The organism is Arthrobacter sp. B0316-1-20 (assembly GCF_059091865.1).
Genome location: NZ_JBNHHC010000003.1, coordinates 228,772 through 284,956 on the forward strand (window position 1 = coordinate 228,772; position 56,185 = coordinate 284,956).

At 68.8% G+C, this 56,185-nt stretch carries 55 protein-coding genes (2 of these 55 running past the window's edge); 32 read left to right on the plus strand and 23 right to left on the minus strand.

Features of this window, described 5'->3' with window-relative positions; translation table 11 throughout:
* Both AC5RW2_RS06275 and AC5RW2_RS06280 read left to right on the plus strand, forming a co-directional pair.
* Window positions 1-654 carry the 3' portion of an alpha/beta fold hydrolase gene (locus AC5RW2_RS06275; protein WP_494073790.1) on the plus strand. 123 nt of this gene lie to the left of the window's left edge, so the window shows 654 of its 777 coding nt (coding positions 124-777); the start codon falls outside the window, past its left edge; it ends in the stop codon at window positions 652-654.
* Window positions 651-1,352: an esterase/lipase family protein gene (locus AC5RW2_RS06280; RefSeq protein ID WP_494073791.1), complete on the plus strand. Its 702-nt coding sequence runs from the start codon at window positions 651-653 to the stop codon at window positions 1,350-1,352. Before AC5RW2_RS06275 ends, AC5RW2_RS06280 begins: the two co-directional genes overlap by 4 nt.
* A 24-nt stretch (window positions 1,353-1,376) precedes the next feature.
* Here the strand turns inward: AC5RW2_RS06280 and AC5RW2_RS06285 are convergent, their stop codons facing one another.
* A complete protein-coding gene (locus AC5RW2_RS06285) occupies window positions 1,377-1,826 on the minus strand; it encodes a hypothetical protein (protein ID WP_493999985.1) in 450 nt (149 codons plus the stop codon).
* 383 nt (window positions 1,827-2,209) lie between these two features.
* Here AC5RW2_RS06285 and AC5RW2_RS06290 point away from each other — a divergent pair, with 383 nt between their 5' ends.
* A complete protein-coding gene (locus tag AC5RW2_RS06290; RefSeq protein WP_493999984.1) occupies window positions 2,210-3,193 on the plus strand; it encodes a PfkB family carbohydrate kinase in 984 nt (327 codons plus the stop codon).
* Window positions 3,190-3,972, plus strand: coding sequence for a 5'/3'-nucleotidase SurE (surE, locus tag AC5RW2_RS06295; RefSeq protein ID WP_493999983.1), 783 nt, complete (start codon window positions 3,190-3,192; stop codon window positions 3,970-3,972). The genes AC5RW2_RS06290 and surE overlap by 4 nt, the downstream gene beginning before the upstream one ends.
* Window positions 3,973-4,062: 90 nt before the next feature.
* Here the strand turns inward: surE and AC5RW2_RS06300 are convergent, their stop codons facing one another.
* Both AC5RW2_RS06300 and AC5RW2_RS06305 read right to left on the minus strand, forming a co-directional pair.
* The gene (locus AC5RW2_RS06300; protein WP_494073792.1) at window positions 4,063-6,099 is read right to left on the minus strand and encodes a CocE/NonD family hydrolase; all 2,037 of its coding nucleotides are present in this window, start codon (window positions 6,097-6,099) and stop codon (window positions 4,063-4,065) included.
* Window positions 6,100-6,295: 196 nt separating this feature from the next.
* On the minus strand, window positions 6,296-7,591 hold the full coding sequence (locus AC5RW2_RS06305) for an ATP-grasp domain-containing protein (protein WP_494012319.1): 1,296 nt from the start codon (window positions 7,589-7,591) through the stop codon (window positions 6,296-6,298).
* A 193-nt stretch (window positions 7,592-7,784) separates the two neighbouring features.
* Between AC5RW2_RS06305 and AC5RW2_RS06310 the strand changes: the two genes are divergently transcribed.
* Entirely contained in the window at window positions 7,785-8,291 is a 507-nt protein-coding gene (locus tag AC5RW2_RS06310) for a flavin reductase family protein (protein ID WP_494073793.1), read from the plus strand.
* Window positions 8,292-8,356: 65 nt separating this feature from the next.
* Complete coding sequence (locus AC5RW2_RS06315) at window positions 8,357-8,857, plus strand: ASCH domain-containing protein (protein ID WP_494012317.1); 501 nt, start codon at window positions 8,357-8,359, stop codon at window positions 8,855-8,857.
* A gap of 16 nt (window positions 8,858-8,873) precedes the next feature.
* Here AC5RW2_RS06315 and AC5RW2_RS06320 read toward each other — a convergent pair whose 3' ends face one another.
* Both AC5RW2_RS06320 and AC5RW2_RS06325 read right to left on the minus strand, forming a co-directional pair.
* Window positions 8,874-9,341, minus strand: a complete 468-nt coding sequence (locus tag AC5RW2_RS06320) for a GatB/YqeY domain-containing protein (RefSeq protein ID WP_494073794.1) — start codon at window positions 9,339-9,341, stop codon at window positions 8,874-8,876.
* Complete coding sequence (locus AC5RW2_RS06325) at window positions 9,338-10,114, minus strand: glutamine amidotransferase (protein WP_494025716.1); 777 nt, start codon at window positions 10,112-10,114, stop codon at window positions 9,338-9,340. Before AC5RW2_RS06325 ends, AC5RW2_RS06320 begins: the two co-directional genes overlap by 4 nt.
* A 112-nt stretch (window positions 10,115-10,226) precedes the next feature.
* Between AC5RW2_RS06325 and ftsY the strand changes: the two genes are divergently transcribed.
* Window positions 10,227-11,435, plus strand: coding sequence for a signal recognition particle-docking protein FtsY (gene ftsY, locus AC5RW2_RS06330; RefSeq protein WP_494012982.1), 1,209 nt, complete (start codon window positions 10,227-10,229; stop codon window positions 11,433-11,435).
* Between the two features lie 82 nt (window positions 11,436-11,517).
* On the opposite strand, the gene AC5RW2_RS06335 is transcribed toward ftsY, so the two are convergent.
* Both AC5RW2_RS06335 and AC5RW2_RS06340 read right to left on the minus strand, forming a co-directional pair.
* A complete protein-coding gene (locus AC5RW2_RS06335; protein ID WP_494073795.1) occupies window positions 11,518-12,330 on the minus strand; it encodes a hypothetical protein in 813 nt (270 codons plus the stop codon).
* Window positions 12,331-12,421: 91 nt separating this feature from the next.
* Window positions 12,422-13,687: an MFS transporter gene (locus AC5RW2_RS06340; RefSeq protein ID WP_494073796.1), complete on the minus strand. Its 1,266-nt coding sequence runs from the start codon at window positions 13,685-13,687 to the stop codon at window positions 12,422-12,424.
* A gap of 270 nt (window positions 13,688-13,957) precedes the next feature.
* On the opposite strand from AC5RW2_RS06340, the gene AC5RW2_RS06345 reads away from it, so the two are divergent.
* From AC5RW2_RS06345 to AC5RW2_RS06355, 3 genes are all read left to right on the plus strand, one after another.
* Window positions 13,958-15,262 (plus strand): ammonium transporter, encoded by a 1,305-nt coding sequence (locus AC5RW2_RS06345; RefSeq protein ID WP_494073797.1) that lies wholly within the window; start codon window positions 13,958-13,960, stop codon window positions 15,260-15,262.
* Window positions 15,259-15,597, plus strand: coding sequence for a P-II family nitrogen regulator (locus AC5RW2_RS06350; protein WP_493999973.1), 339 nt, complete (start codon window positions 15,259-15,261; stop codon window positions 15,595-15,597). Before AC5RW2_RS06345 ends, AC5RW2_RS06350 begins: the two co-directional genes overlap by 4 nt.
* A 434-nt stretch (window positions 15,598-16,031) precedes the next feature.
* A complete protein-coding gene (locus AC5RW2_RS06355; RefSeq protein ID WP_494073798.1) occupies window positions 16,032-17,852 on the plus strand; it encodes an HNH endonuclease signature motif containing protein in 1,821 nt (606 codons plus the stop codon).
* Window positions 17,853-17,895: 43 nt separating this feature from the next.
* On the opposite strand, the gene AC5RW2_RS06360 is transcribed toward AC5RW2_RS06355, so the two are convergent.
* Entirely contained in the window at window positions 17,896-19,290 is a 1,395-nt protein-coding gene (locus AC5RW2_RS06360) for a glucose-6-phosphate dehydrogenase (protein ID WP_494073887.1), read from the minus strand.
* A 311-nt stretch (window positions 19,291-19,601) separates the two neighbouring features.
* Here AC5RW2_RS06360 and ffh point away from each other — a divergent pair, with 311 nt between their 5' ends.
* From ffh to AC5RW2_RS06435, 15 genes are all read left to right on the plus strand, one after another.
* Window positions 19,602-21,188 carry a signal recognition particle protein gene (ffh, locus tag AC5RW2_RS06365; protein ID WP_494012310.1) on the plus strand — a complete coding sequence of 529 codons (1,587 nt, stop codon included), beginning with the start codon at window positions 19,602-19,604 and terminating at the stop codon, window positions 21,186-21,188.
* A gap of 268 nt (window positions 21,189-21,456) precedes the next feature.
* On the plus strand, window positions 21,457-22,014 hold the full coding sequence (locus tag AC5RW2_RS06370) for an NUDIX hydrolase (RefSeq protein WP_494073799.1): 558 nt from the start codon (window positions 21,457-21,459) through the stop codon (window positions 22,012-22,014).
* 10 nt (window positions 22,015-22,024) lie between these two features.
* Entirely contained in the window at window positions 22,025-22,738 is a 714-nt protein-coding gene (locus tag AC5RW2_RS06375; RefSeq protein ID WP_494073800.1) for an alpha/beta hydrolase, read from the plus strand.
* A gap of 23 nt (window positions 22,739-22,761) precedes the next feature.
* Window positions 22,762-24,021: an eL24 family ribosomal protein gene (locus AC5RW2_RS06380; protein ID WP_494073801.1), complete on the plus strand. Its 1,260-nt coding sequence runs from the start codon at window positions 22,762-22,764 to the stop codon at window positions 24,019-24,021.
* A 64-nt stretch (window positions 24,022-24,085) separates the two neighbouring features.
* Complete coding sequence (locus AC5RW2_RS06385) at window positions 24,086-24,973, plus strand: VOC family protein (protein ID WP_493999967.1); 888 nt, start codon at window positions 24,086-24,088, stop codon at window positions 24,971-24,973.
* A gap of 69 nt (window positions 24,974-25,042) precedes the next feature.
* Window positions 25,043-25,528 (plus strand): hypothetical protein, encoded by a 486-nt coding sequence (locus tag AC5RW2_RS06390; protein WP_494073802.1) that lies wholly within the window; start codon window positions 25,043-25,045, stop codon window positions 25,526-25,528.
* 229 nt (window positions 25,529-25,757) lie between these two features.
* Complete coding sequence (rpsP, locus tag AC5RW2_RS06395) at window positions 25,758-26,186, plus strand: 30S ribosomal protein S16 (protein ID WP_494073803.1); 429 nt, start codon at window positions 25,758-25,760, stop codon at window positions 26,184-26,186.
* A complete protein-coding gene (locus AC5RW2_RS06400; RefSeq protein ID WP_493977361.1) occupies window positions 26,186-26,425 on the plus strand; it encodes an RNA-binding protein in 240 nt (79 codons plus the stop codon). The genes rpsP and AC5RW2_RS06400 overlap by 1 nt, the downstream gene beginning before the upstream one ends.
* Before the next feature lie 109 nt (window positions 26,426-26,534).
* Window positions 26,535-27,083 (plus strand): ribosome maturation factor RimM, encoded by a 549-nt coding sequence (rimM, locus tag AC5RW2_RS06405; RefSeq protein ID WP_494073804.1) that lies wholly within the window; start codon window positions 26,535-26,537, stop codon window positions 27,081-27,083.
* The gene (gene trmD / locus AC5RW2_RS06410) at window positions 27,084-27,953 is read left to right on the plus strand and encodes a tRNA (guanosine(37)-N1)-methyltransferase TrmD (RefSeq protein ID WP_494073805.1); all 870 of its coding nucleotides are present in this window, start codon (window positions 27,084-27,086) and stop codon (window positions 27,951-27,953) included.
* Window positions 27,954-28,201: 248 nt separating this feature from the next.
* The gene (gene rplS / locus AC5RW2_RS06415) at window positions 28,202-28,561 is read left to right on the plus strand and encodes a 50S ribosomal protein L19 (protein ID WP_493941266.1); all 360 of its coding nucleotides are present in this window, start codon (window positions 28,202-28,204) and stop codon (window positions 28,559-28,561) included.
* Window positions 28,562-28,593: 32 nt separating this feature from the next.
* Entirely contained in the window at window positions 28,594-29,304 is a 711-nt protein-coding gene (gene lepB, locus AC5RW2_RS06420; RefSeq protein WP_494073806.1) for a signal peptidase I, read from the plus strand.
* Between the two features lie 5 nt (window positions 29,305-29,309).
* Window positions 29,310-30,131 carry a signal peptidase I gene (gene lepB, locus AC5RW2_RS06425; protein ID WP_494012304.1) on the plus strand — a complete coding sequence of 274 codons (822 nt, stop codon included), beginning with the start codon at window positions 29,310-29,312 and terminating at the stop codon, window positions 30,129-30,131.
* Complete coding sequence (gene rnhB / locus AC5RW2_RS06430; RefSeq protein ID WP_494022923.1) at window positions 30,128-30,826, plus strand: ribonuclease HII; 699 nt, start codon at window positions 30,128-30,130, stop codon at window positions 30,824-30,826. Before lepB (AC5RW2_RS06425) ends, rnhB begins: the two co-directional genes overlap by 4 nt.
* 33 nt (window positions 30,827-30,859) lie before the next feature.
* Window positions 30,860-31,183, plus strand: a complete 324-nt coding sequence (locus tag AC5RW2_RS06435) for a DUF2469 domain-containing protein (RefSeq protein ID WP_493999960.1) — start codon at window positions 30,860-30,862, stop codon at window positions 31,181-31,183.
* Between the two features lie 4 nt (window positions 31,184-31,187).
* Here AC5RW2_RS06435 and AC5RW2_RS06440 read toward each other — a convergent pair whose 3' ends face one another.
* The 8 genes from AC5RW2_RS06440 to AC5RW2_RS06475 form a co-directional block, all read right to left on the minus strand.
* A complete protein-coding gene (locus tag AC5RW2_RS06440) occupies window positions 31,188-31,550 on the minus strand; it encodes a cupin domain-containing protein (protein WP_493999959.1) in 363 nt (120 codons plus the stop codon).
* A gap of 76 nt (window positions 31,551-31,626) precedes the next feature.
* Window positions 31,627-33,030, minus strand: coding sequence for an NAD(P)/FAD-dependent oxidoreductase (locus AC5RW2_RS06445; RefSeq protein WP_494073807.1), 1,404 nt, complete (start codon window positions 33,028-33,030; stop codon window positions 31,627-31,629).
* Between the two features lie 11 nt (window positions 33,031-33,041).
* The gene (locus AC5RW2_RS06450; protein ID WP_493999957.1) at window positions 33,042-34,154 is read right to left on the minus strand and encodes an ABC transporter ATP-binding protein; all 1,113 of its coding nucleotides are present in this window, start codon (window positions 34,152-34,154) and stop codon (window positions 33,042-33,044) included.
* Window positions 34,144-34,941 (minus strand): ABC transporter permease, encoded by a 798-nt coding sequence (locus AC5RW2_RS06455; RefSeq protein WP_494073808.1) that lies wholly within the window; start codon window positions 34,939-34,941, stop codon window positions 34,144-34,146. The genes AC5RW2_RS06450 and AC5RW2_RS06455 overlap by 11 nt, the downstream gene beginning before the upstream one ends.
* A complete protein-coding gene (locus AC5RW2_RS06460; protein WP_494025726.1) occupies window positions 34,938-35,867 on the minus strand; it encodes an ABC transporter permease in 930 nt (309 codons plus the stop codon). Before AC5RW2_RS06460 ends, AC5RW2_RS06455 begins: the two co-directional genes overlap by 4 nt.
* Window positions 35,867-36,988 (minus strand): ABC transporter substrate-binding protein, encoded by a 1,122-nt coding sequence (locus AC5RW2_RS06465; RefSeq protein WP_494073809.1) that lies wholly within the window; start codon window positions 36,986-36,988, stop codon window positions 35,867-35,869. Before AC5RW2_RS06465 ends, AC5RW2_RS06460 begins: the two co-directional genes overlap by 1 nt.
* A gap of 69 nt (window positions 36,989-37,057) precedes the next feature.
* Window positions 37,058-37,621 carry a helix-turn-helix domain-containing protein gene (locus tag AC5RW2_RS06470; RefSeq protein ID WP_493999953.1) on the minus strand — a complete coding sequence of 188 codons (564 nt, stop codon included), beginning with the start codon at window positions 37,619-37,621 and terminating at the stop codon, window positions 37,058-37,060.
* Window positions 37,622-37,785: 164 nt separating this feature from the next.
* Complete coding sequence (locus AC5RW2_RS06475) at window positions 37,786-38,406, minus strand: TetR/AcrR family transcriptional regulator (protein WP_494073810.1); 621 nt, start codon at window positions 38,404-38,406, stop codon at window positions 37,786-37,788.
* A 143-nt stretch (window positions 38,407-38,549) separates the two neighbouring features.
* On the opposite strand from AC5RW2_RS06475, the gene AC5RW2_RS06480 reads away from it, so the two are divergent.
* Entirely contained in the window at window positions 38,550-41,024 is a 2,475-nt protein-coding gene (locus AC5RW2_RS06480) for a GcvT family protein (protein ID WP_494073811.1), read from the plus strand.
* A 62-nt stretch (window positions 41,025-41,086) separates the two neighbouring features.
* Here AC5RW2_RS06480 and AC5RW2_RS06485 read toward each other — a convergent pair whose 3' ends face one another.
* Window positions 41,087-42,229 carry an FAD-dependent oxidoreductase gene (locus AC5RW2_RS06485; RefSeq protein WP_494073812.1) on the minus strand — a complete coding sequence of 381 codons (1,143 nt, stop codon included), beginning with the start codon at window positions 42,227-42,229 and terminating at the stop codon, window positions 41,087-41,089.
* 246 nt (window positions 42,230-42,475) lie between these two features.
* Between AC5RW2_RS06485 and AC5RW2_RS06490 the strand changes: the two genes are divergently transcribed.
* The 5 genes from AC5RW2_RS06490 (at window position 42,476) to AC5RW2_RS06510 (ending at window position 47,412) form a co-directional block, all read left to right on the plus strand.
* A complete protein-coding gene (locus AC5RW2_RS06490) occupies window positions 42,476-42,832 on the plus strand; it encodes a YraN family protein (protein ID WP_494025730.1) in 357 nt (118 codons plus the stop codon).
* Complete coding sequence (locus AC5RW2_RS06495; RefSeq protein WP_494073813.1) at window positions 42,832-44,370, plus strand: YifB family Mg chelatase-like AAA ATPase; 1,539 nt, start codon at window positions 42,832-42,834, stop codon at window positions 44,368-44,370. Before AC5RW2_RS06490 ends, AC5RW2_RS06495 begins: the two co-directional genes overlap by 1 nt.
* 38 nt (window positions 44,371-44,408) lie before the next feature.
* Window positions 44,409-45,614 carry a DNA-processing protein DprA gene (gene dprA, locus AC5RW2_RS06500; RefSeq protein ID WP_494073814.1) on the plus strand — a complete coding sequence of 402 codons (1,206 nt, stop codon included), beginning with the start codon at window positions 44,409-44,411 and terminating at the stop codon, window positions 45,612-45,614.
* 90 nt (window positions 45,615-45,704) lie between these two features.
* Window positions 45,705-46,658 (plus strand): tyrosine recombinase XerC, encoded by a 954-nt coding sequence (locus AC5RW2_RS06505; RefSeq protein WP_494073815.1) that lies wholly within the window; start codon window positions 45,705-45,707, stop codon window positions 46,656-46,658.
* A gap of 250 nt (window positions 46,659-46,908) precedes the next feature.
* Entirely contained in the window at window positions 46,909-47,412 is a 504-nt protein-coding gene (locus tag AC5RW2_RS06510; RefSeq protein WP_493977382.1) for a DUF3145 domain-containing protein, read from the plus strand.
* A 108-nt stretch (window positions 47,413-47,520) separates the two neighbouring features.
* On the opposite strand, the gene fabF is transcribed toward AC5RW2_RS06510, so the two are convergent.
* The 6 genes from fabF to aceE all read right to left on the minus strand — a co-directional run bounded on the left by fabF (window position 47,521) and on the right by aceE (window position 55,546).
* On the minus strand, window positions 47,521-48,756 hold the full coding sequence (gene fabF, locus AC5RW2_RS06515; RefSeq protein WP_494073816.1) for a beta-ketoacyl-ACP synthase II: 1,236 nt from the start codon (window positions 48,754-48,756) through the stop codon (window positions 47,521-47,523).
* Between the two features lie 106 nt (window positions 48,757-48,862).
* On the minus strand, window positions 48,863-49,108 hold the full coding sequence (locus AC5RW2_RS06520) for an acyl carrier protein (protein WP_136786952.1): 246 nt from the start codon (window positions 49,106-49,108) through the stop codon (window positions 48,863-48,865).
* A gap of 111 nt (window positions 49,109-49,219) precedes the next feature.
* Entirely contained in the window at window positions 49,220-50,287 is a 1,068-nt protein-coding gene (locus tag AC5RW2_RS06525) for a beta-ketoacyl-ACP synthase III (RefSeq protein WP_494012291.1), read from the minus strand.
* Window positions 50,284-51,249 (minus strand): ACP S-malonyltransferase, encoded by a 966-nt coding sequence (locus AC5RW2_RS06530; RefSeq protein WP_494073817.1) that lies wholly within the window; start codon window positions 51,247-51,249, stop codon window positions 50,284-50,286. Before AC5RW2_RS06530 ends, AC5RW2_RS06525 begins: the two co-directional genes overlap by 4 nt.
* Before the next feature lie 95 nt (window positions 51,250-51,344).
* A complete protein-coding gene (locus tag AC5RW2_RS06535; RefSeq protein ID WP_494012289.1) occupies window positions 51,345-52,676 on the minus strand; it encodes a PucR family transcriptional regulator in 1,332 nt (443 codons plus the stop codon).
* Window positions 52,677-52,804: 128 nt separating this feature from the next.
* Window positions 52,805-55,546 carry a pyruvate dehydrogenase (acetyl-transferring), homodimeric type gene (gene aceE / locus AC5RW2_RS06540; RefSeq protein ID WP_493999941.1) on the minus strand — a complete coding sequence of 914 codons (2,742 nt, stop codon included), beginning with the start codon at window positions 55,544-55,546 and terminating at the stop codon, window positions 52,805-52,807.
* A 384-nt stretch (window positions 55,547-55,930) separates the two neighbouring features.
* Between aceE and AC5RW2_RS06545 the strand changes: the two genes are divergently transcribed.
* Window positions 55,931-56,185, plus strand: partial view of a DUF3052 domain-containing protein gene (locus AC5RW2_RS06545; protein ID WP_493986977.1) — the 5' portion only. The gene runs 168 nt beyond the window's last position; only the first 255 of its 423 coding nucleotides appear in the window; the start codon lies at window positions 55,931-55,933; its stop codon lies beyond the right edge, outside the window.

Genomic DNA, 56,185 nt, shown 5'->3' on the forward strand with positions numbered 1-56,185 from the left:
CGTTACTTCGAACCCCTCGCGGCTGAACTGACCCGGCACGGAACGGTACATCTGGTCGATCTGCCCGGCCACGGCGGAACCGCCAAACCCGACCGGGCACTTTCGCTGGTGGACTTCGCCGGGCTGGTCGACGCGGCCATGGGCCGGCTGGACATCGGCCCCGCCGTGCTGGTGGGCCACTCGATGGGCTGCCAGATCGTCGTCGAGATGGCGCTGCACCACCCGCACACCGCCGCCGCGCTGGTGCTGCTGGCGCCGACGGCGAACCGCCGCGAGCGCACGGCCTGGCAGCACGGCCTCCGGCTGCTCCAGGACGGGTTCCGGGAACCGCTGACCGTGGACATGATCGAGGCCACCGACTACCTGCGCTGCGGGCCGCGCTGGTTCCTGAAGACACTGCCGGCCATGCTCGACCAAAAGCTGGAGCAGCGGATCGCCGGGGTGCAGGTGCCGGTGCGCATCGTCCGCGGCGACCGGGACCCGATCGTGCCGCTGGACTGGTGCCGCGAACTGGCCGCTGCCTGCCCGGGCACGATCGTGGACAGCATCCCGGGCGAGGCGCACGTCTTGATGTTCCGTTCACCCGGCCCGGTGGCCCGCCTGTGCCTGGCCACGGCCGGCTTCGACGATGCTGCCGTCATAGACCGGCAATGAACCGTCTGCTCCCGGCACTGCGGCTGGGCCGGGCCTGGCTGCTGGACTACGCCTACATCGGCCGCCGGCAGGTCCGCGGACTCTTCGACCGGACCGGCCCGGCGCGGTACCGGGAGGCCGGAACCCGCGCGGCGGACCCCGTCGTCGTACTTCCGGGCATCTACGAGTCCTGGAAGTTCATGCGCCCGCTGATCGAGCACGTCCACGGGCGCGGGCATCCGGTGCACGTGATCGAGCCGCTGGGCTTCAACGTGGGCAGCGTCGAACGGATGGCCGGGCTGGTCGCCGACTACCTGCGCGGGCAGGACCTGGACAACGTGACCATCATCGCGCACAGCAAGGGCGGACTGATCGGCAAATACGTGATGACGGGCGCGGAGTCCGGGGCGCGGGTGAAGCGCATGGTGGCGATCGGAACGCCGTTTTCCGGCTCCCGCTACGCGTCCTTCGCGGTGACGCCGATGGTCCGGGCGTTCGCGCCGAACAACCGCGTCCTGCGGCGGCTGCTGGCCAACCTGGCTGTCAACCACCGGATTGTGTCCGTCTACAGCGCCTTCGACCCGCACATTCCCGGCGGCTGCCGGATCGAGGGCGCAACCAACATCCGGCTCGAGACCAGCGGGCACTTCACGATCATTGCCGAGGACCGCGTCCGGGACATCATCGACCGGGTGTTGGACGGCGCGACGCCGGAATAACCGGCCCGATGCAAGCTGCGGCGCCTAGTCGCCAGCGGAGGGCGGAGCGGTGACGACGGAAGCCTTGATATACGGCTTCCGATCCCATGGGGCAAGAACCGCGTCGTCCGGGCCGGTGCCGGTTTCGTCGTCCAGATACGGAAGATTGAGGACCGTATGGAGGATCCCGGTGATTCGAATTGGCTCTCCCGGCGACAGGTCGTCGAGGTCGGTGTCGTAAATGATCAGCAGCGGTTCAACGGCGGGGTCCGCCGGGTCTGCGATGGTGAAGGCTTCGGGCGCGACCACTTCTTCCACCGCCCCGGTCACAGTGACCGACTTTCCCTCGAGCGAGTCCAGCGTGTTGACGAAGCCGCGGTCGTAAGGCCCCTCATAGTCCGGCGCGCTGCAGCCGGCCAGTCCCAGGCCCAGCAGTGTGAGCAACGCGACGGCGGCAACGCGGGCTTTGCATGCTGCGGGAGTGGAGGCAGGCACTTCTTCTCTTCCTTTCAGCCCGTCGGCTCCCCGGGCCATCTGTCCGTGCACACCGGTGCTCCGGTGTGCCGGGACTTATCCGGTGCCGGAAGATTGCCGCGGGGACCGGCTCCGAGCCACCCTAACGGGAACCACGGGCGGACCGCTACCGCCCGAGCGCCCATTGTCCGTGCCCCGGTTGGGCGTTAGTGTCGAAACCAGAATCGACCCCTCCCGGGCTGCAGGCAAACGGCCGGGCGAAGCGCAGGTGCGCACGCCCTGGGTCAGGAGGCTGGGAGTGTGGTCGGCTACCGATGCGAGCGGGCAGCCGCCCAGCCGTGACGGCTGCCCCGGGGCAACAAAAAAGGAGGCAACATGGCTGGATCGTTCGAGGGAGGCACGCGATGGGCTCCGTAGTTATTTTCGCTCCCTCGCCCGTGCTCACCGTGACGGTGGAGGACGTCGAGGGCACCGCCGATATCCACCTGCACGCCGGTGGCCAGGGCGTCTGGCAGGCGCGGATGCTGACCGCACTCGGCGCGTCCGTCACGATGTGCGCCGCGTTCTCGGGCGAAGCCGGCGGCGTGATCCGGCATCTGATCGCCGACGAGGGGGTCAAGGTCCTCCCGGTAAAGGGCGAGGGCAGCAGCGCGGCGTACGTCCATGACCGGCGCGGCGGCGACCGGGAGGTCATCGCCGAGAGCCCCGGGGAAAAACTGACGCGGCATGAGCTCGACGAACTTTACGGCCTGACCCTGCAGGCCGGGATCGAGGCGGGCACGGCGATCCTCAGCGGCGCGGTCCGCGAAGACGCCGTACCGCACGACGTCTACCGGAGGCTTGCCGCCGACCTGCGCACCGCCGGCTGCCGGGTGATCACCGACCTCACCGGCGACCGGCTCACCGCCGCGCTCGCCGGAGGCGTAAGCGTGGCCAAAATCGCCGACGACGAACTGACCGAGAGCGGTCGGGCCGCCTCGGACGAACCCGAGGCGATCATCGAGGCGATGCGCGGCATGCACGACGAGGGGGCCGGCACGGTGATTGTCACCCGCGCACACCTTCCATCCCTGATGCTGCACGACGGCGCCCTGAGCGAGATCCGGGTCCCCGAGATGCAGAGCGTGGACACCCACGGGGCGGGAGACTCGCTGACCGCCGGGGTCGCCGCGACCCTGGCCGACGGCGGCACCATCCACGAGGCGGTGGTGCTGGGCACGGCCGCCGGCGCGCTGAACGTGACCCGCCACGGCCTGGGCACCGGCGAAGAGGGCGCCATCCGGAACCTGACCAAGCTGGTGACGGTCTCGCCCTACGACGGCGGCGGGAAGGCAGCAGGACGGCAAATCAGCCCCGACGAGTTGGCGCGGAAGGTTCAAGAACAATGAGCAAGCCGAAGATGGTCCTGATCACCAACGACGACGGCATCGACTCCCCGGGCCTGCACGCCCTGGCGGCGGGAGTCCTGGAGGCCGGCCTGAACGTGACGATCGCGGCGCCGGTTGCGGAAGCCAGCGGCAGCAGCGCGTCCATTACGGCCCGGGAGGACGAGGGCCGCATCCGGATCGAGCGGCGCACATTGAAGGGCCTGGAGTCCGTGCCGGCGTTTGCCGTGCACGGCACGCCGGGCTTCATTGCCATGATCGCGCCGCACGGTGCCTTCGGGGACGGCCCGGACGTGGTGCTCTCCGGCGTGAACCGCGGCGCGAACGTGGGCCGGGTGATCCTGCACTCCGGCACGGTCGGCGCCGCGCTGACCGCGGGCGTGAACGGCGGCCGCGGGATGGCCGTGTCGCTGGACACCGGGCTGGAGCCGGAACAGCTGAACTGGGACACCGCGGCCCGGCTGGCGACCGGGCTGCTGCCGTACCTGATGGACCAGCAGACCGGAACCGTGCTGAACCTCAACGTGCCCAACGTGGACGGCACCCGGCTGCCCGAATACCGGTCCGCGACGCTGGCCGAATTCGGCATCGTGCAGACCACGCTTGCCGAACGCGGCGACGAGGACCTGCGCCTGGCCATCGCGGACAGCCAGGAGGAAGCCCCGCCGGAGAGCGACTTCGCGCTGCTGGCCGCCGGCTTCGCCACGGTCACCGGAATCCAGCCGGTCACCGAGAGCAAGATCCCGGAGCTGTCGGCCACCATGGCCAGGGTGCAATGGTAATAGGGAAAACCCCGTGAGGGAGGCCAGGGTCCTGACCGACCCTGGCCTCCCTTTCATTGGTGCGCCGCCGGCTGCATGTCCGGCCCCTGGTCAGACGAGCTGCCGGGGGATGCTGCGCTGCCAGTTCTGCGAGTAGACGCGGGGGTTGCCGCTTACCTCGTCCAGCTCGTACGCATCCAGCTGCGCGTTCACCACGAAGTCGGTCGGCGTCGACGTCAGCACCGTCCTGGTCTGCACCTCGACCCGCCAATCGCCGCGTTCGTAGCGGCGCACCGTCTGGGTTTCGCCGCGGACGGAGTTCACGTCGTTCCCGCGGGAGGTGTACCACTCATTGGTGACGCGCCGGATGTCGGTGCCCGTTTCGTCGATCCGGAACCGGCCCTGGTCGTTGATGATCTCCACCGTTGATGTGCCGGCCTCCAGGTCGCGGATCGTGCGCCAGTGGTGGTTGCCGGGGTTCAGCAGCGTGGTCTCCAGCTCCGGGGCGGTCTCCGGCTCCGCGAAGGGACGCAGTTCGCCGTCGTCCGCCCGCGGCTTGCGCACCGGAAGGTCGAGGGTGCCGCCGGCGAAGACGGTGACCGTCGCCGGTTCCGGCGACGGCCAGACCAGCGGCCAGTACGACGTCGACACCGAGAGCCGCAGACGGTGCCCGGCCGGGAACGACTGGGCCAGGCCGTTGAGCGGTATCTCGACCCGGTAGCGCTCGCCGGGTTCCAGCGGCTCCGGATGCTCGCTGCCGTCGCGGTGCGTCAGGTTGAGCAGGCCGTAGGTGACCCGCGTTGCCTCGCCGTTCGGTGCGACGTCGGAGAGCCGGACCACCAGCTGGGCGACCGGCTTGTCCGCGGCAACCTCGAAGGCGGCGACGGGGCGGCCGAAGACCTCCACGTCGCCCTCCAGCGGGTCGGTCTCGTAGACGAGCGCGCCGCCGTCCTCCTCGCGCTGGTCGGACGGCAGGTCCGGCAGCGCCGCGTAGGACGCCCACTTGCCGGCGAACATGCCGACGCTCAGCGGCGAAAGCAGGTCGACGCTGCCGCCGGGCTCCACCGGCGAGCCCTCCGGGAACAGCCCGTAGCGGCCCAGCTGCCACCGCTGGTTCTCGATGTTCGGCGACGGCCAGGACGGTTCGGCGACCCAGTGGCCGGGCCTGTCCTCATAGGACGGTTCGGGGGAGACCGCGTCCTGCATCCAGGCCCGGACCATCGGTTCCTCCAACAGGCCGGTGTCCTTGCCCTTCAGCCAGTGGTCCCACCAGCGCACCGTTTCCTGCAGGAACCCGATGGCCGGGCCGGGCACGCCCAGATGCGGGTACTTGTGCCCCCACGGTCCGATCAGTCCCTTGCGCGGTACCTCCAGGTTCTCCATCAGCCGGAAGATGGCGTTGGTGTAGCCGTCGGCCCAGCCGCCGACCGCCATGACCGGGATCTTGATCTGCGAATAGTCTTCGCAGACCGACGCCGGCTTCCAAAAGTCGCCGCGGGTCTGGTGCTCCAGCCAGGTCTCCAGCCAGAGTCCGCTGCCGGAGAGCCGCTCGTGCCACATCTCGCGCCACTTCCCGCCGACGATTTCCGGGTCCGGCGGCAGGCTGTTAAACGCGAACATGACGGTGGCCTCGGAGAGGTTGTCCGCCAGCAGGCAGCCGCCCATGTAGTGCATGTTGTCCACGTACAGGTCGTCGGTGGCCGAGGCGCTGATGATCGCCTTCAGCGCCGGCGGCTGCCGGGCGGCCATCTGCAGGCTGTTGAATCCGCCCCAGGAGATGCCCATCATGCCCACGTTGCCGTCGCACCAGGGCTGGTCCGCCAGCCAGGCGATGACGTCTTCGGCGTCTTCGTGTTCCTGCGGCCGGTATTCGTCCACCAGCACGCCGTCGGAGTCGCCGCTGCCCCGCATGTCCACCCGGACGCTGACGTAGCCGTGGCCGGCCATGTAGGGGTGGTTCAGCTGGTCGCGGCCGCGCGAGTTGTCCCGCTTGCGGTAGGGGATGTACTCGAGGATGGCCGGCACCGGCCGATCCTCGGCATCGGTCGGCATCCAGATCCGCGCGGCCAGCCGGGCGCCGTCGCGCATGGGAATGAAGACATTTTCGATCGAACGGACGTCGTGCGGAAAGCTTTCAACAATGTTCATGCAGTGCTCATTGCTCCTTTCTGCCGCCGCCGCGGCGGCGGTTGGTGATCGCCTGCAGGGCGGCCGCGGGGGCAAGCCGCACGGGCTCCCACGACCCGGGGACCCGGGGAGACTCGCAGACCGCGGCGGCTCCAGGCGGCGTGACGGCGGCCGGAGGCGGGCGGGATGACGGGAGTCTGCCCGGGTCGGCACAGGCTTATCGGGAGGCGGCGGCGACGGGTTCGAACTCGAAGGGCAGCGCTTCCAAGGCGGCGTCGTAGCGCTGCACCAGCTGCTCCCGGTCGTCGGCGCCGAGATACAGGATGCCGATGACGTAGCGGTAGCTGTCCTGGTTGGGCAGTTCGGAGAGCCGGTCGCCCACATTCACCTGCGGCGTGAAGTTGGCGTGCGGGATCTGCTTTGCCAGCCGCGCCGTGTCCTGCTCGTCCGGCACGCGTGTCACGATGGCGTCCTCGTCGTGGAAGACCATGCACTGGGAAGCGACGGCAAATTCGCCCTTGCGGTGCGGCATGGACGGCTCGACGCCCAACGCGATATCGATGGCGACCTCGTGGTTGGAGACGCCGTCCACCTTCGCAAACAAGTCGCTGTGGGACTGGGAGATGCGGGTGTTGACCTCGATCAGCCAGAGCTGGTCCTCCGCCTCGTCCCACATGAACTCGGCATTGAAGCAGCCATTGTCGAAGCCCACATGGCGCAGGTACCGCTCGGACAGGTCGATCATGCGCTGCTGGACGGACTCCGGGACGCTGTTGGCGGGGTAGTCCAGCCGCTCGAAGCTGGTGCCGGCGGCGTCCTTGTGCATGTCGAACACGCCGTGGGCGTTGTATTTTCCGCGGAACATGGTTCCCTCGGGGGCGGCCTGGGTGCCGGTGACGAACTGTTCGGCCAGGCAGGTGTTGCCGCCGGCGTCCTGCAGTTCGGGCGGCAGGTCCACCATCTGCAGGACCTCGTTGAAGGCGTCGCCGACCTGCGCAATTTCCGCGCGGATCGCCCGGATGGCCTCGTCGAAGTCCTCCTCGTTGCGGATCTGGAACCCGAGGTTGGACGAGTGCGCCTTCACCGGCTTGACCCAGAAGGGGAACGGGATGTCGATCTGCTGCAGCGCATCGTCGTTGAACGGGTTGAAGGAAGCGAACTCCGGGACACACTCGGGGATGGATTCCCGCTGTTGCAGCCGGCTCCAGTACTTGTGCTCGCACTTGAGCACGCTCTCCAGGGAGGGAGCAGCGATCCCGTATTCCTTGGCCAGGATCGGCCCGATCACGCTGGTGGGGAAGTCCCAGTGGGAGACGATGGCGTCCACACTGCCGTCAAACTCGCGCAGTTGCTGCCGCGCCGCGTCCAGCAAGGCGGTGAAGTCGATGTCCTTCTCGCGGACCAGCCGGTCGTAGTCGAGCAGGCTGTGGAAGGTGTAGTTCTCGGCGCCGCGGACGGTCTGCAATTCGCCGGCTTGGAAATCGGTCAGTCCGAGGATAAATACGTTCTTCAAATTAGTGCCTCCCGTTCTTGGTGATGAACCTCATCGGCCGGTGCGAGGGGCGAAAGGTCATGGGGACGCGCTGGTCGATTGGTTGGGGGGACAACTTCGACACAACCATGCACCGGATAGGCCGTCAAGGCGGCATCCGTCCCCCCAGGGCGTCCGGCGGCGGCATCGGCGTCCAGTACGGCATGATGTGGGCATGGCGCAGAAACAGGCAACAACCGGGCAGCTGATGGACGACTTCGTGCGGGGCTTCGACTATCCGATGTACATCGTCACGGCAGCGGGGGCCGGAGGCGAGCGGTCCGGCTGCCTGGTCGGTTTCGCCACGCAATGCAGCCTGAAGCCGGCCCTGTTCCTGGTGTGCATCTCGCAGCAGAACCGCACCCATCCCGTGGCGCTGGGGGCAGGCGTGCTGGCGGTCCACGTGCTCGGGCGCGGCCAGCGGGCGCTCGCAGAACTGTTCGGCACCGCGACGGGCGACGACGTGGACAAGTTCGCGCATTGTGACTGGCTGCCCGGACCGGAGGATGTTCCGCTGCTGGCGGACGCCGCCCGCGTCATGGTCGGGCGCGTCGTGAAGAAAGTCGATCTCGGCGACCACACCGGTTTCCTGCTGTCCCCGCTTGAGACCCGTGGCGGCGACATCACCGGCCTTTTGTCGTTCAGCGACGTCCAGGATCTCGACGCCGGCCACCCCGCCTAGGGATTTCCGGCGCCAACCACCCGCCCAGGATCCTTCGGGGGCGGCCATCCCGCTAGGATTCGACGGTGACTACACCGTGCGCCAGCCCCGACCGTGATGCCGCCCTGCAGATGTGGAGCGAGTACGCAGCCGCGCGGCCGGAAGCCATCAGCCCCGGTGAGGAAGCCGTCGTCGACCATTTCGGCGACAGTGCCGCGCTCGCGGACGCGCTGCTGGGGCTGGTCATCGCCGGCCCGAAGCGCGCCACGGCCGCGCTGGTGGCCGAATTCCACCGGCAGGGGGAACGGCTTCCGCGGATCGGGGACCACTGGGTGGCCTGCGACGGCTCGGGCAAGCCCCGGGTCATTTTGCGCTCCACCGAGCTTCGGCTGGGGCCGCCGGACAGCGTGGACGACGCGTTCGCCTGGGATGAGGCCGAAGACGACCGGCAGCGCTCGACCTGGCTGGAGCAGCACTTGATCTACTGGAAGCGGGTCTGTGCCGCGCAGGGGATCGAGTGGCGCGGAGACAACGAAGTCGTGTTCGAGCGCTTCCGGATCGTCTGGCCGCCGGAGTTGGCGGACTGACCTTTCACCGCTTTGGTTACTGCCCCGCCAGCCGCCCCCGGACCATCTCGCTGACGGCCTTGCCGTCGAAGCGGCCAGCCACCTTCTCGGTGACCGGCTTCATCACCGCTCCCATCTGCCGCATGGACAGCTCCACGCCGGCGGCCTTAAGTCCAGCGATCGTTTCATCGATGATCTCGGCGACCTGGGCCTCGGTGAGCGGCTGGGGCAGGTACGCCTCGATGACCTCGGCTTCCGCGGTTTCCGCGGCGGCCCGCTCCGGCTCTCCGGCTTCCGCGTAGATGCGGGCAGTGTCGCGGCGCTTGGCGGCTTCCTTCTGCAGCAGCGCGGTGGTCTGGGCATCGTCCAGCTCCACCGGCGTCTTGCCGGACTTTTCCTTGGTTGCTATCTCGCCCAAAACGTTGCGCACCGTGGTCAGGGCCGTCTTGTTCCCTGCCTTCATGTGGGCGACGACGTCGGCCTGCAGTTGCTCTTTCAAACTCATTCGGTTCCTCGTTCCGGTGGGGTTCGGTGGGTGCTGTGTCGGTCGGTGGCGTAGCGGGTGACGAAGTTGCGAAGTATCCGCTGCGGGATCGTCACGGTGCGTCCGCGCACCCGTCCCATGACGGCATCGGCCTGGTCCGGCGGGAAATAGCCGGCGTCCCGGTAGATCCAGATCCGGGTCAGCAGGCCGTCGACGTCCAACTCGGCGTGGAACTGGGTGGCGTAGAGGTTGTCCTGCAGCCGGAACATCTGGTTGGGGCAGTGCTCGGACCCGGCCAGGCGCACTGCGCCCGCGGGCAACACCGAGCATGCCTCCTTGTGGCCCACGAAGGCGCCGAACTCGCGGGGCAGGCCGGCCAGCAGGGGATCGGCGGCGCCGTCGTCGGTCAGCACGATCTGCGCCTCGCCGATCGGCTCGCCGTACTGCCGGTCCACCACGCCGCCGCCGTACCGGCCCAGGGTGCCGACGCCGTAGCAGGCGCCCAGGAACGGGAAATCGTGGGCGACGACGGTGTCCAGCAGCTGCTCCAGCTCGGCCTCGACGCGCAGCTGGGCGGCGGACTTGAACGCGTCGTCGTCGCTGGAGGTGTACGGGCTGCCGCCGAGGATGATCCCGCTGTAATCGTCCAGATCGATGGCCGGCATTGGTCCGGCCTCCAGCCGCACGCGCTGCAACTGGCCCGGTTCCAGGCCGCCAAAACGGGCGAAGGCCGCGTACTCCTCATCGGCTGCGGTGTCTTCGGCGCGCGTGGCCAGGAGCAGGAACGGCTTCATGCGTTGATCGTACAGTCGCTGCGCCGGGCCTTGGAACGTGGATGTCCGGCCGCGCCGCCCGACCCGTGACGCGGAACGGTCAGCGGCTAGGCTAGGAACCGTGGACGCAACCATGATCATCATTTACGTAGTTATCGCCATTGTCGTCATCGGTTTGGTGGCAACGCTGCTGCTGCGGGGCCGCAGGACCCCGCCCGGCACATACACCACCACCCGGGACGCGAACGACCCGGCCATGCCGCCGACCGGGGGCGGTACCGGCACCCTGGAAGCGCCCCGCGGACAGACGGCCCCCGCACCGCCCCTCGGCGCACCGACCGAGGAGGAACTGCCGCCGGCCGACGTCGAAATTCCGGAGGACGCCGCCGCGCTGGAGACCATCCCGGTGGAGACGCCGGCGCCGGTGCAGGGCCGCCTGTCCCGGCTGCGCGCCCGGTTGGTCAAGTCCAACAACGCCCTGGGCAAGGGGCTCCTGGCGCTGCTCGCCAGCGACAAGATCGACGACGACGTCTGGGACGAAATCGAAGAGACGCTCCTGCTGGCCGACCTGGGCACCGAGCCGACGATGGAACTCGTGGACGCGCTCAAGGACCGCGTGAAGGTGGAGGGCAGCCGCAGCCCGGAGCAGGTCAAGGCCATGCTGCGCGAGGAACTGATCAAGCTTGTGGACCCGTCCATGGACCGATCGCTGGCCGTGATGCGCCATGCCGACCGCCCCGCGGTGATGATGGTGGTGGGCGTCAACGGCGTCGGCAAGACCACCACGGTGGGCAAGCTGGCCCGCGTGCTGGTGGCCGAGGACAAGGACGTGATCCTCGGTGCGGCGGATACCTTCCGTGCGGCCGCGGCCGAGCAGCTGGCCACCTGGGGATCGCGCGTGGGCGTGCCCACCGTAAAGTCCGACGTCGATGGCGCGGATCCCGCGTCCGTCGCCTTCGAGGCGGTAAAGGCCGGTATCGAGCAGGAAGTCGATGTGGTCATGGTGGATACCGCCGGGCGCCTGCAGAACAAGGTGGGCCTGATGGACGAACTGGGCAAGGTCAAGCGCGTGATCGAGAAGCAGGCCACGGTGGACGAGGTGCTGCTGGTGCTGGACGCGACCACCGGCCAGAACGGCCTGAACCAGGCCAAGGTGTTCGCCGACGTCGTCAACATCACCGGCATCGTGCTGACCAAGCTGGACGGCACCGCCAAGGGCGGCATCGTCGTCGCCATCCAGCGCAGCCTCGGCGTGCCGGTGAAACTGGTGGGCCTGGGCGAAGGCGCCGACGACCTGGCGCCGTTCGAGACCGAGGACTTCGTGGACGCGCTGCTGAACTAGCGCCAGCTGGTCTGGTCCGCCAAACGGGCGTTGCTGCCGGACGGGCGCCGGTCGCTGTCCGGCCGGTGCCCGTCGCTGCCAGTCATGCGTCACTCTCGGTCGTGTGCCCGTCGCTGACCACCCCGGCCGCCGTGACGGGTTTTTCACCGGCGGCCGACTCCGGGCCCGCGACACGCAGCGCGATGAGCAGCCCCCAGACAAGGGCCGCGACGGCCAGCACTGTGACGTCGACGCTGCCTCCTGTTTCCGGCCCCAATAGCCAGCTGGTGCCCAGCGAGACGGCACTGAAGGCCAGCACGGTGCGCAGCAATGCGCGTGCGGGCGGCCAGAGCGCGTGCAGCAGGCCGGCGGCGGCCAGCGTGATGCCCAGGGCGCCTTGGACCGGCCAGTGGTCTATGCCCATGGTCCAGTACTCGGGTTCCGAGCCCGCGGCACGCGAGACCCCGACGGCGTACCAGGCGTAGGCGGCCCAGAACGGCAGGGCCAGCACGGCCAGCACCATCAGCGGCCAGTCCACCGCCATCCGCGGCGCCGAAAAGCGCGTCCCGGCGCGCCGGGACGACCACCACAGGCCCCAGGACATGATGCCGAGTGCCGCGGCCATCACCACGGGTCCGGGGCTCGCGCCGAGCAGGGCACCCAAGAGGAGCGCCGCCGTCGTCAGCCACAGCAGGGCGAGCACCGGCGCGATGTCCCTTGGCCGGAACGCCGCCCAGCCGAAAGCCAGTGCGACGGCGAAGGTGGTGAGCACGCCCCAGCTGGTTTCCAGCGCCGCAACCTCGGCGAAATAGGAATCTTCGACGAACATGGTCGACAAGTCGGTCAGTCCGAACCCGGGCAGTACGGCCCAAAACACGACGGCCACCGCCGCCACAACGCGTCCCCCAACGGTCATGGATCAGAGACTAGCGGCGAACGCGGCGCCTGGCTACCGCTGGAATCCAGGTGGGGCTAACAGCTGTTTCCAGGGTTGTTCGCTGCAGGGATCAGCCCGCCGCAGGTTCCTCCTGGGGCTTCACCAGCGTCTCGCGGCCGAAGAGCAGCCACAGGAGCGCCGCCGCCAGCATGATCGCGCCGGTGACCCCGAAGGCCCAGGCGTAGTTGAGCCGGTCGGCGAGCGCTCCGGCCAAGACCGGGCCGATGATCGCGCCCGCGTCGGTGCCCATCTGGAAGACGGCCAGCACCTTGCCGCCGCTGCGGTCGTTGCCGATGATGTCCGCGACGGCGGCCTGCTGCGCCGGTCCGAGCAGTCCGGACCCGAAACCGGCGATGACCGAAGCTGCGACGAACACCGGAACTGACTCGGTGAACCCGATGGCTGCGATCGCGACCCCGGCCACGGTCAGCCCGGCGACCACCAGGGGGCGGCGCCCGGCGGTGTCCGAGAGGCGGCCGGAGAAGGTCAGCGCCAGCGCGTTGCCGACCGCGAAGACGGCCAACGCCAGCCCGGCGGTCTCCGGGCCAGCGCCCAGCACGGCCGCGGCGAAGAGCGGAATCAGCGCCATGCGGACCCCGAACGTGGCCCAGCCGTTGGCGAAGGCGGACACGACGGCGGCCCGGTACCCCGGGTCCGAGAGCGCCTCGCGCAGATCCATCGCCTCGGGAGCCGGAGCGTCGTTGGCCGTGCGGGCGGCGGGTTTCTTGAGCATGACGGCGACGACGGCGGCCGCCACGAGCAGCGCGAGGGCATAGACCACGAACGGCATCCGCAGCCCGAATCCTGCCAGCAGGCCGCCGGCCACCGGGCCGAGGATGCCGCCCATCAGGAACGTGCCGGCATACAGGCTGGAAACCCGGCCGCGGCCGTCCGGCGGGGCCAGCCGCAGGATCAGCGCCATGGCCGACACCGTGAACATGGTGGAGCCGAGGCCGCCCAGGCCCCGGAAGATGAGCAGCTGCCAGTAGTCCTGCGCCAGCGCGCAGGCGCCGGTCGAAGCGGCGACTATCAGCAGCCCGGTCAGGTAGACCCGGCGCTCACCCCAGCGGCCCACCAGCGCGCCGCCCGCCGGCGCGAAGACCAGCCGGGCGAGGGCAAACACGCTGACGATGATGCTGGCAGCCGCGACACCGACGTCGAAACTCGCCGCAAACTGCGGCAGGACCGGCGCCACCAGCCCGTACCCCAGCGCGATGACGAACGCCGCGGCAACGAGGACCTTGATGTCGCGCGGAATCGGAGTGGGTGCGGGCCTGCCCGGACGCTGGAGGCCGGGCAGGCGGAACGGGCGCGCCGTGCGGCGGAAAACTGGCATGCCAACCAGCGTAGCCCGACCCGCGCGCCGGCTCGGTGCCACGCCGGGCCGCGCACCGCCGTCGTCCTCTATGCCACTCTGTGCCGCCGCTCTGTGCCGCTCTCGGTGCCGCGCGAAACACTGCCGAAACACGCCGGTTGCACCGGTTTTACCTGCGCGGGCTTCTTGTAACGCGGCCGCAATGAAGCATCCTGCTGGCCGAAACACGCCGTCGTCAGTCTTGGTTCATCGGTGGGAAATTACCCGCCAACGAACGAGGGGACGTGAAACATGGATCTGTCGGCAGGTCACGTCTGGGTAATGATTTCGGCGGCCTTGGTGCTGCTCATGACGCCGGGACTGGCATTCTTCTACGGCGGGATGACGCGGGCCAAATCGGCCCTGAACATGATGATGATGAGCTTTTCCGCCGTCGCGCTGGTGGCGGTGGTCTGGGTGCTGTGGGGTTACTCGATGAGCGGGGGCGAGGGCGTGGCCCAGCTCTTCGGCAATCCGTTCGCCGCGTTCGGCCTGGAAGGGCTGCTTAGCACCCCTGACCTGATCAGCGCCGGGTACGGTGCCACGTTCGCGATCATCACGGTGGCACTCATCTCCGGCGCCATCGCCGACCGGGCAAAATTCAGCGCCTGGGCGGTCTTCGTGCCGGTCTGGGTCACGCTGGTTTACTGCCCGCTGGCCTTCATGGTCTGGGGCGGCGGCTTGCTGGGGGCCGAGGGAGCCATCGGCGCCTGGGCCGGGGAGGCGATCGATTTCGCCGGCGGCACGGTGGTGCACATCAATGCCGGTGTAGCGGGCCTGATCCTGGCCCTGATTCTGGGCAAGCGCAGAGGCTTCGGCAAGGACCCTGCACAGCGCCCGCACAACATCCCGCTGGTGATGATCGGCGCAGCGATGCTGTGGTTCGGCTGGTTTGGATTCAACGGGGGAGCGGCGGGCACGGCGGAGGAAGCCGGGCTGATCTGGGTCAACACCATGGCCGCCCCGGCAGCCGCCATCGTGGGCTGGCTGGTGACCGAGCGCCTCCGCGACGGCCGTCCCACGTCCCTCGGGGCGGCCTCGGGTGTGGTCGCGGGTCTGGTGGCCATCACCCCGGCCTGCGCCAACGTATCCCCCCTGGGGGCGGTGGGTCTGGGCCTGGTGGCGGGCGTGCTGGCCGCGCTGGCGGTGGGGTTGAAGTACAGGCTGGGCTACGACGACTCGCTGGATGTGGTGGGCGTCCACCTGGTTGCCGGCCTGGTCGGAACGCTGGCCCTGGGCTTCATCGCCCTTCCGGTCGAGGGTGCAGGGGGTGGTCTCTTCTACGGCGGCGGCGTCGCCCAACTGGGGGCGCAGGCCGTGGCGGCGCTGGTCTCGATGGTGTTCTCTGGCGTGCTGACCCTGATCATCGGCTTGGCGATCCACAAGACCCTTGGCTTCCGGGTGACTGCAGAGGATGAGGTCACCGGCGTGGACCTCGCCCAGCACGCCGAATCCGCGTACGAATTCGGCGGCCTGGGCACCGGCGGAACATTCATCCCGCACCCGGCAACCGACCCCAGCGCCCGCAGCACGATCAAGGAAGAGGTCAACGCATGAAACTGGTCACCGCAATCATCCGGCCGGAAAAGCTGGAGGCAGTCCGGAACAGCTTGGAAAGCTACGGGGTCCAAGGGCTGACCGTCAGTGAGGCCAGCGGGTACGGGCGGCAGCGCGGCCACACGGAGGTCTACCGCGGCGCCGAGTACACGGTGGACCTGCTGCCCAAGGTCCGCGTCGAGGTCTTGGTGGGGGACGATTTGGCCGACGACATCGTCGACGTCCTCGTGGCCACCGCCAACACCGGCCGCGCGGGCGACGGCAAGGTCTGGCTGGTGGATGTGCAGGAAGCGGTCCGCGTCCGCACGGGCGAACGCGGCGAGGCTGCCATTTAGGACGGGAACCTTCGGTTCCCTGGCCCGGCTGTTCCGGCCGCCCCTGCGGCGTCCGGAGCAACCGGGTCTTCCGGTGCGCGGGCGTGCACTTTCGGAGTCTGGGCGGCCGGGAAACTGCGGCGGCGCCGCGGTTTCCTCGCCTGAAGGTGGGCTGGTTCCCCCCCAGACGCACCGTCGGCTTCGCGTTCAGTCGTCCGCCGGCTGAGTTGTCCTCCACTGGGAAAGACGGTTCCCCGTTCAGCCATTCGCCGACAGGGAAGGAGGGTTCCCCGTTCAGCCATTGGCTGGCTGAGTTGTCCTCCACAGGGAAGGAGGGTTCCCCGTTCAGCCATTGGCCTGCTGAGTTGTCCTACACAGGAAGGTGTCGGGGGCAGGTTATGCACTTTCCTCGAAGACTCGTTCTACCCGGGGCGTGGGCTGCGTAGCGTTGAAGTATGGCAGCGGAACCGTTGGACGAGGCACAGGAGCCGGAGGAATCCTCCGGTACCCCTGCCGCGTCCGACAATGGTGCCGGGCCCGACAATGGTGCCGCGCCCGACAATGGTTCCGCCGAATCGGTACCGGTCCCGCGGGGGTGGGCGGACGACTGGCAGGAGCTGGGACCGGCGGAACTGGCCGGCCTGCTCGCCGGCACCGACCCCGCGGCCCTGGACGATTGGTCGACCCTCGACTACCTTCAGGCGGTGCGCAAACACGAGGCCTGGACCCAGTCCCGCCGGCTGCGGGCCGTGCACCGCCTGGTGGTGCTCCGCCCGGCAACCGGGCCCGACGCCGGGGCGCCGGACGGGATCTGCCGGCACGCCGCCGCCGAGCTGGCACCCATCCTGGCTCTGCCCCGCCAACGCGCGGCAGCGGAACTGGCCGACGCACACCAGATCGCCACCTGCCTGCCCGCCACCCTCGCCGCCCTGGACAACGGCGACCTCGACCTGCCCCGCGCCACCGCCATCGCCCGCAAAGGCGCCGGCCTGTCGCCCGAGGCCCTGGCCGGCTACGAAGCCCGCGTTGTTCCCGGCGCCGGGACCATCACCCTGGAATCCGTCCAGGCCCGGGCCCGCACCGTCCGCGACCGGCTGCACCCCGAACCCCTCGAGATCCGGCACCGTGCCGCGATGGAACGCCGCACCGTGCAATACCAGCCCCAGGACGACGGGATGGCCGAACTCTACATCCGCACCAGCGCGGACAAAGCGCTGCTCGCCTACAACCTGATGCAGGCCCACGCCCGCAAACTCCAGACCGCGGACGAAACCCGCACCCTGGGCCAACTCCGCGCCGACGTGTTCACCGACATGCTCCTGCGCTACCCAGGCCACGCCTACCAGCCCGCCACAGCCACAGACACAGACACCGGAACCGCAGCCGGCGACACAACCGCCACCCAGACGGCCACCGACAACTGCGGAACAGCGGCCACCCAAACCGCAGCCAACTTGCGGGAAACGGCCCAGTCCGGAACTGCTGCCGCAACCGCAGCTGCAACCGGGTCCGCAGCCGCCGGGACTCTACCGGGCACCACCAAAGGAACCTGCCCCGAAATCCCGGACACAGGAGTTGCGGCGGACACCGCCCGAGACACGGCAGCCGGAGGGACGGCAGGGCAGGGGCCCTGTACCTGCGGTGCCGGGAATGTGACCGCCTCGGTCGCCGTCACCGCGCCCCTGCACACCCTGCTCCGGCTCGCCGAAGAACCCGGCGACCTCACCGGCTACGGGCCGATCCCGCCGGGCATGACCCGCGACCTTGCCGCGCTGGCCAAGTCCTGGTTGATCGTGCTCAGCGATGACTATGGCAAGGCAGCCGCCGTCGCCAAAGACCTGCGCCACCCGCCCGAATGGCTCAAACGCCTCGTCCGGCTACGCGACCGCCACTGCCGCGACTACGGCTGCACCGTCCCCGCCGACCACTGCGACATCGACCACACCATCGCCTGGGAAGACGGCGGCACAACAGTCATCGAAAATCTCAGCGCCAGATGCAAACCCGGGCACAAAACCAAACACCACGGCGGCGGAACCGTCACCCAAGACCCCGACGGGACCCTCCACTTCACCACCCGCTCCGGCCACACCCACACCACCACCCCCGACCAAGGCTGGACACTCACGATCCCCTCAGCCCCCGGCGCAGAAGAAGCCACGGAAAGCCCGGGCAACGGAGCCAAAAGTCCCCGGGACTGTACCCGCGGCGAGGGCGACACCGGCGGCGGCGAAGCCACGGACGGCCCATGGGACAACACTCAGCCGCCGTTCTAGACGCCCTGCCACCCGTTCTAGGTAATTGGCGGCCCTATTTACGTCAGGGGAGCGGCCTGTCGCTCCGGGAAGTTGACCAACCGGCCGGACCGTTGCTGCCCGCTTCGTACTCTTCCAGCGGCACCTCGTCTTTTTCCCAGGCCTTCAGCACGGGCTCGACTATCCGCCAGCACTCCTCGGCGGTATCCCCGCGGACGGACAGGAGCGGGTCGCCGCGCAGCACGCCTTCCAACACTTCGCCGTAGGGCAGCAGGTCGGCCGAGTGCAGGTCGGCGCTCATGACCGCCCGGTCCAGAGTGAAGATGTCGCCGGGACCGTTCACATCGATCTCAAGTTGAAGGGTTTCGGGTCCGAGCCCGATCCGCAGCCGCGTCGGGGCGTCGATGCCCTTGAAGCCCGTCGGCAGGTGGTTGACCGGCCTAAAGGTGATGATTACTTCCTTCTGCGGCTTGCCCAAAGCCTTGCCCGAGCGGAGGATGAACGGCACGCCGGACCACCGGGAGTTGTTGATTGAGACTTCAACCTCGGCCAGGGTTTCGGTCTTCTTGGCCGGGTCCACGCCCTGTTCGTCGGCGTAGTCCGGGATGTCGCGGTCGCCGATCCTGCCGGCGGTATAGCGGGCACGCCGAGTGCTCTTGCCGAAATCCGGGTTGACGCTGCTGGCGCGCAGGACGCTGCCGATATGGTCGCGCAGGTCCCGCTCATGGATGGTGGCCGGGGCGTTGAGGGCTGTCAGCGCCATCACCTGCAACAAGTGGCTTTGGATCATGTCACGCAGCGCGCCGGCCCCGTCGTAGTAACGGGCACGGCCCTCCAAAGCCAGCCCCTCATCGTAGAAGATCTCGACTTTCGCCACATGTTCATTGCTGAGCAGCGGCTCCAGCAAGCGGTTGGCGAAGCGCAGGCCGAGGATGTTGAAGACCGTTGCCTTGCCCAGGAAGTGGTCCACCCGGTGGATATGGTCCTCCGGCACCAGCTTCAGCAGCGTCTTGTTCAGCGATGCGGCCGATTCACGGCTGGAGCCGAACGGCTTTTCCAACACCAGCCGTGTTCCCTCCGGCACGTCCTCGGGCCGGAGCAGCTCGCAGGCTTTCTGGCTGACCGCGGGCGGCAGGGCAAAGAACACGGCCACCGGGCAATCCAGCGCGGCCAGCAATTCCGCCAGTGCGCCCTCCACCGTCACGTCCACCGAGTGGTACCGCGTGTTTTCCTGGACGTCGCGCAGTTGCCGCCGTCCGTCGTCGTTCGCGTCCACCGCGCAGGAATCGAAGGCGCCGCGGACGCGTTCCTGCCACCTGCCCTCGTCCCAGTCATCCGAGCCGGCGCCCACTACTTTCAGCCCGCTGGTCCTGCCTTGCGCGATCAATTTGCCCAGCCCGGGCAGCAGCAGCCGGCCGGTCAGATCGCCGGAAGCTCCCAAAATCAGCAACGTCCGGATCTGCAGCGGCCCCTCGGCTGCGGGGGCGGACACGTCCTCGGGCTGGGTCTTTTCCTGTGTCTGGGTCTGTTCAACGCTCACGTTCCCACCTTGCCACGGCTGTACCGCAGGGGGAACGGTCCATGGGCCGGGCGAGCTCGGACCCCACCGGCGTTCCTCCTTGCCGCGGTTCCTCGGCGGGATATGAGCCGACGGCCGAGTGGTCGCGATTTCCGGCGCGACTGCTGCCACCGCCAGTTGATACCCTTAAGTGCTGAACTCCGGCGCGGCCCGGGGACTGTGAACCAGATCGACGAAAGTAGACACGGCGCGTGTTCAATTCACTCTCTGACCGGTTGGCCTCGACCTTCAAGAATCTGCGCGGCAAGGGACGGCTGTCCGAGGCCGACGTCGACGCCACCGTTCGCGAAATCCGGCGAGCCCTGCTCGACGCCGACGTCGCGGTGCCCGTGGTGCGCGAGTTCGCGGCCCACGTGAAGGAACGCGCGCTCAGCGAAGAGGTCTCCGCGGCCCTGAACCCGGCCCAGCAGGTCGTCAAGATCGTCAACGACGAGCTGGTCAACATCCTCGGCGGGGAGACCCGGCGCATCAAGCTGGCCAAGACCCCGCCGACGGTGATCATGCTCGCCGGCCTGCAGGGTGCCGGCAAGACCACCCTGGCGGGCAAGCTGTCCAAGTGGCTCAAGGGCCAGGGCCACAGCCCGCTGCTGGTGGCCGCCGACCTGCAGCGACCCAATGCCGTGACCCAGCTCCAGGTTAACGGCCAGCGCGCCGGCGTGCCGGTCTACGCCCCGCACCCGGGCGTGCAGTCCGAGTTCGACGCCGTTACCGGCGATCCGGTGGCCGTGGCCCGCGACGGCGTGGCCGAGGCGCGGCAAAAGCTGTACGACGTCGTCATCGTGGACACCGCCGGCCGACTCGGCGTCGATGCCGAGATGATGCAGCAGGCAGCTGACATCCGCGCCGCCGTCAACCCGGACGAAGTCCTCTTCGTGATCGACGCGATGATCGGCCAGGACGCTGTCAACACCGCGCAGGCGTTCAACGAAGGCGTCAATTTCACCGGCGTTGTCCTCTCCAAGCTCGACGGCGATGCGCGCGGCGGCGCGGCGCTCTCCGTCGCGTCGGTGACCGGCAAGCCGGTGATGTTCGCTTCCACCGGCGAAAATTTGGACGACTTCGAGATCTTCCACCCGGACCGGATGGCCAATCGCATCCTCGACATGGGCGACATGCTCACCCTGATCGAGCAGGCGGAAAAGTCCTGGGACAAGGGCGAAGCCGAGCGGATGGCCCAGAAGTTTGCCGACCAGGAAGACTTCACCCTGGACGACTTCCTCGCCCAGATGCAGCAGATCCGCAAAATGGGCTCGATGAAGAAGATGCTCATGATGATGCCCGGCGCCGCCAACATGCGCCAGCAGCTGGAGAACTTCGATGAACGGGAAATCGACCGCGTGGAGGCCATCGTTAGGTCGATGACCCCGCACGAGCGCGTTGCCCCGAAGATCATCAACGGCTCCCGCCGAGCCCGCATCGCCAAGGGCTCCGGCGTGCACGTGTCCGAGGTCAACGGCCTGCTGGAGCGTTTCGGCCAGGCCCAGAAGATGATGAAGAAGATGGCCCAGGGCGGCGGCATCCCGGGCATGCCGGGCGTGGCCGGGCCGGGCGGCTTCGGTGGCGCCCGGAAGAAGCAGCAAACCGCCAAGGGCAAGAAGAAGGCCCGCTCCGGCAACCCGGCCAAGGCGGCACAGGAGCTGCGCGAGGCCGAGGAACGCCGGAAGAACAAGGCCTCCGTTCCCGCCGGAAGCGCCTTCGGCGTCCCGCAGGACGGGCAGGACTTCGACCCGTCGGCGCTGAACCTGCCCAAGGGATTCGAAAAGTTCCTCGGCAAGTAGCCCCGAAGCTGTAGCCGCCAAGGCCTACCGCGAAGGCTGTACCGCTGCAGATAAATGCCCCGTCGATTCTCGGCGGGGCATTTGCCATTCCGCCGGCGGGGGCGCTTATCCACGCCGCGCCGCGCTTTCCATGCTCCGGAAGGTAAGCTGGTTGTCGAATCGTTTCAACGGGGGGACACGGACCGGCGGATTACGCGGCTTCTCTGCACGGGCGGCCCATTCGCTCGGCGACAACCGGCCACCGGCGGCAGCGCAGCGAAGGAGTTTTGTGGCAGAGCAGGCACGCGGCGACGACGACGGCCAGCCCGGAAAGCGGCGGGACACCGTCGCGGTGATCGTGCGCAGTGTCGGCGGCTCCGTGGTGCTGGTGGACAATCCCGGCGGGCCCCGGCTGCCGGCGGCGCCGGTCCGGCCGGGCGAAGACCCGCGCGCGGCAGCGGCCCGAGTGCTCGCCGAGTCCTCCCTGCTCGTACCGCCCGGGCGCATCCTCGCACTGGATTACCAGCCGCTGGACGGCGAAGCCGCGGAAGCCATTACCTTCGTGTACGACGGCGGAACGTACGACGGCGGTGAGCTCGCCGCCGGTGCCGGGGGACAGGCGGTCTTCCTGCCCGTCGAGCAGGCCGAAGCTGTCCTGGGCCCGGCGCAATCGGCCCAGCTGGCCGCGGGGCTCCGGGCCCACGAACTGCTCACCGTGGTTGAACTGCGCCACGGGCAGCCGCTGCGGACCGGGCAGTTGCGCGTCCCGGAACGAGAACTGGTGCCCCACGTCTGGGCGGCGGAGGCCGCCGGCGACTCCAAGGGAACCGTGGGTTCCGGCGTTTAGTATTTCTCCCATGGCAGTCAGTGGCAGCGGGGAGCGGGTGGTCTTTGTCCACGGCACCGACAGCTTCGGGGCCGCCGCCTGGCCGCGCCAGCACCGCCTCGCCGGACGCTACGACTGCCTGTTCCTGCGCCGCCACGGGTTCGACCCGCAGGCTGAGCCCCGGCCGACCGACTTTGACGAGGACGCCCGGATCGTCGGCCGGCACCTCGGCCCGGGTGCCCACGTCGTCGCTCACGCCCAGGGTGCCGTCGCGGCGATGATGGCCGCGGTCGAACAGCCCGGCAGGGTGCACTCGCTCACGTTGTTCGAACCCGCCTGCCTGTCCTTGACCGCGGACCTGCCGGCCACCCGTGCCTACCGCGAGCGGCTGGAGCCGTTGTTCGACGCGCGGCGGGAGCTGACCGACGAGGAATACCAGCGCGCCTTCGTCCGGCTGGTAGTCGGCGCAGAAGCGCTGCCGCTGGCCACCGTGGCGGACCGGGCACAGGCGATGCGGGTCCGCCTGCAGGCGCCGCCCTGGCAGGCGCCGCTGCACATCGTGCCGGGCCTGCCCACCCTGGTGGTCACCGGCGGCTGGGAACCGCTGTACGAGGAAGTGGCCGAATACCTGGCCGCCACCGGCGCCGTCCACCGCCACGCCGGCGGGCACCACCGCCCGCAGGACACGGACCGGGGCCATGCCCTGCTGGCGGCCTTCCTGGCCGGGGCAACACTGCCGGACTGATCAGAGGTTGCTAGCGTGGAGCTATGAATGAATCAGCCTGGGAACCGGCGTCAGGACAGCTGTGGTGGCCGTGGCCGCTGGACGAAGCGGGCGTGGCCGCCCTGCAGCAGCAGCTCACCGACCGTTCGCTGCTCGGTGCCTTCGCGGGCGGCGCCCCCCAGGCCGGCGACAGCGTTGTCTCCGTGCTCCTGGCCGTGAACGGGGAACAGCGCGCCGCCGTCCTGGATCCGGCCGGCCGGGCAGTGCCCGGGCCCGACGTCGCGGCCCTGGTCCGCGGGCTCTCTGCCGACCTGGGGGCGGCCGTGGAGATTGACGGCATCGAATACGAGGCACCGGCACCGGACGCGGCTTTGGAAGTGGAGGAGATGCCGGAACCGGACGAGGCCGAGGAGCTCGAAGCGCCGGACGCCGCCGAGCTGCGCACCGTGCTGGTGGGCCGGTTCCGGCGCGAGGACCTGATGATGTTCGGCGCCCTCAACGGCGTGGAACTCCACGTCTTGGAGCCCGATGCGGGCACGCCGGGCGCGCCGGGCGCGCCGGACCGGGCCGCACCCGGCCAGCGGATCGTCTTGGTCTACGGGGAGGCCGCGCCCGGGCTCTACAACTGGCCGGCCTCGGCCAAACCGATCGTGGCGCTGATGGACCTGGACGGCTTCCGCGCCGTCGAGGCATGGCTGCCGGGCACGCGGAGCGACCCGGACACCAGCTTCTGGCACGCCTGGGAGGCGCCGGCCAAGCCGTTCCCTTCGGCGTCCCGGGCCGACGCCGAGGCGCTGCGGCTGCTCGGCCGGATCGTGCACCCGGAAGGCCCCGACACGCAACGGCTCAGCGATGTGCTGGGCCTGGAACCGGGCGCCGTCGAGGGGCTGCAGGACCTGCTGTCCTCCCCGGACGAGCCCGGGATCCTGGCCCGCGCCGGGCAACTGCTGCAACTGCCGCCGATCGCCGCCCGGCTCGCCGAAGGGTCGCTGCAGCCCGACCGGGTCCCCGGGATGGAATCGATTCCCGTCCAGTCCATCGGCAAGGCGCTGCTGGAACTGGCCAGCACTCCGGCCGAGGGCAGGGGGCCGTTGGCGGCGTGGCAGCGCGCCGTCGTCGCGCGCCCGGCCCTGCTGGCCGGCAGCGCCGCAGCGGCCGCCACCGGCGCCGCCCTGCTGTTCCGCGCCGCCGGACGGCGGCCCGCAAGCTCCCGGTTCCTGCGCGCGGGCGCGCTGGGGCTGGTGCTGCAGGCGGCCGGAGACGTGGCCCTGGGCAGCTACCTGGCGTACCGGCGCCGCCGCTGACCACTGATACACCGGCAGGCGTTCGGACTGGAATAAACGTGAAGCTTCAAGTATTGTTAATTGCATGAACATTCAAGTAAACCCCCAGGACCTGCTCTCGGCCGACCTCAGCATGGGCACCGTGATGCTCAAGGTCGGCGACATGAAGAACATGACCAACTACTACCAGCAGGCGCTGGGACTGGACCCGGTCTCCGAGGGACTCGGCGGGGTTTACCTGGGCCGCGGCACCACGCCGCTGCTCCACCTGGCCCCGGCCAACGGGCTGCAGCTGCCGTCCCGCGGCGAAGCCGGCCTCTTCCACACCGCCTTCCTGTTCGAGAACCAGTCGGATCTGGCCGCCACCGTGGCCACCGCGGCGCAGACCGACCCCTCCCGGTTCGCCGGCAGCGCCGACCACCTGGTCAGCGAGGCGTTCTACTTCACCGACCCGGAGGGCAACGGCATCGAGCTCTACTGGGACCGCCCCCGCGACCAGTGGTCCTGGAACGAGACCGCCGACGGCAAGGAGGTCCACATGGACAGCCTGGCCCTGAACCCCCAGACCTACCTGCAGAGCCACCTGACCGAGGAGTCGCTGTCCACCCAGCGCGAGGCCGGCGCCGGGATCGGCCACGTGCACCTGCAGGTCGGCGACACCAACGTCGCCGAGGAATTCTACGTGAAGACCCTCGGCTTCGAACGCACCGCCGGCTGGCACGGCCAGGCACTGTTCGTCGCCGCCGGCGGCTACCACCACCACATGGCCATGAACGTCTGGAACAGCCGCGGCGCCGGGCCGCGCAAGGACACCCTGGGCCTGGGCGAGGTGCTGATCCACGTGCCGACCGAGGACGAGGTCGGCGCCCTGACCGAACGCCTCACCAGCGCCGGCATCGCCCACCACCACACCGGGGCCGAGCTGCGCTTCGAGGACCCGTGGCGCAACCAGCTGCGCGTCGCCGTCGGCTGAGGCGCAATCCCGCCCGGTGCGGCTAGGCTGAAGAGGTACCACTCGGTCTAGCCGCGGAAGGACCTGCAGATGTCCGGAACCACCGAAATCTTCGTCGCCACCCACGATGTCGCCGTCCGGCGCGCCGCCGAGCTTGAGGCCAGCGTCGACTCCCGCCGGGAAACCGACGGGCCGATGGCCGAGGTCGAGGATGCGCCCAGCCTTCGCCTCAACGGGGTCACCGACCTGGAGATCGAGATCCTCGGCGGCCTGGCCGCGAAGGCCGTCGGCGCCGCCGGCGGCGAGGCCCTGGACATGGCCGACGTCTCCAGCGACTACCTGATGGTTGCCCCGGATGCCATGGTCCAGTCGCTGGCCGAACTGCTGACCTACACCGACGACGACGGTGCCTCCCTGATCCCGGAGGTTGCCTCGCGGTGGGCCGCCGAAGAGGACATGCCGTTCAGCGGGGCCATCGCCGAAGACAACGTGCGCCGGATTGCACAGCTGGCGTCGCTGGCGGAGCAGGCCGAACGCCAGCAGCTCTACGTCTGGTCCACGACCGCCGAAGCCTGACAATTCCCGGGTCGAGCGGCCTGAAGTGCCTGCCGCCGAACCGGTGGCAACGCGCCGCCGTCGCCAAGTCGCGCGGATTGGTTCCCATCTGGCACAATAGACAGGTACTCGATCTGCGCGGCCCCTCTCTCCGCGTGTGTATCTTGTCCTTTGAACCCCAACCATGGCCCGCCCCACGGGAGCAGACATACGGGTTCGCCCATTTTCAGAACCAGGAGTGACCACAACAGTGGCCGTAAAGATTCGCCTTAAGCGCTTCGGTAAGAAGTTCTCTGCCCACTACCGCGTCGTTGTCATGGATGCCCGCGCCAAGCGCGACGGCCGTGCCATCGAGGAGATCGGGCAGTACCACCCGACCGAAGAGCCCTCGTTCATCGAGATCAACTCCGAGCGTGCCCAGTACTGGCTCGGCGTCGGCGCCCAGCCGACCGCGCAGGCCGAAGTTCTGCTCAAGATCACGGGCGACTGGCAGAAGTTCAAGGGTATTGAGGGCCAGGAAGGCACCCTCAAGACCAAGGCTGCCAAGGAAGCCTTCGTGGCTCCCGAAAAGGACTCCGTGATCGTCCCCGAGGCCATCACCCCGAAGGCCAAGAAGGAAGAAGCTGCCGAGGCTCCGGCCGAGGAAGCAGCCGCAGACGAAGCCGAAAAGGCTGAGTAATGCTGGCCGAAGCGCTCGATCATCTGGTCCGCGGGATCGTTGACAGTCCTGACGACGTCAAGGTAACGCAGAAGAGCAACCGCCGCGGTGACATCATCGAGGTGCGTGTTCATCCGGAGGATCTGGGCCGCGTCATCGGCCGCCAGGGCCGCACCGCCCGCGCACTGCGCACCGTGGTGAACGCCTTGGCCGATGACCAGGTCCGCGTGGATGTGGTCGATACCGACCGCCGCCGCTGATCCGGATCGGCGCCTGCCCGGCATCGAGCCGGGCACCATTCCATAACCTCCGGCCCCTGTACCAGATAATGGTCCAGGGGCCGGACGTTTTTCTTCCAAAGGAGTCTGCATGCAGGTACAAGTTGCCCGGATCGGCAAGCCGCACGGCATCCGGGGCGAGGTCACGGTCCAGGTGCTGACCGACGCCCCGGCCGATCGCTTCGTCCCCGACGTCGAGCTGACCGTGGAGCCGGCCGGCCTGGGGCCGCTGACGGTGCGCAGTGCCCGCTGGAACAAGGACATCCTGCTGCTGGGTTTCCATGAAGTCGCCGACCGCAACGGCGCCGAAGAACTCCGCGGCGCCAGGCTCTTCGTCGACACCGAGGACGTCGAGGACGACGACGACGCGTGGTACGAGCACGAGCTCGTCGGCCTCGAGGTGCGCATCGGGGAAGACGTGGTCGGCAAGGTCTCCGGCCTGAACACCATGCCCGCCCAGGACCTGCTGGTCGTGGAGGACCTGGACGGCGGGGAAGTCCTCGTGCCGTTCGTCGAGGAGATCGTGCCGGAGGTAAACGTGGAGGCCGGCTTTGTCCGGCTCACCCCGCCGGCCGGGCTGTTCGAGCTGAACTCGCCGGATGCGCAGGAGGCCCCCGACGACGGCGAGGGGGAGCGCTAGGTGCGCATCGACGTCGTCAGCATCTTTCCGGAGTACCTGGCCGCGCTGGACCTGTCGCTGATCGGCAAGGCGCGCCAGGACGGGCTGCTGCAGCTGCAGGTCCACGACCTGCGCGACTTCACCACCGACCGCCACCGCACCGTCGACGACACTCCCTACGGCGGTGGCGCGGGCATGGTCATGAAGCCCGAACCCTGGGCGCAGGCGCTCGAATCGGTCGTTGCCGCGAGCCCCGGCGGAGACCTGCCGGCGCGCCCGGATCCCGGCGCGGACACGGTCCCCGAACCGGCCGCCGCCCGGCCGGTCCTGATCGTCCCGTCCCCGGCCGGCGAGGTCTTCAACCAGGCCCTCGCCTACGAGCTCGCCGCCGAGGACCATCTGGTGTTCGCCTGCGGCCGCTACGAAGGCATCGACGAGCGAGTCCTCGACTGGGCGGGCGGACATTTCCGGGTCCGCCCGGTCAGCCTCGGCGACTACGTGCTGAACGGGGGAGAGGTGGCCGTGCTGGCGATGGTCGAGGCCGTGGGCCGGCTGGTTCCCGGCGTCGTCGGCAACCCCGACTCGCTGGTGGAGGAGTCCCACTCGGACGGACTGCTGGAGTATCCGGTCTACACCAAACCCTCCGAGTGGCGCGGCCGCGGTATCCCGGACGTGCTGCTCAGCGGCAACCACGCCAAGATTGCCCGGCACCGCCGCGACGAACAGCTGCGCCGCACCGCCGCGCGCCGCCCGGACCTGGTCCTGGCCCTGGATCCGGAAACCCTGGACAAGCAGGACCGCGCCACCCTGGCCGGTCTCGGCTACACCGTCACGCCCGAGCGGGTCGTGCCGGATTCGGCGCACCCGGAGCTTCAGCCACACCGCATGTAGGGCTGGGGCGGCATGCAGGGCTTGGGCGGCGGAATTAGAGCTTGGGCCCTGCCGTGTGGCAAAATAGAGGATTGTGTCCGCTGGGCACGTTCCTGCCACAGGGGGAGCGTCGCCAACAGCCGGACTCTCCGGCCGCCGATTCCCGGATGGCCGGTTTCCTGAATTTCGGCAGCGACCGTTGCAGGCACCGCCTGACCGTCCTGCCGTGACCAAAGTGAATGACCTGTGGCGTTCACCAGGAGTGAGAAATGCATATCCTCGACTCTGTTGACGCAGCATCGCTGCGCAGCGACGTTCCCGAGTTCCGCGCCGGCGACACCGTCAAGGTGCACGTGAACATCATCGAAGGCAAGACCGCCCGTATCCAGGTTTTCCAGGGTTTCGTCATGGGCCGCCAGGGCCATGGTGTCCGCGAGACCTTCACCGTCCGCAAGGTTTCCTTCGGCGTGGGCGTGGAGCGTACCTTCCCGGTACACTCCCCGATCATCGACCACATCGAGGTCGTCACCAAGGGCGACGTGCGCCGCGCCAAGCTGTACTACATGCGCAAGCGCCACGGCAAGGCAGCCCGCATCAAGGAGAAGCGCGACTTCGGCACCGCCAAGTAAAGTTGCCCACCGGCAACTTCTTGACCTAACCAGTGCAGCACCTCCCTGGTTCCCCCGAAGCCTCGGGGGAACAACCAAGACGCCGGCCCGGACTTCCGGGCTGGCGTTTTGTGTTGGCCGTCGTCGCCTGCGCCGTGGTGCTCAGCGCCGTCGTGCGCGCCACGCTGCTGGACGTGTACTACATCCCGTCCGGCTCGATGGAGCCGCTGCTGGAGACCGGCGACCGTGTCCTGGTTTCCCGCACCGACTACCACTTCGGCGGGATCCGGCGGGGCGACCTGGTGGTCTTCGACGGGCGGGGCTCGTTCGCGCCCTTTAACAGCGGCAAGTCCCCGTTCGTGGACGCCGCGCAGCAGGCCGGCCAGTGGCTGGGCATTGCCGGCAGCGACACCATCTACGTGAAGCGCGTGATCGGCCTGCCGGGGGACTCGGTCGAGTGCTGCGGCCCGGACGGACGGCTGCTGGTCAACGGCGAGCCCGTCGAGGAGGATTACCTCTTTCCCGGCGACGCGCCCAGCGAGGTGGAGTTCTCGGTCCAGGTGCCCAAGGATAGATTGTGGTTAATGGGGGACCACCGGTCGGCCTCGGCCGATTCGCGGGCCCTCCTCGGCGCGCCCGGCGGCGGCATGGTCCCCGTCGAGCGGGTCATTGGCCGCCCGATGAGCATCATCTGGCCGCTCGACCGGGTGTCCGGGCTGGACCGGATACAGTTGGATGCCCAGCCAGCGGAGAATCGAGGATAGTGAGTATGGACCAGGACCCGAAGGACACTGGCGGGTACCAGCCGGATGCCTCCGGGCCGCGGAAGCGCGAACGCCAGCGCGAACGGCAGAGCGAACGCAAGAACGCCGGGCGGAACTCCCTGTTGTCGTGGCTGAAGGAGATCGCCACGATCGTCGCGGTCGCCGTCGTCCTCTCTTTCCTGATCAAGACCTTCCTCTTCCGCGCCTTCTTCATCCCGTCCACCTCGATGGAGGACACGCTCGAGGTCGACGACCGGATCTTCGTGAACCTGCTGGTCCCGCAGCCGTTTGAGCTCAGCCGCGGCGACGTGGTGGTTTTCCAGGACAAGCTCAACTGGCTGCCGCCGAACGGGGCGGATGAAGGCAACTGGTTCCAGCAGATCCTCACCTTCGTCGGACTGATGCCGGACGCGTCCCAGCAGCACCTGGTCAAGCGCGTCATTGGCCTGGGCGGCGACCAGGTGGTCTGTTGCGACGCCGATGGCCGCATCTCGGTCAACGGGGAGCCGCTGGACGAGGATCCCTACCTGGCGCCGGGCTCGGACAACACCCGGATTCCCTTCGACGTGACGGTGCCCGAGGGTAAAATCTGGGTCATGGGCGACAACCGGAACCATTCCGCGGACTCGCGCGAACACCAGGACGAGGCGTCGAGGGGCTTCGTGGACCTCGAATCCGTCGAGGGCAAGGCCAGCGTCATCGCCTGGCCGCTGGACCGGCTGGGCTTCCTGGGCAATTACCCCGAGGTCTTCGACGGCGTCCCGGAACCGTCCGAAGCGTCCGGCGGCGGGAAGCCGGCCCTGGCCCGGCAGGACGAGGCGCCGTGACCGGCAGGAACCCCACGCTGCGCTTCGAGCGGTCCTTTGCGGAGGCGGGCCACCGGCTGGTCGCCGGTGCGGACGAAGTGGGCCGCGGGGCCCTGGCCGGACCGGTCAGCGTAGGGATGGTCGCCATCGACGCGACCTCGGCCAAGCAGATCCGCGGCGTCCGCGACAGCAAACTGCTCAGCCCGGCGGACCGGGTGGCCCTGGTGCCCAAGATCCACAAGTGGGCGACGGCCTACGGCGTGGGGCATGCCAGCGCCGCCGAAATCGACGCGCTGGGCCTGATGGCGGCCCTGCGGCTGGCCGGCGCGCGGGCCTGGGGCCAGGTGCTGGCCACCGCGCGCCCGGACATCGTGATCCTCGACGGCAACCACGACTGGCTGTCGGCGGGGGAGCCGTCGCTCTTCGACGACGTCGCGCAGCCCGGCTGCGACGCACCGGTCCGGACCAGGATCAAGGCGGACCTGCAGTGCCTCAGCGTGGCCGCGGCCAGCGTCCTGGCGAAGGTGGAGCGCGACGCGATGATGACCGGCTACGCCGCGGACTATCCGGACTACGCCTGGGACATTAACAAGGGCTACGCCACCGCCGCGCACCGCGCCGCCCTGCTGGGCATCGGCCCCTCGGAGCTGCACCGCCGAAGTTGGCGGCTGACCCCCGAGGAACCGCTGATGCCCGCCGTCGAACTCGCGGAGTAAACGCCGCGGGGCAATCTGGGGCAGGATGGATACATGAGCGCCGAAGACCTTGAGAACTACGAGACCGACATGGAGCTGCAGCTCTACCGGGAGTACCGCGATGTCGCCGGCCTGTTCAGCTACGTCGTGGAGACCGAGCGCCGCTTCTATCTGGCCAACCACGTGGACCTGCAGGCGCGCTCTGCCGACGGCGAGATCTACTTCGACCTGACCCTGCAGGACGCGTGGGTCTGGGACGTCTACCGTTCCGCCCGGTTCGTGAAATCCGTGCGCGTGATCACGTTCAAGGACGTCAACGTCGAGGAACTGGCAAAGAACGACGACCTGACCCTGCCCAAGGGCGGGCTCGGCGGCTGAGCGGCTACCGGCCGCCGACCCCGTCCAGGGTGATGTACGTCTTGCGGACGGTGTCGTGGACTTCCCACGTGCCCTTCCAGCCGGCGGGCATGACGACGGTGTCGCCCGCGCCGGCTTCCACCGGCTTCTGCCCCTCGGCGGTGATGGTGACCCGCCCGGCCAGGATCTGGCAGACCTCGTGGTAGCCGTCCCGCACCGCGGTGAACAAACCGGGGGAGCACTCCCAGATGCCCACGTTGAGGCTGTCCGCGCTCCAGATTTCGCGCGATGCCTCCTGCTGCCCCTCTGTGACCGCCGTGGGCTTGGGCCCGGGCGCTCCGAGCGCGGCGTGGGGCGCCGCCGGGAGGTGAATGGTGTCAATGGACATGGTTGATCCTTTCCAAGGGGTGGGCCGCGCTGGTCGGGCAGGGCATGCTCGCGCCGCCCGACCAGCGCGAAGTACTTCAGGCGCGGCCGGAGATGAGGTCTGCGGCCTTGGCAATCGGGGAGGTTGAGGTGCGGCCGGAGTTCTCCGACTTGTCCGCGGCGTAGTACGCCGCGTACATGGCCTGGACGGCAATCCAGCGCAGGGGTTCCACTTCCCAGGTGCGCACCCGGCGGTTCACCCACGGCATGGTGGTCAGTTCGCTCTCCGTATCCAGCACCAGGTCCCGCAGTGTGCGGCCGGCCAGGTTCGTCGCGGTCACGCCGGTGCCGACATACCCGCCGGCCCAGCCGATGCCGGTCTCCCGATCCAGGCCGACGGTGGCCTTCCAGTCGCGCGGGACGCCCAGCACACCGGCCCAGGCATGGTCGATCCGTGCGCCGCGGGTGGCCGGGAACATGTCGTGCAGGATCGCGGCCAGGTTCTGGATGGTCTCGGGCTGGGTGGCCCCGTCCGTGTCCGTTTTGGAGCCAAACCGGTAGGGCACGCCGCGCCCGCCGAGCGCAATCCGGTTATCGGCCGTGCGCTGGGCGTACATGTAGGCGTGCGCCATGTCGCCCACGGTGTCGAACTCATTCCACCCGATCGCCGCCCAGGCGTCGTCTCCGAGGGGCTCGGTGGCGATCATCGACGAATTCATCGGGAGCCATTCGCGGTGCGAGCCCTTCAGGTTCGCGGTGAAGCCCTCCGTCGCCCGCAGAATGTACTCGGCCCGGACATCACCCCTCTCCGTCCACGCCAGCCGGGGGCTGATTTCGGTGACGGTGGTGTCTTCGTAGATGCGCACGCCCAAAGCTTCCACCCTTTCCGCCAGGCCGCGCACCAGCTTGGCCGGATGGATCCGGGCACAGTGCGGCTGGTGGACGGCGCCGAGCGTGCCGGCAATCCGGACCCGCTCGCTGCTTTCGGCCGCGCTCAGCAGGCGGACGCCGGCCTCGGGCCACTCGGCCTCGGCTGCGGCCAGGGCCTTGAGCCGTTCCAGCTGGGCCGGATTGCGGGCCACATTCAGCTCGCCGCCCTTGCGGACACCGGCGTCGATGCCCTCCGCACCGGCGACCGCGATAACCTCGTCCACCGTCTCGTTCAGCAGCGTCTGGAAGCGGCCCACCAGCGCACGGCCGTGCGCCTTGACGTACTGGCCGCGGCCGCCGGTGATGCTGTTGGTCAGCCAGCCGCCGTTGCGGCCCGAGGCGCCGAAGCCGGCGAAGCGGCTCTCCAGCACGACGATATCCAGCTCCGGCCGGGCCTTCTTGAGGTAGTACGCCGTCCACAGCCCGGTGTAGCCGGCGCCGACGATGGCGACATCGGCCGTCGTGTCGCCGGCCAGGGCCGGCCGGGGCGCGGGCAGCCCGTCCTCGGCAAACCAGAAGGAGACGTTGCCGTTAACCGTCGAGGCCGTCTCGGTGATCAGTTTTTTGCTCATGGTGGGGTTTCCTAGGTCGTGGAGACGAGGTCGGAGTCTTCGAGCAGCACGCCGTCCCGGGCGGACCAGTAGACGACCGCATCGTCTCCGGGCCGCAGGCCGTTGCTTTCGGACAGCGGGGTGCGGACGATGCCGGTGGAGCCGTCGGGCAGCTGCAGTTCATACTTGTGGCCGGAGCCCAGATAGATGTTCTGGACCACCTTGACCGGGACGGTGACGGCGCCGCCAGGGACTTCCTCCGCCTTCGGGGCGACGCGCAGCTGCTCGGGCCGCAGGACCAGGGCACCCTTGCCCGAGACGCTCCGGCCGGCGGGGCCGCGGAGTTTGGCCCCGTGGAAGTCCATGGACCACTCCGGGCCGGCCGCATCGACGTCGGCACGGAAAATGGTGGACTCGCCCATGAACTTGGCCACGAACAGGCTGGAGGGGCGCTCGTAAAGCTCGGCACTCGTACCGACCTGCTCGATCCTGCCGTTGTTGAAGATGGCGATGCGGTCGCTGAGGATCAGGGCTTCTTCCTGGTCATGGGTTACGAAGACGAAGGTGCGGCCGACTTCCTGGTGGATCCGCTTGATCTCCAGCTGCAGCTTCTCGCGCAGGTTCTTGTCCAGCGCGCCCAGCGGCTCGTCCATGAGCAGCGCCCGGGGGTTGAAGACCATGGCGCGGGCGAAGGCGACGCGCTGCTGCTGGCCGCCGGAGAGTTCGCGCGGGTAGCGGTCCTCATAGCCGGACAGTCCGACGGTCTTGAGTGCCTCGGCAATCAGCGTTTGCTGTTCGGACTTAGGGGTCTTGCGCTGCTGCAGCGGAAACGCAATGTTCTCGGCGACGCTCATGTGCGGGAACAGGGCGTAGTGCTGGAAAACGACGCCGAGCCCGCGCTTGTGCGCCGGCACGTTGTCCACGCGCTGGCCGTCGATCTCGATCGAGCCGCTGGTCAGGTCCGTGAAGCCGGCAACGAGGTTCAGCGTGGTCGTCTTGCCGCTGCCGGACGGGCCCAGCAGGGTGATGAATTCACCCGGCTCGATGGTCAGCGAGACGTCGTCCACGGCGGTGGATTTGGCATAGCGCTTGGTGACATTCTGGATGTCGATCCGGGTGCCGGCCCCGGTGAGCTTACTGGACACGTTTCCTCCTACGCATACTGAGCAGCCCGACGGCAATGATGATTGTCGTCAAGAGCATGATCAAGGTTGCTGCGGCCGCGATGGTTGGGTCCGTGTCCCTGGTGACGGACGAATACATCTTGACGGGCAGCGTTTCCAAGTACGGACTTTTGATGAAGATCGACAGCACGACCTCGTCGAACGAGGTCACGAAGGCGAAGAGTGCGCCCGAAACGACTCCGGGCAGAATGGATGGCAGGATGACCTGAAGGAACGTGGACCACCGGTTCGCGCCCAGGCTCGCCGCCGCCGTCGCCAGCCGCTGATCGAAACCGCTGAGGGCCGCCGTGACGGAGACCACCACAAACGGCACGGCCAGGACCGTGTGGGCGAGCACGAAGCCGGTCAGGGTGCCCAGCATCTGCAGCCGCAGGAAGATCGCATAGATGCCGATGGCGAGGATGATCGCCGGCACCACGATCGGGGCCAGCAGCAGCGCCTGCAGCGTCTTGGCAGCCCGGCGCCGGACGAACTTTTGCAGGCCCATCGACGCCGCGGTGCCTATGACGGTCGCCGCGACGGCAACGATGACGGCGATCAGTATCGAATTGCCGAGGGCGGACATCCACGCCCGGTCGGTGAAGAAATTCTCATACCAGCGCAGCGACCAGCCCGACGGCGGGAAACTCAGCGAGGCCTTGTCCGTAAAACTGAGCGGAATGACGATCGAGGTCGGCGCGATCAAGATGGCGGCCACCAGGCCCGCATAGACCAGCAGCAGGGACCGGGTCAGCACGGAATGTTTCACAGCAGTCCTCCTTCATCGCCGGCGGCACGTTTGCTCTTGCGCAGCAGCAGCGCCAACAGGCCCAGCAGCAGCAGCGTGGCAAGGAGCAGGATGACGCCCAGTACGCTGCCGCGACCCCACTGGAGTTGGCCGTTGACCTGCACGTAGATGTATTGCGAGATCAGCATCTCGGACGGCGAGCCGAGCAGCGCCGGGGTGATGTAGAAGCCCAGCGCCTGGATGAAGACCAGCAGGGAGCCGGACACCACGCCGGGCATGGCCAGCGGCATGAAGATCCGGGTGAAGGAGACGAAGGGAGCGGCGCCCAGGCTGCTGGAAGCCTGCAGCAGCCGCAGGTCCACGTTCCGCATCGACGCGTACAGCGGCAGCACCATGAACGGCAGCAGCACCTGGACCATGCCGATCAGGACGCCCGTGGTGTTGCGGATCAGCTCGAACGGCCCCAGCCCCAGGAACCCGAGCATGCCGTTGATCAGGCCGTTGTCCTGCAGCAGGATGATCCACGCGAAGCTGCGGATCATCAGCGACGTCCAGAACGGTATGAGGACTATGACCACCAACGCCGCACGCATCTTGGGGCCCGAAATCACCATGAAGTACGCGTACGGATAAGCCAGCACCAGGCAGATGGCTGCGGACAGCAGCGCGACCCACAGGGTCCGCCCGAGCACGGCCCAGTTGCCGGCGTTGGCGGCAAACCACTCGTAGTTCTGCGTGCCGGGCACCGGGTCCGCCACGCTGCGCCACATCGCCTCGGCCAGCGGGTAGGCGAACACGCCGGCCATCAGCGCCAGCGCCGGGAGCAACAACAGCAGCGGACTCAGCCGCGGGCGCCTTCCGGCCGACGGCGCTGCGCCGCCCTCGCCATTCCCCGTCCGGCCGGCCGGGGCTGCCGGCCGCACGGGGTCTTTGACTGCATTGCTCATTAGGAGACCCAGGCCGTCCAGCGTTCCAGGGTCGAGGCGTAGTTCTCGCCCCACCATTCGAAGTCGGAGACCAGGACCTTGTCGGCGATCTCCGGTTCGGTGATCAGGAACTTCTTGCCGTTCTCATTCACCGCCGGCTTGGCGTCCAGGTGGACCGGGGAATACGACGTTTCCTCGGTGAGCTTCTCCTGCTGTTCCTTGCCGAGTGCGTAGTTGATCAGGGCCATCGAGGCCTTCGGGTTCTTGGCGTTCGTGGGAACGGCCAGGACGTCCATGACCACGACGCCGGTCTCCCAGACCGGCTCGAACGGGGCTCCGTTTTCCACGGCTCCGTAGGCGCGGCCGGACCAGACGATGGCCATGTCCACTTCCTCCGCCTCAAGCATCTGCTGCGACTGGGCTCCCGTGGTCCAATACACGAGGCTGTCCTTGATGGTGTCCACCTTCTTCAGCGCCCGCTCGACATCGAGCGGGTAGAGGTCTTCCTCTGCCACCCCGTCGGCGATCAGGGCGCCCTCGAGGAGGCCGCCTCCGACGTCGGCGCCCTGGACGGCCCGCTTGCCGGGGAACTTCTTGGTATCGAAGAAATCGGCCCAGCCCTGGGGCGCCTCGCTGTACTTCTCGGTGTTGTACACGACGACCGCCGCGTACTGCATGGCCGGCACGTAGCACTCGCTGGCCAGGCCCTCGGGGATTTTGGACTTATCGATGATCGAGTAGTCCAGCTTCTGCAGGAGCTTTCCGCATTGGCCGGCCGCCCAGTTCGAATCGGTGTCGACGACGTCCCACGTCACGTTGTTCGACTCCACCTGCGCCTGGATCTTCGCATACTCCATCGGCCCATCGGACAAGACGTTCGCCCCGGACTCCTCGGCGAACGGCGTCACTGCCGCCGCCATCTGTCCGTCCTGGTAGATGCCGCCGTAGGAGGCAAAGGTCATGTTCAGGCCCTCCAAGGCGCCGGCTTTGACCGTTCCGGCCTCCGCGGGACCGGTGCCCAGGTCGATGTCGGCCGAGGCGGCACTGCCCCCACCGCCACAGGCCGACACGAGCAGCGCGACTGCTGCCGCCATTCCAACCGGCAGGGCCCGCCGGCGGCGGGATGTGCTAAGTGCTGACATTGTTTCTCCTCTTTCGTGTGGAACGCTGAGTGCGGAAGCGCCGGCTGTCGAACCGTCCGGCCCGCTGCTTTAGATGGTTGGAGGGCTGATGATCCACATGACCTCGGACGTGCCGTGGGCCAGGTTCCGAAGGCCGTGCGGCGCGGACGAGAGGTATTCGACGCTGTCCCCGCCTTCCAGGACATGGGACTCGCCGGAGAAGCGGACCTCCACCCGCCCCTTCAGGCAGACGAGGACCTCCTGCGCATTCCCGTGGGCGTACAGTTCCTCGCCGGTCCCGCCGTGCATGTCGAGTTCGCCGGCGTAGACCTCCAGGTTCCGCTGCGGGGAGCCGGTGAGCAGGTACTTGTTGAGGCCGTCGCCGGCATGGAAAACCGGCCGGTCGGCCTTGCGCAGTACCCGGCCCTCGGGCCTGGTGCCGTCGATCAGCTCCGCCGTCGTCGTTCCGAGGGCTTCCGCGATCTTCTTGAGCGTGGCGACGCTGGCGTTCGAGTGCGCGTTTTCCAGCTGGCTCAGGAAACCCGAGCTGACGCCGGTCAGCTGGGCCAGGCTGCGCAGCGAGATGCTCCGCAGTTCCCGTGCCGCACGAATGCGCTGGCCGATCGGCTGCTCGTTGTCCGCCGTACCGCTCATCGAACACCTCCTTTAGTCTTCCTAACGCGGTGATTTATGTCACTTATCACCGCGTTTAGTAGACCCTAGCCCGGGTGTTCAGCCGAAAACAAGCGTTTCACCGAATTTTTTTGTGAGCCGCGTCTCGGGGCTCGGGCCAAAAAACCGTCCGCTTCCCTAGGGCCTCACTCGCCGAGGTCGGCGCCGAGCTGAAGGCGCGCCGCCGCCAGCAGCAGCGACTTGGTGTAGTCCGGCGTGATTTTCGGGTCCTTCGTGGCCACGGCCATGATCAGGCCGTCGATGAGTGCGACCAGGGTGTCCACGATCTGTTCCACCGGGATCGCGGGGGTGAAGCGGCCGGCATCCGTGCCTTCGGCAATTGCTGCGGCCAGCGCCTTCCGCCACAGGGTGTTGGTGTGCAGCACAACGGGTTGCACCTCCCCGTGCCTGCTGGCCGCCGCGCAGGATTCCAGCCAGACGGTGCAGTGCTCCGGATCCGTGACCGCGCCGGCGAGGAGCGCCCGGATTTTCGCGGCCGGGTCATCCTGCCGCTGCGCGGGCAGCTGCCATTCCGTCGCCCTGCGCTCACACGCGGTGACCAGCATTTCGCGGACCACGGCGTCCCGGCTGGGGAAGTAGTGCTGGATCATTCCAATGGAGATTCCCGCTTCCGTGGAGATGTCCCGCAGGCGGATTCCGTCGAATCCGCGGGCCGCCAGCAGGCGTTCCGCCGCCTCGAGGATGAGGCGGCGCCGCGGCTGATCCTCGACCGTCAGCGCGCGGCCCGGGGCGGCAACGGGGCTCATGTTTTCCCTTCGATGTGCTGTGATACCGTTCACAATAATTCATTATTAACGGGAACGACAGCGGCCCGAGTGCCCCATCCGCGGCGGGCCCGTGGACCGCACGGCGGGCCCCTGACCTGCTGCCGACAGAAGCGAGGAAAACCATGGACCGGCTCGTAGACCGCACCATCAGCGCGGCAGCCTTCACCGATGAGGCCCGCGGGCCGCTGCCCGCCCGCGCGCGCACCGTCGTCGTCGGCGGGGGAATCATCGGGGCCAGCATTGCCTATCACCTGGCGGCCTCGGGGGAGACGGACGTCGTCCTGCTCGAAGCCAACGTCCTGGGCAGCGGCACCACGTGGCACGCGGCAGGCCTGGTGACCGGCGGGAGGACGACGACGGCGATGACCAAGCTGGCAAGGTACGGCCTCGAGACCTACGGCACGCTCGAAGAACGCTCCGGGCTCGACGTCTCGTTCCAGCAATCCGGCTCGGTGATGGTGGCGCGGACCGCCGGCCGGGTGGATGAAATGCACTACGCCTGCGACGTGGCCCGCCAGAACGGCACGGAGGCGGAGATCCTGGATGCGGCCGGCCTGGGCCGGCTGTGGCCGCTGGCCCGGACCGACGGAGTACTCGGCGCGCTCTACCTGCCCGACGACGGGCACATCAACCCCGGGTATGCGGCGCTGTCCTTCGCCAAACTTGCCCACGGGCTCGGCGTCGCCCTGCGCGAAAACGTGTCCGTCACCGGCATCCGCCACGGCCGGGGCGGGGTGACGGGCGTCGTCACGGATCAGGGGACCATAGAGGCCGAACGGGCGATCCTCGCCTGCGGGCTGTGGACGCGCGACCTGGCCGCGACCGCCGGGGCGCATGTGCCGCTGTATGCCGCCGAGCACGTGCACGTGCGGAGCGGGGAGATCGACGGCGCCGTGCCCGAGCTGCCGGTCTTCCGGGATCTGGACAACAGCTACTACATCCGACACGAGTCGGGGCGGCTGCTGGTCGGCGCCTTCGAGCCCGACGGGTTGCCGCGGCCGGTGAGCGGGATCGGCAGAAGCGGTTTCGCGGAGTTCGAGGCCGACTGGGAACACTTCGCGACGATCCGCGGCAAGGCGGAGGCGGCGGTGCCGGCACTGGCGCAGAGCCGTTACGACCGCTTCCTCAATGCCCCGGAAAGCTTCACCCCGGATTCCAACTTCGTCCTCGGGGAAACGTCCGAGGTGCGCAACCTCTTTGTCGCGGCCGGCTTCAACTCCCAGGGCATCATTTTCGCCCCCGGCGCCGGTCGGGAACTGGCCGAGTGGGTGATCTCCGGATCGCCGGGCTTCGACGCGGCCGCGGTGGACGTCCAGCGGTTCTCGCGGCACCAGAACAACCGGCGCTACCTCCATGCCCGGACCCGGGAGGGGCTCGGACGCCTCTACGCCATGCACTGGCCGCAGCTGCAGCCGACCACGGCACGGAACGTGCGGCGCTCGCCGCTGCACGCCCGGCTCGCCGAACTCGGCGCCTGCTTCGGGGAGCTCAACGGCTGGGAACGGGCCAACTGGTACGGCGACCCCGGGACCGCGCCGCAGTATGAGTACAGCTACGGCCGGCAGAACTGGTTCGACCGTGTCGGCGAGGAGCACCGTGGCGCACGGGAAGGGGTGGTGCTGTTCGACCTGAGCTCCTTCGCGAAGATCGAAGTGGCAGGTCCGGACGCGCTGGCGGTCTGTCAGCAGGCCTGCACGGCAGACGTCGACGTCCGCGTCGGCAAGGCCGTCTACACCCTGATGCTCAACGAGGCCGGGGGGATCGAGCTGGACGGCACCGTCACCAGGCTCGGTGAAGACCGGTTCCTTGTGGTGACGCCCGCCTTCAGCCAGGACAAGACGCTGGGGTACCTGCGGCGGCTGGCGCAAGGCAAGGCGGCCGCGGTCTTCGATGCGACGGCCGGCCTGGCGACGATCGGGGTCATGGGACCGAAGAGCCGGGAACTGCTCGGCCGGGTCTCGCCCGAGGACTGGTCGGACGCCGCCCAGGCCTACACCGAGGGACGGACCGTGGAGGTTGCCGACGGCTTCGCCTACGCCCTGCGGGTGAGCTTCGTCGGCGAACTCGGCTACGAGCTGTACCCGGGCACGGACACGGCCCTCAACGTGTTCGACGCGTTGTGGGAGGCCGGCCAGGACCTCGGCGTGCGGCTGGCCGGCTACCACGCCCTCGACTCGCTGCGCAGCGAGAAGGGTTTCCGCCATCTCGGGCACGACATCGGGCCCGCCGACGACCCGTACTCCGCAGGACTCGGCTTCACCGTGGCGCTGGACAAGCCGGGCGGCTTCGTGGGCCGGGACGCGGTGGCCAAGCTGGACCCGGCGGCGCCCGCCCACCGGACCGTCTACCTGGCGCTGGAGGACCCGGAGGCATTGTTCGTGCACGACGAGACCGTGTTCTGCGACGGCGTGCCGGTGGGCCGCATGACCAGCGGCAGCTACGGCTACACGCTGGGACGCGCCGTCGGGCTCGCCTCGGTCGCCGCGGATACGGACCTCTCCGGAACGTTCACGGTCGAATGCCGGGGCCGGCTCGTCGCGGCCACAGTCTCACGGCGGCCGTTCTACGATCCGAAAGGGGAACGGCTGCGCGGTTAGCAGCCGGCCTGCCGGTCGAGGCCTGACCTGCACCTCGGTGCGGCGGGGTGTTCCGCGGCCGATCAGCGGCCCAGCGCGGTCGGAACACCCCAGTCGGCGCTATCCGCGGCCTCGAAGCGACCCAGCCGGTAGGGGCTGATGTCAGCCTCAGGCTGCTTGTCCTCGGCCAGGTCGGCGACAATGATGCCCATCAGCGCCGAATACTTGAAGCCCTCGCCGGCATCCCCGCAGGCGACAACGACGCCGGGGACCGGCGAATCGACGACGAACCTGCCGTCGGGGGTGTCGGTCCACACGCAGACCTGCGCGTCGAGCACATCAGGTTGCAGCGACAGCAAGTCGCGGCGCAACCGTTCGCGGATGATGCCGGTGCGCACCTCATCCGGGGACCTGTCGGCGTCCCCCTCGATGTAGTGCCGCAGCGGACTGTCCAGGCCGACCTTGTAGCCTATGCCGGGGCTGCTCATGGCGTAGATGCCCGGTGCTTCGTCAGTCGGGCCGTCGAAAAAGCAAGGATAGTCGTCGGTGGCGCCCCGCGCGCCGCCGAAGTGGACCACCTGCTCCAGGTACGGCCGAAGCGGCGCAGGCAAGCCAAGCTGTGCGAGCAAGGTGCCGCTCCCCGGACCGGCCGCAATCACCAACACGTCCGCATTGACGCGCCGGCTATCGGAAAGGGAAGCGCTGACGGTTCCCGAAGCCGCCGAAACCTGGGACACCGTGGCCCCGTGCAGGAAGGTGCCGCCGGCCGCGGAAAACAGCCGGAACTGGGCCTGCAGGCTCGCATCGGCCAGCACCACGCCGGCGTCCCGCTGCCAAATGGCATCCCGGCCGTCCGGCCTCAGGCCGGGCAGGAACGCTGCAACGTTGTTCGCGTCGACCTCCTCGAAGGGCACATCTTCGGCCAGGAGGGTCGACCGCAGGCGCGGCAGCGACAACGTGTCGCGCCACAGCAGGCCCTTTTGGTGGTAAACGGGTTGCCCGGCCCTGCTCGAGAGCCGCTTCATGGCCTCCAGCCCCAACCTGGACAGCCGGACCCGGCCGGGGTCCGGGTCGGCAATGCGCCACATGCGCGTCGGCCCGTAAGAGGACGACAGGGGGTTGGATACGCCGAAGCGGTCAATCAGGGTGACGCGATGACCCCGGCCGGCCAGCTCGGCCGCTGCCGGCAAACCCCATGCACCGGCTCCGACGACAGTTATCCTCACTGCAATGTCCTTCCTGCGCCCCGGGCCGTTCCTGTACCGTGCAGCAGGCCGGCACCCGCTTGCGCGCGACGAGAGGCTGAACCGGTGGCCGATATGGAGCGCAGGCCGGGGCGTGCTGCGCATCACTTCTTCAGCGTAACGGAGGCTGTCGCCCTGCCCTGCACAGGCCGCCGCACGGGGCGGGATTTCCACATCCCGGGGGTCACGTGAAGCTGCCCTCCGCCGTCCGCCGCCACGCTGGAGGGCATGAGAGCGAAAGACGACCTGGGCCGACGCGGTGAGGAGATGGCCGCGTCCTATCTTTCCGGCGCCGGCCAGCGTGTCATCGACCGAAACTGGCGCAGCCCCGACGGCGAACTGGACATCGTCTCCGTGGACGGGGCGACCATCGTGGTCTCCGAGGTCAAGACCCGGCGCAGCACCGACTACGGCCACCCCTTCGAAGCCATCACCGACGCCAAGGTCCGCCGACTCCACTTCCTGGGGCACCAGTGGCTGCGCGACCACGGCATGACCGGGACGGCGATGAGGGTGGACGCCGTCGCGGTGCTCTACGGGCAGGGGCGCTGGCCCGTGATCGAGTACTTGAAGGGCGTCGGCTGATGGGGCTCGGACGGACATTCTCGGTGGCGCTGGTGGGACTGAACGGGCACATCGTCGAGGTAGAAGCGGACATCGGACAAACCCTCCCGGCCTTCATTCTCCTGGGGCTGCCGGACGCGGCCCTGACCGAGGCCAAGGAACGGATCAAGGCCGCGGCGAAGAACGCCGGGGTCCCGCTCAGCAGGCGGAAGATCACCGTCAACCTTGTCCCCGCTTCGCTGCCCAAGAAAGGCTCCGGCTTTGACCTGGCCATCCTGATGGCCTCGCTCCAGGCGGCGGGGGACGTCCGGCCCAGCGGCCGCAACATCTTCCTGGCCGAGCTGGGACTCGACGGAAGGCTCCGGCCGGTCAGGGGTGTACTCCCGGCGGTGATGGCGGCCGTCGAAGCCGGGTATCCGCATGTTGTCGTTGCCGACGCCAACGCCGCCGAGGCCGCGCTGGTGCCGGGCGCCCGGGTGCGCAGCTTCAGCAATCTGGTTGAGGTCTTGATGGCCTTCGGCGCCGACGCGAACCGGCTGAAGCCCGGCCCGCCGGAGCGGCTAAGCCCGTCCGTCCCGGCCGCAGCACCTCCCGCGCCCGCCCCCGACCTGGCGGACGTGGCCGGGCAGCATGAAGCCCGGGCGGCGCTGGAAGTCGCCGCTGCGGGCGGCCATCATTTGCTGCTCGTCGGTCCGCCCGGTGCCGGCAAGACGATGCTCGCCGAACGGTTGCCGGGCATCCTGCCCGATCTTCCCGACCACCATGCCATGGAGGTCACCGCCATCCACTCCCTGAGCGCCACGGCCGCCCCGCTGACCGAGCTGGTACGGCGGCCGCCGTACGAGAGCCCGCACCACACGGCAACGGCGGTCTCCATCATCGGGGGCGGCTCCGGCATGCCCCGCCCGGGAGCGGCCTCGCGGGCACACCGCGGGGTGCTGTTCATGGACGAGGCACCCGAATACGACCGGCAGGTGCTCGACGCGTTGCGCCAGCCGCTGGAGAGCGGGCGGCTGGTGGTACACCGGGCGGCGGGCAGCGCCACCTACCCGGCCCGTTTCCAGCTCGTCATGGCGGCGAACCCCTGCCCGTGCGGGCTCTCCGGCGGCAAGGGTTTGGATTGCACCTGCACGCCCGACCAGAGGCGCCGCTACTTTGGCAAGCTCTCCAACCCCCTGACCGACCGCATCGATCTGCAGTTGACTCTGCCACGGCTGACGGTGGGGATGATGGCCATGGGTGCGCAGCGGGAAGACAGCGCGGCCGTCGCCGCCCGGGTAGCGGTGGCACGGACGGCACAGCGGGCGAGGCTGCAGCCGTGGGGCATCGGGTTGAACGCGGAGATCAGCGGCGAACTGTTGACCGGGAAGCTACGGCTTCCGCCCGCTATCACCAGGGACCTGGACCGGGCCATGGAGTGCGGAGTGCTGACCGGCCGTGGCTACTCGCGGGTCCTGCGCGTTGCGTGGACGCTCGCCGACCTGTCCGGCCTGGACCGACCGGACCGGGACTGCGTCGGCACGGCGTTGGCCTTCCGCCAACAGGTCAAGGCGGCGTGACCATGCCGTCCCCATCTGCGGCCGCAGGCCAGGAGGAGATGACCAGAATGACGCAACTGCCGTCCACCGATGAACGCCTTGCCAGGGCGGCGCTGTCCCGGCTGATGGAGCCGTCTGACTGGATTGGCCAGGCACTGGTCGCTGCTGCCGGCGCCCACGACGCCCTCAGGGTCGCCACCGGCCAGATCAAGGCCGGGCACGGTCTGCAGGCGGAATTGCTGCGCGCCCTCGACCGCGTACCCTCTGCCGGCAACGCCCAGCCGCTCAGCGACGCCCTCGAGCGGTGGGCGCCGCGCGTCAAGGACCTTGCGCCCGAACGCGACCTGGCCGTGATCGGCAGGCTTGGCGGCACCGTGCTCATACCCGGAGACGCGGTGTGGCCGGCCGCGTTGAAAGACCTCGGGCTGGGCGAACCGCTCTGCCTCTGGGCGCGGGGAAGGTTCACGGACGGCATACCGGACGTCCGGACAACGGTGGCCGTTGTCGGTTCCCGGGACAGCACGAATTACGGCAACCAGGTGACCGGCGACATCAGCAGCGGACTCGCGCAGCGGGGCTATTGCGTGATTTCCGGCGGGGCCTACGGGATCGACGCGCAGGCCCATCGTTCGGCCCTGGCGGCGGAGACCGAACATGTCGCCACCATGGCGGTCATGGCCGGCGGCCTGGACCGGTACTACCCGGCCGGAAACGAAGAACTGCTCCGCGCCATCGCCAACCGGGGGATTCTGCTGGCCGAAGTGCCGCCCGGGGCCGCACCAACACGTTGGAGATTCCTGCAACGAAACCGGCTCATCGCGGCGTTGGCCGCCGCAACCATCGTGGTGGAGGCCCGCTGGCGCTCCGGGGCACTGAATACTGCCCATCACGCCGCGGGCCTTGGCCGCGGCGTGGGCGCCGTCCCCGGATCCGTCTACAGCGCGAACTCGGCCGGTACCCACCGGCTGCTGCGCGACGGGAGCGCAACAGCCGTCACGGATGCCGCAGAGGCGGCCGAGCTGGCGGGACCGCTGGGAACAGTGCAGGCCGGGAGCCAAGAGGTGCTCGCCGACCACGACGGACTCGGTGTGGATGACCTGCTGCTGCTCGACGCCCTGCCGGTTCGACGGGGAAGCACCGTAGACAAGCTCGCCACCGTCGCGGGGATCCCGGTCCGCACCGTCCTCGCGGGACTCGGCCGGTTGGAAGCGGCAGGACTGGCCGTCCAGGACGCCACCGGCTGGCGCCGGGGGCGGCGGGACTGAGTAGGACACAGGGAAGGAGCGCGGCGGCAATTCAGCCGTGCTCCCGTGCGCCTCCTTGAGTTCGGCGGGCCGGGCCAGCAAAGTGAGGGGATGAGCTCTGCAGACCAACCCGAACCGCAGGGCACCGAGCCGCTCCCGCAGGCCTTCGACGCGGCCCTGGATGGCTTCGCCCGCTATCTGAAGGCGGAACGCGCGCGCTCGGAACATACCATCCGCGCCTATGTGACCGACGTCCGGCACCTGCTCGGCTACGCAGCGGAAACCGGTGCCCGGGAGCTGCCGGACATCACCCTCGGGACCCTGCGGTCCTGGCTGGGCGCGATGAACGGAGCCGGCATGGCCCGATCCACGCTGGCGCGGCGCACGGCCACCGCCCGCACGTTTATGGGCTGGGCGCTGCGGGAAGAGCTCATCCACACCGATCCGGCGCTCCGGCTGAAGGCGCCCAAACGCACCGGCTCGCTGCCCACCGTGCTGCGCCCGGCCCAGGTCGACGAGCTGTTCCGAACGCTCGCCGAGGAAGCCGCCGAGGGGGAGCCGATGCCCCTGCGGGACCGGGCGATGATCGAACTGCTCTATGCCACCGGAATCCGCGTCAGCGAACTCGCGGGCCTGGACATCGACGAAGTGGACAACGAACGCCGGACCATCCGAGTGCTCGGCAAGGGCAACAAGGAACGCACCGTTCCGTTTGGACTGCCGGCCGCCGTCGCCATGGACGACTGGCTGCGCCGCGGCAGGCCCAGGCTCGCCACCGCGGAAAGCGGTCCGGCCCTGTTCCTCGGCCAACGCGGCAGGCGCGTGGACCCGCGCCAGGTGCGCTCCGTCGCGGCGAGGCTCTTCGGCCTGCTCGGCGACACCTCGGCCACCGGGCCGCACGCCCTCCGGCACAGCGCCGCCACGCACCTGTTGGATGGGGGAGCGGACCTGCGGGCCGTCCAGGAGATCCTCGGCCACAGCACTTTGGCGACCACCCAGCTCTACACCCACGTCTCCGTGGACCGGCTGCGCCGCAGCTACCAGCAGGCGCACCCGCGGGCCTGATCGCGCAACAGCAGCGGCGGGCGGGACCGGCCGCCCGCCCGGAACGCGGCCGCCCCGGGGAGCCCCCGGACCGGCTGCACTGGCGGAACCGGCGACACGCCATAACACATTGGTAGTTACACTGGCGCAATTCGATGCCGTACGGCACAATGAGGAACGAAGCGTCGGAAACAGCAGTACTGACAAGTTCCATCCGTTGACAGGCTGAAGGTCGTTGGGGAAGACGTACCTACAGCAAATGGAGGATGGGATGTCTGTTGTGATGACGCGTGGAGTGCTGTTTGTGCATTCAGCACCTTCGGCACTGTGCCCGCATATCGAGTGGGCCGTCGGATCCGTCGTGGACAAGCGAACGGATCTCGAGTGGACCCCGCAGCCTGCCGCGCCCGGAATGTACCGGGCCGAGCTGTCGTGGGTCGGCGCGCAGGGGACCGGCGCCATGCTGGCCTCTGCCCTGCGCGGCTGGGCCCATTTGCGCTATGAAGTCGCCGAAGAGCCGAGCGCCGGGGTGGACGGCGGCCGCTGGTCGCACACGCCCGAACTCGGCATTTTCCACGCCATGACCGACGTCCACGGAAACATCATGGTGAGCGAGGACCGCATCCGCTACGCCTACGAAGCCGGTGCCGGCGATCCCGCAGCCGTCTACCACGAACTGTCCCTCGCCCTGGGCGAGGCATGGGACGAAGAACTCGAGCCTTTCCGCCACGCCGCCGAAGGCGCCCCCGTCCGCTGGCTGCACCAGGTCGGCTGACGCCGGCTCTTCCCTCCCTCCTCCATCCACGCAAAAAGGGAGGGCGGCCGGTGAAAACCGGCCGCCCTCCCTTTCGTGCTGCCCGCAGGCAAGCACCGGAGTGAACCGTCAGACGTTGCGGAACACGACGACGGCGTTGTGGCCGCCGAACCCGAAGGAGTTGTTCAACGCGACGATGTCGCCCTGCGGCAGGTCGCGGGACGAGGTGACCACGTCCAGCGGGATCTCCGGGTCCTGGTTCTCCAGGTTGATCGTGGCCGGAGCGCGGCGTTCGTAGACGGCCATTACGGTCATCACGGACTCCACGGCACCCGACGCGCCGAGCAGGTGGCCGGTCTGCGACTTGGTCGCGGAGACCGCAACGTTGTCGACATGGTCACCGAGCGCGGCCTTCAGCGCAGTGTATTCCGGCTTGTCGCCGACAGGGGTCGACGTGGCATGGGCGTTGACGTGCACCACGTCGGTCGCCTGTGCCCGGGCGTCGAACATCGCGGCCTTCAGCGCGCGGGTGGCGCCCAGCCCCTCGGGATCCGGGGCGGTGATGTGGTAGGCATCGGCGGTGACGCCGGAGCCGGCAAGCTCGGCATAGATGCGGGCACCGCGGGCCAGGGCATGTTCCTCGGCCTCGAGCACCAGCGCTCCGGCGCCTTCGCCCATCACGAAGCCGTCCCGGTCCAGGTCGTAGGGGCGCGAGGCACGCTCGGGGTCGTCGTTGCGCCTGGACAGGGCCTGCATCGCGCTGAACGCCGCGATGGGCATGGGGTGGATCGCGGCCTCGGCGCCGCCGGTCATGACCACGTCGGCCTTGCCGGCGCGGATCAGGTCGATGCCCAAGGCCATGGCTTCGGTGCCGGAAGCGCAGGCGGAGACCGGGGTGTGGGCGCCGGCGCGGGCTCCCAGGTCCATGCTCACGGCCGCGGCCGGGCCGTTCGGCATCAGCATCGGCACCGTCATCGGCAGCACCCGCCGCGGCCCGCGGTCGCGCAGCGTGTCCCACGCGTCCAGCAGCGTCCACACGCCGCCGATACCGGTGGCGAAAGCCACGGCCAGGCGGTCGTGGTCAACCTCTTCGATGCCGGAGTCTTTCCAAGCCTCACGGGCCGCCACCACGGCGAACTGGGTGGAGGGGTCCATCCGCTTGGCTTCGACCCGGGTCAGTACTTCGTCCGGGCGGTTGCTGGCCTGGGCAGCGAACGTCACCGGCAGTTCGTACTGGGCTACCCAATCATCTTCGAGGGTACGGGCCCCGGAAACGCCCTTGAGCGCATTCCGCCACATCGTGGGGACGTCGCCGCCGATCGGGGTGGTGGCGCCGAGGCCGGTGATGACTACTTTGCGTGCCATTGATTCATTCTCTCAATAGTGATTGGGCAATAAATCCGGTGCGGCGGCCGGACCGGGGGTCACCCGCCGGCCGCCGAGTCCCGGGAAGCCCCCGGGTGGCGCGGAACTAAGCCTGGGCGTTGACGATGAAGTTGACGGCGTCACCGACGGTCTTGAGGTTCTTGACCTCTTCGTCCGGGATGCGCACGCCGAACTTTTCCTCGGCGTTGACCACGATGGTCATCATCGAGATGGAATCAATGTCCAGGTCATCGGTGAAGGACTTGTCCAGCTCGACAGCCTCCGGGGCCAGGCCGGTCTCTTCGTTGACGATCTCGGCCAGTCCGGCCAGGATTTCTTCGTTGCTAGCCATGGTGGCTCCTTTTCTTGTGCTGCCGGACGGTGTCCGGACGGGGTGTCAAACCGCGGTCTGCGGCCTGGTTCTGGTGGGATTGTAGGGGAGGCCCGACTACCGCAAGGCAGTCTACGGCAGGACGATGACCTGCGCGCCGAAGACCAGCCCGGCGCCGAAGCCGATCTGCAGGGCGAACCCGCCGGAGAGCGCGGGGTTCTCCTGCAACAGGCGGTGCGTGGCCAAGGGGATGGATGCCGCCGAGGTGTTGCCGGCATCGGCGATGTCGCGCGCCACGACCACGCTCTCGGGCAGCTTCAGCTGCTTGACCATCTCGTCGATGATGCGCATGTTCGCCTGGTGCGGCACGAAGGCGGCGAGGTCCTCGGGCTGCAGGCCGGCCGCCTCGAGCGCCTGCTTGGCTACCTTCGCCATTTCCCAGACCGCCCAGCGGAACACGGACGGCCCGTCCTGGCGCAGCGTGGGCCAGAGCTTGCTGTCCGTCTCGTCGAAGGTGTCCGAGACGGCCGAGAGCGAGCCGGCGGCCTCTGCGGCCAGCGAGAGCTCGCGGACGTGGCTGAGCGAGTGGGTCATGCTGATGGTGTCCCACTTGCTGCCGTCGGAGCCCCAGACCGGCTTGCTGATGCCCGGGGTGTCGGACGGGCCCACGATGACGGCGCCGGCGCCGTCGCCCAGCAGGAAGGAGATCGTCCGCTCGGTGTTGTCGATGACGTCGGAGAGCTTTTCCGCGCCGACCACCAGCACGTAGTCGGCGGTGCCGGAACGCACCAGGGCGTCGGCCTGCGCGATGCCGTAGCAGTATCCGGCGCAGGCGGCGGAGATGTCGAAGGCGGGAGCCGGGGTGGCGCCGATCCGGTCGGCCAGGGCCGCGGCGGCCGACGGCGTGGCGTAGGGATGGGAGACGGTAGAGACGAGGACGGCCCCGAGCTGGTCGCCGGTGATGCCGGCCTGAGCCATCGCTTCCTTGGCGGCGCCTTCGGCCATGTCCAGCACGGACGTGTTGGCGTCCGCCCGGTGACGGGTGACGATCCCGGTCCGCTGGCGAATCCATTCGTCGGAGGAGTCGATCCACTGGCAGACGTCGTCGTTGGTGACGATGACGTCCGGACGGTACGCTCCGATGCCCAGGATGCGCGTGAAGTCGCGTAGCGGGGTCTGCTGGATGACGGGTGTGCTCACTGCTCGGATTCTCCAGACGTGCTGTTCAGGACGGGGGTCTGTTCGGTGTGCTCGGCGATGAAGGCGCGGGCCGCTTCCAGGTCTTCCGGCGACTTCAGGGCCATGGTTGCCACGCCCTTCATGCCGCGCTTCGCCAGCCCGGCCAGCGTACCGGCCGGCGGCAGTTCCAGCAGTCCGGTGACGCCGACGGACATGAGCTTCTCCATGCACTTGTCCCAGCGGACCGGGCGCGACACCTGGGCGATCAGGCTGTCCAGGTTCTCGTCGCCGCCGAAGACCGGTTCGCCGTCGTAATTGGAGAGCAGGGTCAGCGACGGCAGGGCCGGCTTCAGCTGGGGACGCAGGGTTTCCAGGGCGCTGACCGCCGGGGCCATGTGTTCGGTGTGGAAGGCGCCGGCGACCTTCAGCGGGATCACCCGCGCCTTGGCCGGCGGGTTCGCGGCGAACGCCTGCAGTTGTTCGAGCGTGCCGGCGGCGACCGTCTGGCCGCCGCCATTGGCGTTGGCCGGGGTGAGTCCGGCCGCTTCGATCGCGGCGAGCACTTCGTCCGGATCGCCGCCGAGCACGGCGCTCATGCCGGTCGGGGTCTGGGCGGCGGCGCGCGCCATGGCGTTGGCCCGCTCGCGCGCGAAGTTCATGGCATCGTTCTCGGTCAGCGCGCCGGCGATGGCGGACGCCGTAATCTCACCCACCGAGTGGCCGGCGACGACGGTGGACAGGTCGAGGGGCTCATCGGCGGTCAGGGCGCGGGCGGCCAGCAGGCCCGCGGCCACGATCAGCGGCTGGGCGACGGCGGTGTCCTTGATGGTCTCCTCATCCGACACCGTGCCGTGCGTGAGAAGGTCCAGCTGGGCGATGTCGCTGAGCAGTCCGAGGTGTTCGGGCACACCGGGGACCTCGAGCCAGGGATTGAGGAATCCGGGCGTTTGGGAACCCTGGCCCGGGCAGACTATTGCAAGCACGTATTCAAGCTTTCCAAAGAGGAGGCGGTTTCCACGGTGTTTCGGCACACGAAGCTCGCCGAACCGCTTTGTAGGAAGTCTACAAGGTGGCGCAACTACTGCCGAGCCGCCGCGCGGTCCTTCGGGCTCCGCGCGGGAGCCACCAAGCGTCCCACGCCGAGGGCGGTCTGCAGCACGAAGGCCTCCCGCGGCAGCAGCGGATCCCAGCCGGTCACATCGCACACGCGGCGCAGCCGGTAGCGCACCGTGTTGGCGTGGACGAACAGTTCCCGCGCCGTGGCTTCCAGCGAATGCCCCAGCGACAGGTAGCTGGAGAGCGTTTCGACCAACCCGTTGCCGGCGTTGAGCAGCGGCACGTAGATGTACTTGTAGAGGTCGCGGCGCGCGGCGTCGTCGCCGGACATCACCCGTTCGGGCCACAGGTCGTTGGCGGCGACAGGACGCGGCGCGGCCGGCCAGGCCTTGGCCGCGTTGAGCCCGGCGAAGGCGGCCTGGGCCGAGGTGCTGGCGTCCACCAGCGAGCGGGCCTCCGGGCCGTAGACCACCGGCCCGGGCCCGAAGAGTTCGGCCAGCCGCACGAAGGCGGTGTCCTGGTCCGACAGGCCGCCCAGCACCAGGATCAGCCGCTCGCCCTGGATGCCCACCAGGGTGTCGGCGGCGTAGCGGGAGCTGGCGCGGCGCAGTTCGGTCACGAAGCTGGGGCCCGGTTCACCGGGGGAGCCGCCCACCATCACCGTGATGGGGCCGGTGGTCTTCCAGCCGACCGCGGCGATCCGGGAGCGCAGCGCGTCGGAGCTTTCGCCGCGCAGGATCGCGTCCACGACCAGCGCCTCGAGCCGGGTGTCCCAGGAGCCGCGCGTTTCGGCGGCGCGTGCGTACACGTCGGCGGCGGCGAAGGCGACCTCGCGGGAATAGCGCAGCACTGCTTCGCGCAGTTGGGCCTCGTCGCTTTCGCCGGCAAGGTCCGGCACTTCGTCTTCCACGGCTTCGACCACCACGCGGATCAGCTGCAGGGCGCGTTGCAGGCTGATGGAGCGGGTCAGCTCGGTGGGGGCGGTGCCGAAGACGTCGTTCATCACCCAGGCCGGGGACGTGGGGCGTTCGTACCATGTCACGAAGGACGCGATGCCCTTCTGTGCGACCAGGCCGAGGGCGGAGCGTTCGTCCGGCCGCAACCCGCGGTACCAGGGCAGGTCCGAATCCAGCCGCTTCAGGGTCACGGTCGCCAGCGCGCCGACCTTGGTCCGCAGCCGCTCCAACGTCGCCGGATTGCCGGTCGCCGCCCGGTCGCCCTTCCGCCCGGCGCCGGCGCGCCGCCCGGCCGCACCGGATGTCGACGGCGGCGCCTGCTGCGCCGCGGTTTTCTTGGCGGCCGTCGTGCCCGGTGGGGCAGCCGTCTTGGCAGGTTCGGTCCGGGCATGGGGCATGCAACGAGCATACGCACTTGGCCGGGCAAGCTCCATTCCGGCTTTTGTGTGGTTCCTACTAAAACAGGCGGCGGACCCGGCCGCAAAGGGCCGGGTCCGCCGCCCGTCGGGTGGCGCGTTGCCGCGGTTTAGGAGTCGCCCCCGGCGTTGCCCGAGGTGCCGGCATTGACGTCCATCAGGCGGTACTTGTCGAACGCGTCCCGCGGCACATTCTGGTCGACTTCGCCGCGGCGGGCCAGCATCTGCAGGGCCCGGACCACGATCGAGTGGCTGTCGATCTTGAAGAAGCGCCGGGCCGCGGCCCGCGTGTCTGAGAACCCGAAGCCGTCGGCGCCCAGGGTCGCGAACTCGTTGGGCAGGTACTGCCGGATCTGGTCCGGCACGGCCGCCATGTAGTCGCTGACCGCCACGATCGGGCCGGTCGCCCCTTCGAGCTGCTGGGCCACAAAGGGCTTGCGCGGCTCGGCGCCGGGGTTCAGGAACGCCTCCTCCTCGGCGGCCAGGCCGTCGCGGCGGAGTTCGTTCCAGCTGGTCACCGACCAGACATCGGCGGAGACGCCCCAGTCATCGGCCAGCAGCTGCTGGGCTTCCAGCGCCCACGGCACGGCCACGCCGGAGGCCAACAGCTGGGTGCGGGGCCCGTCGACCTTGGCCGGAGCCAGCAGGTAGATGCCCTTGACCAGGCCCTCGACGTCCAGTTCCTCCGGTTCGGCGGGCTGGAGGATCGGCTCGTTGTACACGGTCAGGTAGTACATCACGTTGGGATCCGGATGGTTCCCGCCGTACATGCGCTCCAGGCCGGCGCGCATGATGTGTCCGATCTCGTACCCGTAGGCCGGGTCATAGGTGACGACCGCCGGGTTGGTGGAGGCGAGGACCGGGGAATGCCCGTCCGCGTGCTGCAGGCCCTCGCCGGTCAGGGTGGTCCGTCCCGCGGTGGCGCCGATCACGAAGCCGCGGGCCATCTGGTCGGCGGCGGCCCAGAAGAAGTCACCGGTGCGCTGGAAACCGAACATCGAGTAGAAGATGTAGATCGGCACCAAGGGCTCGCCGTGGGTGGCGTAGGAGGTACCGACGGCGGTGAAGGCGGCGGTGGAGCCGGATTCGTTGATGCCGGTGTGCAGGATCTGGCCCTGCGGGGATTCCTTGTACGCCAGGACCAGGTCGCGGTCCACGGACAGGTAGTTCTGGCCCTTGGGGTTATAGATCTTGGCGGTCGGGAAGAACGAGTCCATGCCGAAGGTCCGCGCCTCGTCCGGAATGATCGGGACCACGCGGGCACCGAATTCCTTGTCCCGCATCAGGTCCTTCAGCAGGCGCACGAACGCCATGGTGGTGGCCGCCTGCTGTTTCCCGGAGCCGCGCTTGGCAACCTCGTAGGCCTTGTCCTCGGGCAGGTGCAGCTGCTGGTGCGCGGTCCGGCGTTCCGGCACGGCGCCGCCGAGCGCGGCACGGCGCTCCATCATGTACTTGATCTCCGGGGTGTCCGGTCCCGGCCGGTAGTACGGCGGCCGGTACGGATCGGCCTCGAGCTGCTCGTCGGAGATCGGGATGCGCAGGTGGTCGCGGAAGTCCTTCAGGTCCTGCAGGGTCAGCTTCTTCATCTGGTGGGTCGCGTTGCGGCCCTCGAAGTGCGTGCCCAGGCCGTAACCCTTGACCGTCTGGGCGAGGACCACCGTGGGCTTGCCCTTGAACTCAGTGGCGGCGCGGTAGGCGGCGTAGACCTTGTGGTAGTCGTGGCCGCCGCGCTTGAGGTTCCAGATCTGCTCGTCGGTCATGTCCGCGACCATTTCCTTGGTCTGCGGGGTCTTGCCGAAGAAGTGCTCGCGGACGAACCCGCCGGATTCGGCCTTGTAGGTCTGGTAGTCGCCGTCGAGGGTGGAGTTCATGATGTCCACCAGCGCGCCGTCATGGTCCTTGGCGAGCAGTTCGTCCCACTCCCGGCCCCAGGTGACCTTGATGACATGCCAGCCGGCGCCGCGGAAGAAGGCCTCGAGCTCCTGCATGATCTTGCCGTTGCCGCGCACCGGCCCGTCGAGGCGCTGCAGGTTGCAGTTGATCACGAAGGTGAGGTTGTCCAGCTTTTCGTTGGCTGCCAACTGCAGGAAGCCGCGCGACTCCGGTTCGTCCATCTCGCCGTCGCCCAGGAAGGCCCAGACGTGCTGGTCGGAGGTGTCCTTGATCCCGCGGTTCTGCAGGTAGCGGTTCAACTGCGCCTGGTAGATGGCGTTGGCCGGGCCGATGCCCATGGAAACGGTGGGGAATTCCCAGAACTCGGGCATGGAGCGCGGGTGCGGGTAGGAGGGCAGGGCGTGGCCTTCGCGGGACTTCTCCTGCCGGAAACCGTCCAGGTCCTCCTCGGACAGCCGGCCTTCGAGGAAGGCGCGCGCGTACATGCCGGGGGAGGCGTGGCCCTGGAAAAAGACCTGGTCGCCGCCGCCGGGGTGGTCCTTGCCGCGGAAGAAATGGTTGAAGCCCACTTCGTAGAGGGTGGCCGCGCCGGCGTAGGTGGAGATGTGTCCGCCCACGCCGATGTCCGGACGCTGGGCCCGGTGCACCAGCATGGCCGCGTTCCAGCGCATCCAGGCGCGGTAGCGGCGCTCGATCTCCTCGTCGCCCGGGAACTCCGGCTCCTGGTCGACCGGAATGGTATTGACATAGTCCGTGGTGGTCACCATCGGCACGCCGACGCTCTGCGCACCCGCACGCTGCAGGATGGAGCGGACAATAAACTGGGCCCGTTCGGTGCCCTGGCTCTCCACCAGACCGTCGAAGGACTCTATCCATTCGGCGGTTTCTTCGGGATCGCGATCCGGCAGCTGGCTTGTCAGCCCGCTCAGGATGTGCGAGGTATCTTCTCCTGCGCTCACGTCCAACCTCTCATACGTGCAGATTGTGTCTGCGCCTTACGTGGCATAGCGACCCGGCGCATGGTCCGGCCGGGAGATATTCTTCAGTGCCACTCTAACTGTTCACGGCATTACAACGCAGCCGGAGCCGGCCGTGCCAGTTGTTACGACGACGTCGGAGGCCGCCCCGCCGTCGCCGTCGTCGGCCCACCGGCGCCGGTCCCCGCGGGCGCCCGCCGTCGTCCCTTAAGAAAGAGGCGTAAAGCGGCGCCGCGGCGCGGCAAAAAACGGCAGCGTCCTGCGGGTGGCTTGAAGCGACGGCGATTAGGGTGTTGGCTTGTAACTAGCAACACGCCCATCGCCGTCGGCGGGGTGAATCAATACGTTCCGTACAGGAGGAGCACAGTGGGCGAGGCCGAAGCCGCCGCGGTAGAGAATGTGGCAGGCAATTTGGGTTTCAAAGACGGGGACCTGATCCAGGAATTCGGCTATGACGAGGACGTGGACTTCGATCTGCGTGACGACATCGAGGACCTCACCGGCTCCGAACTGCTTACCGAGGACGACCACGACGTGGTGGACGCGGTGATCCTGTGGTGGCGCGACGGCGACGGCGACCTGGTGGACGCGCTGGTCGACACGCAGACAACCCTCGGGCCG

Excerpts from the sequence above, each read along its gene's own strand:
- AC5RW2_RS06400 (WP_493977361.1), top strand. The coding sequence starts at position 26,186 with ATGCTGGCCGAAGCGCTCGATCATCTGGTCCGCGGGATCGTTGACAGT.
- surE (WP_493999983.1), top strand. The coding sequence starts at position 3,190 with ATGAGCAAGCCGAAGATGGTCCTGATCACCAACGACGACGGCATCGAC.
- AC5RW2_RS06460 (WP_494025726.1), bottom strand. The coding sequence starts at position 35,867 with ATGAGCAATGCAGTCAAAGACCCCGTGCGGCCGGCAGCCCCGGCCGGC.
- AC5RW2_RS06280 (WP_494073791.1), top strand. The coding sequence starts at position 651 with ATGAACCGTCTGCTCCCGGCACTGCGGCTGGGCCGGGCCTGGCTGCTG.
- fabF (WP_494073816.1), bottom strand. The coding sequence starts at position 48,756 with ATGGCACGCAAAGTAGTCATCACCGGCCTCGGCGCCACCACCCCGATC.
- rplS (WP_493941266.1), top strand. The coding sequence starts at position 28,202 with ATGCATATCCTCGACTCTGTTGACGCAGCATCGCTGCGCAGCGACGTT.
- AC5RW2_RS06335 (WP_494073795.1), bottom strand. The coding sequence starts at position 12,330 with ATGACCGTTGGGGGACGCGTTGTGGCGGCGGTGGCCGTCGTGTTTTGG.
- AC5RW2_RS06310 (WP_494073793.1), top strand. The coding sequence starts at position 7,785 with ATGGCGCAGAAACAGGCAACAACCGGGCAGCTGATGGACGACTTCGTG.
- AC5RW2_RS06440 (WP_493999959.1), bottom strand. The coding sequence starts at position 31,550 with ATGTCCATTGACACCATTCACCTCCCGGCGGCGCCCCACGCCGCGCTC.
- AC5RW2_RS06340 (WP_494073796.1), bottom strand. The coding sequence starts at position 13,687 with ATGCCAGTTTTCCGCCGCACGGCGCGCCCGTTCCGCCTGCCCGGCCTC.
- AC5RW2_RS06465 (WP_494073809.1), bottom strand. The coding sequence starts at position 36,988 with ATGTCAGCACTTAGCACATCCCGCCGCCGGCGGGCCCTGCCGGTTGGA.
- AC5RW2_RS06380 (WP_494073801.1), top strand. The coding sequence starts at position 22,762 with ATGAATGAATCAGCCTGGGAACCGGCGTCAGGACAGCTGTGGTGGCCG.
- AC5RW2_RS06510 (WP_493977382.1), top strand. The coding sequence starts at position 46,909 with ATGTCTGTTGTGATGACGCGTGGAGTGCTGTTTGTGCATTCAGCACCT.
- AC5RW2_RS06495 (WP_494073813.1), top strand. The coding sequence starts at position 42,832 with ATGGGGCTCGGACGGACATTCTCGGTGGCGCTGGTGGGACTGAACGGG.
- AC5RW2_RS06390 (WP_494073802.1), top strand. The coding sequence starts at position 25,043 with ATGTCCGGAACCACCGAAATCTTCGTCGCCACCCACGATGTCGCCGTC.
- AC5RW2_RS06355 (WP_494073798.1), top strand. The coding sequence starts at position 16,032 with ATGGCAGCGGAACCGTTGGACGAGGCACAGGAGCCGGAGGAATCCTCC.
- AC5RW2_RS06290 (WP_493999984.1), top strand. The coding sequence starts at position 2,210 with ATGGGCTCCGTAGTTATTTTCGCTCCCTCGCCCGTGCTCACCGTGACG.
- AC5RW2_RS06475 (WP_494073810.1), bottom strand. The coding sequence starts at position 38,406 with ATGAGCCCCGTTGCCGCCCCGGGCCGCGCGCTGACGGTCGAGGATCAG.
- ftsY (WP_494012982.1), top strand. The coding sequence starts at position 10,227 with ATGATCATCATTTACGTAGTTATCGCCATTGTCGTCATCGGTTTGGTG.
- AC5RW2_RS06470 (WP_493999953.1), bottom strand. The coding sequence starts at position 37,621 with ATGAGCGGTACGGCGGACAACGAGCAGCCGATCGGCCAGCGCATTCGT.
- lepB (WP_494012304.1), top strand. The coding sequence starts at position 29,310 with ATGGACCAGGACCCGAAGGACACTGGCGGGTACCAGCCGGATGCCTCC.
- AC5RW2_RS06300 (WP_494073792.1), bottom strand. The coding sequence starts at position 6,099 with ATGAACATTGTTGAAAGCTTTCCGCACGACGTCCGTTCGATCGAAAAT.
- AC5RW2_RS06445 (WP_494073807.1), bottom strand. The coding sequence starts at position 33,030 with ATGAGCAAAAAACTGATCACCGAGACGGCCTCGACGGTTAACGGCAAC.
- AC5RW2_RS06325 (WP_494025716.1), bottom strand. The coding sequence starts at position 10,114 with ATGAAGCCGTTCCTGCTCCTGGCCACGCGCGCCGAAGACACCGCAGCC.
- AC5RW2_RS06350 (WP_493999973.1), top strand. The coding sequence starts at position 15,259 with ATGAAACTGGTCACCGCAATCATCCGGCCGGAAAAGCTGGAGGCAGTC.
- AC5RW2_RS06320 (WP_494073794.1), bottom strand. The coding sequence starts at position 9,341 with ATGAGTTTGAAAGAGCAACTGCAGGCCGACGTCGTCGCCCACATGAAG.
- rimM (WP_494073804.1), top strand. The coding sequence starts at position 26,535 with ATGCAGGTACAAGTTGCCCGGATCGGCAAGCCGCACGGCATCCGGGGC.
- AC5RW2_RS06435 (WP_493999960.1), top strand. The coding sequence starts at position 30,860 with ATGAGCGCCGAAGACCTTGAGAACTACGAGACCGACATGGAGCTGCAG.
- AC5RW2_RS06385 (WP_493999967.1), top strand. The coding sequence starts at position 24,086 with ATGAACATTCAAGTAAACCCCCAGGACCTGCTCTCGGCCGACCTCAGC.
- AC5RW2_RS06505 (WP_494073815.1), top strand. The coding sequence starts at position 45,705 with ATGAGCTCTGCAGACCAACCCGAACCGCAGGGCACCGAGCCGCTCCCG.
- AC5RW2_RS06375 (WP_494073800.1), top strand. The coding sequence starts at position 22,025 with ATGGCAGTCAGTGGCAGCGGGGAGCGGGTGGTCTTTGTCCACGGCACC.
- AC5RW2_RS06520 (WP_136786952.1), bottom strand. The coding sequence starts at position 49,108 with ATGGCTAGCAACGAAGAAATCCTGGCCGGACTGGCCGAGATCGTCAAC.
- AC5RW2_RS06480 (WP_494073811.1), top strand. The coding sequence starts at position 38,550 with ATGGACCGGCTCGTAGACCGCACCATCAGCGCGGCAGCCTTCACCGAT.
- AC5RW2_RS06345 (WP_494073797.1), top strand. The coding sequence starts at position 13,958 with ATGGATCTGTCGGCAGGTCACGTCTGGGTAATGATTTCGGCGGCCTTG.
- AC5RW2_RS06490 (WP_494025730.1), top strand. The coding sequence starts at position 42,476 with ATGAGAGCGAAAGACGACCTGGGCCGACGCGGTGAGGAGATGGCCGCG.
- AC5RW2_RS06535 (WP_494012289.1), bottom strand. The coding sequence starts at position 52,676 with ATGCCCCATGCCCGGACCGAACCTGCCAAGACGGCTGCCCCACCGGGC.
- dprA (WP_494073814.1), top strand. The coding sequence starts at position 44,409 with ATGACCAGAATGACGCAACTGCCGTCCACCGATGAACGCCTTGCCAGG.